Annotated in this window: 46 protein-coding genes; 24 read left to right on the top strand and 22 right to left on the bottom strand. The window is 68.5% G+C overall.

What is annotated here, in order from left to right; translation table 11 throughout:
- The 9 genes from JX613_RS16540 to JX613_RS16500 all read right to left on the bottom strand — a co-directional run.
- On the bottom strand, positions 1 to 417 hold a 417-nt coding region (locus tag JX613_RS16540), incomplete at its 3' end, for a hypothetical protein (RefSeq protein WP_207102570.1).
- Positions 418 to 774: 357 nt separating this feature from the next.
- Positions 775 to 1,650 carry an NAD(P)H-hydrate dehydratase gene (locus JX613_RS16535; RefSeq protein ID WP_207102569.1) on the bottom strand — a complete coding sequence of 292 codons (876 nt, stop codon included), beginning with the start codon at positions 1,648 to 1,650 and terminating at the stop codon, positions 775 to 777.
- On the bottom strand, positions 1,647 to 2,411 hold the full coding sequence (locus JX613_RS16530; RefSeq protein WP_207102568.1) for a histidine phosphatase family protein: 765 nt from the start codon (positions 2,409 to 2,411) through the stop codon (positions 1,647 to 1,649). The genes JX613_RS16535 and JX613_RS16530 overlap by 4 nt, the downstream gene beginning before the upstream one ends.
- A gap of 138 nt (positions 2,412 to 2,549) precedes the next feature.
- A complete protein-coding gene (locus tag JX613_RS16525) occupies positions 2,550 to 3,719 on the bottom strand; it encodes an iron-containing alcohol dehydrogenase (RefSeq protein WP_207102567.1) in 1,170 nt (389 codons plus the stop codon).
- A 1-nt stretch (position 3,720) separates the two neighbouring features.
- Complete coding sequence (locus JX613_RS16520) at positions 3,721 to 5,103, bottom strand: aldehyde dehydrogenase family protein (RefSeq protein ID WP_207102566.1); 1,383 nt, start codon at positions 5,101 to 5,103, stop codon at positions 3,721 to 3,723.
- Between the two features lie 11 nt (positions 5,104 to 5,114).
- Positions 5,115 to 6,476: a glutamine synthetase family protein gene (locus JX613_RS16515; RefSeq protein ID WP_207102565.1), complete on the bottom strand. Its 1,362-nt coding sequence runs from the start codon at positions 6,474 to 6,476 to the stop codon at positions 5,115 to 5,117.
- Positions 6,477 to 6,532: 56 nt separating this feature from the next.
- Complete coding sequence (locus JX613_RS16510) at positions 6,533 to 7,573, bottom strand: TRAP transporter substrate-binding protein (RefSeq protein ID WP_207102564.1); 1,041 nt, start codon at positions 7,571 to 7,573, stop codon at positions 6,533 to 6,535.
- 48 nt (positions 7,574 to 7,621) lie between these two features.
- Positions 7,622 to 8,950, bottom strand: coding sequence for a TRAP transporter large permease (locus JX613_RS16505; protein WP_207102563.1), 1,329 nt, complete (start codon positions 8,948 to 8,950; stop codon positions 7,622 to 7,624).
- Positions 8,950 to 9,471: a TRAP transporter small permease subunit gene (locus JX613_RS16500; RefSeq protein ID WP_207102562.1), complete on the bottom strand. Its 522-nt coding sequence runs from the start codon at positions 9,469 to 9,471 to the stop codon at positions 8,950 to 8,952. The genes JX613_RS16505 and JX613_RS16500 overlap by 1 nt, the downstream gene beginning before the upstream one ends.
- Positions 9,472 to 9,645: 174 nt before the next feature.
- Between JX613_RS16500 and JX613_RS16495 the strand changes: the two genes are divergently transcribed.
- Both JX613_RS16495 and JX613_RS16490 read left to right on the top strand, forming a co-directional pair.
- Positions 9,646 to 10,500, top strand: coding sequence for a MurR/RpiR family transcriptional regulator (locus JX613_RS16495; protein WP_336512321.1), 855 nt, complete (start codon positions 9,646 to 9,648; stop codon positions 10,498 to 10,500).
- Positions 10,501 to 11,508: 1,008 nt separating this feature from the next.
- Positions 11,509 to 12,402 carry a recombinase family protein gene (locus JX613_RS16490; protein WP_207102561.1) on the top strand — a complete coding sequence of 298 codons (894 nt, stop codon included), beginning with the start codon at positions 11,509 to 11,511 and terminating at the stop codon, positions 12,400 to 12,402.
- Between the two features lie 11 nt (positions 12,403 to 12,413).
- On the opposite strand, the gene JX613_RS16485 is transcribed toward JX613_RS16490, so the two are convergent.
- Entirely contained in the window at positions 12,414 to 13,517 is a 1,104-nt protein-coding gene (locus JX613_RS16485) for a ParB/RepB/Spo0J family partition protein (protein WP_207102560.1), read from the bottom strand.
- The gene (locus JX613_RS16480) at positions 13,514 to 14,818 is read right to left on the bottom strand and encodes an AAA family ATPase (protein WP_207102573.1); all 1,305 of its coding nucleotides are present in this window, start codon (positions 14,816 to 14,818) and stop codon (positions 13,514 to 13,516) included. The genes JX613_RS16485 and JX613_RS16480 overlap by 4 nt, the downstream gene beginning before the upstream one ends.
- Before the next feature lie 438 nt (positions 14,819 to 15,256).
- Here JX613_RS16480 and JX613_RS16475 point away from each other — a divergent pair, with 438 nt between their 5' ends.
- From JX613_RS16475 to JX613_RS16450, 6 genes are all read left to right on the top strand, one after another.
- Positions 15,257 to 15,940: a hypothetical protein gene (locus tag JX613_RS16475; protein ID WP_207102559.1), complete on the top strand. Its 684-nt coding sequence runs from the start codon at positions 15,257 to 15,259 to the stop codon at positions 15,938 to 15,940.
- 87 nt (positions 15,941 to 16,027) lie between these two features.
- Positions 16,028 to 16,342 (top strand): hypothetical protein, encoded by a 315-nt coding sequence (locus JX613_RS16470; RefSeq protein WP_207102558.1) that lies wholly within the window; start codon positions 16,028 to 16,030, stop codon positions 16,340 to 16,342.
- A gap of 170 nt (positions 16,343 to 16,512) precedes the next feature.
- A complete protein-coding gene (locus tag JX613_RS16465) occupies positions 16,513 to 16,827 on the top strand; it encodes an H-NS histone family protein (protein ID WP_207102557.1) in 315 nt (104 codons plus the stop codon).
- Positions 16,828 to 17,028: 201 nt separating this feature from the next.
- A complete protein-coding gene (locus JX613_RS16460) occupies positions 17,029 to 18,018 on the top strand; it encodes an ABC transporter substrate-binding protein (RefSeq protein WP_207102556.1) in 990 nt (329 codons plus the stop codon).
- Complete coding sequence (locus tag JX613_RS16455) at positions 18,011 to 18,784, top strand: ABC transporter permease (protein WP_336512320.1); 774 nt, start codon at positions 18,011 to 18,013, stop codon at positions 18,782 to 18,784. Before JX613_RS16460 ends, JX613_RS16455 begins: the two co-directional genes overlap by 8 nt.
- Positions 18,774 to 19,364 carry an ABC transporter ATP-binding protein gene (locus tag JX613_RS16450; RefSeq protein ID WP_207102555.1) on the top strand — a complete coding sequence of 197 codons (591 nt, stop codon included), beginning with the start codon at positions 18,774 to 18,776 and terminating at the stop codon, positions 19,362 to 19,364. The genes JX613_RS16455 and JX613_RS16450 overlap by 11 nt, the downstream gene beginning before the upstream one ends.
- Here the strand turns inward: JX613_RS16450 and JX613_RS16445 are convergent.
- The 6 genes from JX613_RS16445 to JX613_RS16420 form a co-directional block, all read right to left on the bottom strand.
- The gene (locus JX613_RS16445) at positions 19,361 to 20,359 is read right to left on the bottom strand and encodes a branched-chain amino acid ABC transporter permease (protein ID WP_207102554.1); all 999 of its coding nucleotides are present in this window, start codon (positions 20,357 to 20,359) and stop codon (positions 19,361 to 19,363) included. The two genes, JX613_RS16450 and JX613_RS16445, sit on opposite strands and share 4 nt — an antisense overlap.
- Position 20,360: 1 nt before the next feature.
- Positions 20,361 to 21,248: a branched-chain amino acid ABC transporter permease gene (locus tag JX613_RS16440; protein ID WP_207102553.1), complete on the bottom strand. Its 888-nt coding sequence runs from the start codon at positions 21,246 to 21,248 to the stop codon at positions 20,361 to 20,363.
- A gap of 2 nt (positions 21,249 to 21,250) precedes the next feature.
- Complete coding sequence (locus JX613_RS16435; protein WP_207102552.1) at positions 21,251 to 21,955, bottom strand: ABC transporter ATP-binding protein; 705 nt, start codon at positions 21,953 to 21,955, stop codon at positions 21,251 to 21,253.
- Entirely contained in the window at positions 21,952 to 22,731 is a 780-nt protein-coding gene (locus tag JX613_RS16430; protein WP_207102551.1) for an ABC transporter ATP-binding protein, read from the bottom strand. Before JX613_RS16430 ends, JX613_RS16435 begins: the two co-directional genes overlap by 4 nt.
- A 9-nt stretch (positions 22,732 to 22,740) precedes the next feature.
- On the bottom strand, positions 22,741 to 23,943 hold the full coding sequence (locus JX613_RS16425) for an ABC transporter substrate-binding protein (protein ID WP_207102550.1): 1,203 nt from the start codon (positions 23,941 to 23,943) through the stop codon (positions 22,741 to 22,743).
- Positions 23,944 to 24,088: 145 nt separating this feature from the next.
- Positions 24,089 to 24,661 carry a cupin domain-containing protein gene (locus JX613_RS16420; RefSeq protein WP_207102549.1) on the bottom strand — a complete coding sequence of 191 codons (573 nt, stop codon included), beginning with the start codon at positions 24,659 to 24,661 and terminating at the stop codon, positions 24,089 to 24,091.
- 167 nt (positions 24,662 to 24,828) lie between these two features.
- On the opposite strand from JX613_RS16420, the gene tpa reads away from it, so the two are divergent.
- From tpa to JX613_RS16355, 13 genes are all read left to right on the top strand, one after another.
- Positions 24,829 to 26,208: a hypotaurine--pyruvate aminotransferase Tpa gene (tpa, locus tag JX613_RS16415; protein WP_207102548.1), complete on the top strand. Its 1,380-nt coding sequence runs from the start codon at positions 24,829 to 24,831 to the stop codon at positions 26,206 to 26,208.
- A 237-nt stretch (positions 26,209 to 26,445) separates the two neighbouring features.
- The gene (locus tag JX613_RS16410) at positions 26,446 to 26,874 is read left to right on the top strand and encodes a PPC domain-containing DNA-binding protein (protein WP_207102547.1); all 429 of its coding nucleotides are present in this window, start codon (positions 26,446 to 26,448) and stop codon (positions 26,872 to 26,874) included.
- A gap of 16 nt (positions 26,875 to 26,890) precedes the next feature.
- Positions 26,891 to 27,472 (top strand): ECF transporter S component, encoded by a 582-nt coding sequence (locus JX613_RS16405; RefSeq protein ID WP_207102546.1) that lies wholly within the window; start codon positions 26,891 to 26,893, stop codon positions 27,470 to 27,472.
- Between the two features lie 4 nt (positions 27,473 to 27,476).
- A complete protein-coding gene (locus JX613_RS16400) occupies positions 27,477 to 28,220 on the top strand; it encodes an energy-coupling factor transporter transmembrane component T family protein (protein ID WP_207102545.1) in 744 nt (247 codons plus the stop codon).
- Entirely contained in the window at positions 28,217 to 28,945 is a 729-nt protein-coding gene (locus tag JX613_RS16395) for an ATP-binding cassette domain-containing protein (protein WP_207102544.1), read from the top strand. Before JX613_RS16400 ends, JX613_RS16395 begins: the two co-directional genes overlap by 4 nt.
- A complete protein-coding gene (locus tag JX613_RS16390) occupies positions 28,942 to 29,574 on the top strand; it encodes an ATP-binding cassette domain-containing protein (RefSeq protein ID WP_207102543.1) in 633 nt (210 codons plus the stop codon). Before JX613_RS16395 ends, JX613_RS16390 begins: the two co-directional genes overlap by 4 nt.
- A gap of 25 nt (positions 29,575 to 29,599) precedes the next feature.
- The gene (locus tag JX613_RS16385; protein ID WP_207102542.1) at positions 29,600 to 30,805 is read left to right on the top strand and encodes a LysR family transcriptional regulator; all 1,206 of its coding nucleotides are present in this window, start codon (positions 29,600 to 29,602) and stop codon (positions 30,803 to 30,805) included.
- Positions 30,806 to 30,891: 86 nt separating this feature from the next.
- Positions 30,892 to 31,626 (top strand): PIG-L deacetylase family protein, encoded by a 735-nt coding sequence (locus tag JX613_RS16380; protein WP_207102541.1) that lies wholly within the window; start codon positions 30,892 to 30,894, stop codon positions 31,624 to 31,626.
- Positions 31,626 to 32,579: a VOC family protein gene (locus JX613_RS16375; RefSeq protein ID WP_207102540.1), complete on the top strand. Its 954-nt coding sequence runs from the start codon at positions 31,626 to 31,628 to the stop codon at positions 32,577 to 32,579. The genes JX613_RS16380 and JX613_RS16375 overlap by 1 nt, the downstream gene beginning before the upstream one ends.
- A gap of 4 nt (positions 32,580 to 32,583) precedes the next feature.
- Positions 32,584 to 33,255 carry a 4-carboxy-4-hydroxy-2-oxoadipate aldolase/oxaloacetate decarboxylase gene (locus JX613_RS16370; RefSeq protein ID WP_207102539.1) on the top strand — a complete coding sequence of 224 codons (672 nt, stop codon included), beginning with the start codon at positions 32,584 to 32,586 and terminating at the stop codon, positions 33,253 to 33,255.
- Positions 33,248 to 34,927 carry a tannase/feruloyl esterase family alpha/beta hydrolase gene (locus tag JX613_RS16365; RefSeq protein ID WP_207102538.1) on the top strand — a complete coding sequence of 560 codons (1,680 nt, stop codon included), beginning with the start codon at positions 33,248 to 33,250 and terminating at the stop codon, positions 34,925 to 34,927. The genes JX613_RS16370 and JX613_RS16365 overlap by 8 nt, the downstream gene beginning before the upstream one ends.
- Before the next feature lie 3 nt (positions 34,928 to 34,930).
- Positions 34,931 to 35,980, top strand: coding sequence for a 4-oxalomesaconate tautomerase (locus JX613_RS16360; protein WP_207102537.1), 1,050 nt, complete (start codon positions 34,931 to 34,933; stop codon positions 35,978 to 35,980).
- Between the two features lie 183 nt (positions 35,981 to 36,163).
- Positions 36,164 to 37,507, top strand: a complete 1,344-nt coding sequence (locus JX613_RS16355; RefSeq protein WP_207102536.1) for an MFS transporter — start codon at positions 36,164 to 36,166, stop codon at positions 37,505 to 37,507.
- 454 nt (positions 37,508 to 37,961) lie between these two features.
- On the opposite strand, the gene JX613_RS16350 is transcribed toward JX613_RS16355, so the two are convergent.
- Together JX613_RS16350 and JX613_RS16345 are read right to left on the bottom strand one after the other, a co-directional pair.
- Positions 37,962 to 38,123 (bottom strand): hypothetical protein, encoded by a 162-nt coding sequence (locus tag JX613_RS16350; RefSeq protein ID WP_207102535.1) that lies wholly within the window; start codon positions 38,121 to 38,123, stop codon positions 37,962 to 37,964.
- 129 nt (positions 38,124 to 38,252) lie between these two features.
- Entirely contained in the window at positions 38,253 to 38,411 is a 159-nt protein-coding gene (locus JX613_RS16345) for a hypothetical protein (protein WP_207102534.1), read from the bottom strand.
- Between the two features lie 223 nt (positions 38,412 to 38,634).
- Here JX613_RS16345 and JX613_RS16340 point away from each other — a divergent pair, with 223 nt between their 5' ends.
- The 3 genes from JX613_RS16340 to JX613_RS16330 all read left to right on the top strand — a co-directional run bounded on the left by JX613_RS16340 (position 38,635) and on the right by JX613_RS16330 (position 42,467).
- Entirely contained in the window at positions 38,635 to 39,720 is a 1,086-nt protein-coding gene (locus JX613_RS16340; RefSeq protein WP_207102533.1) for an ABC transporter ATP-binding protein, read from the top strand.
- A 64-nt stretch (positions 39,721 to 39,784) separates the two neighbouring features.
- Positions 39,785 to 40,789 (top strand): Fe(3+) ABC transporter substrate-binding protein, encoded by a 1,005-nt coding sequence (locus JX613_RS16335; protein ID WP_207102532.1) that lies wholly within the window; start codon positions 39,785 to 39,787, stop codon positions 40,787 to 40,789.
- A gap of 28 nt (positions 40,790 to 40,817) precedes the next feature.
- Positions 40,818 to 42,467, top strand: coding sequence for an ABC transporter permease (locus JX613_RS16330; RefSeq protein ID WP_207102531.1), 1,650 nt, complete (start codon positions 40,818 to 40,820; stop codon positions 42,465 to 42,467).
- 10 nt (positions 42,468 to 42,477) lie between these two features.
- Here JX613_RS16330 and JX613_RS16325 read toward each other — a convergent pair whose 3' ends face one another.
- The 3 genes from JX613_RS16325 to pelF all read right to left on the bottom strand — a co-directional run.
- A complete protein-coding gene (locus JX613_RS16325; protein ID WP_207102530.1) occupies positions 42,478 to 43,305 on the bottom strand; it encodes a helix-turn-helix transcriptional regulator in 828 nt (275 codons plus the stop codon).
- Positions 43,306 to 43,595: 290 nt separating this feature from the next.
- Positions 43,596 to 45,020 carry an exopolysaccharide Pel transporter PelG gene (pelG, locus tag JX613_RS16320; protein ID WP_207102529.1) on the bottom strand — a complete coding sequence of 475 codons (1,425 nt, stop codon included), beginning with the start codon at positions 45,018 to 45,020 and terminating at the stop codon, positions 43,596 to 43,598.
- Positions 45,020 to 46,615, bottom strand: a 1,596-nt coding sequence (gene pelF, locus JX613_RS16315) for a GT4 family glycosyltransferase PelF (RefSeq protein WP_336512319.1), incomplete at its 5' end; no start/stop codon positions are given. The genes pelF and pelG, both read right to left, overlap by 1 nt.

Here is a 46,615-nt window from a genome sequence, read left to right as displayed (position 1 = left end):
GCCCCCGGCGGCGGCCAGCGTCGGCGCCAGCATCGCGCCGGCCAGCCCGAAGGCCCCTGCCAGCACCACGGGCGCCCCTGCCAGCAACCCTTGCCCGGGCCCCCCGCCGTCCAGCGCCAGGAACCCCAGGGCCAGCATGGCCGTGCCAATGCCCGTCAGCAGCAGCGCGGGCAGCGCCAGCCCGGGCCGCGCCAGGGGCCGCGCGCACAAGACCGGCGTGAACTGGATCAGCGCGCCCAGCATCATCTGGCACAGCCAGCCGAGCGCAAAGAGATGCACGGCCGCCAGCCCCGCCCCGCCCGACCAATCGCCCGGCCCCCCCGCCCCGGCCACCGCCGCGCCAAGCGAGACAACCAGAAACGCCAGGGCCGAGGCGAACCACGCCAGCGTCCAACGGGAAAGCTGTTTGCCGATCATGCGAAAGGGCCCCGGATTGCAGAGCGCCAGCATCGCCCGGACGCAGGGGCCCGTCTTTGCGGGCGAGCAAACAAGCGGTCAACTTGCCCGGCAACCAGAGGCGTGCTTGACGACGGGCGTTCAGGCCCCATCCGGGTCAGAGGCCTTGTTTCCGGGATCGGTGCCGGATCGCTTCCTGCCCCCGTCTCCTTGCGCAACAGGAATTCGCTGCGCATTGCTTTGCAGGCCGCCGGTGCATCCCGGTGCCGCCCTTGAACCCGCCCGACAGGTCCAGCCGGTGCCTGCGGCTTTCGGCGCAGCCCATGGGGCCGTCGCATGGCACGCCCGGCCGGTTCCGCGTCACCGGCGCCCCGGTGATCAGAACCCGCGCATCAGGCTTGGCGTCTCGGCGGGAAGCTGGCGCGCCAGGAAACCCATCGGCCCGTGACGTTCGGACAATCTGCGGCCTGCCTCGCCGTGCAGCCAGACGCCCCAGCAGGCGGCTTCCCAGGGGCCAAGACCCCGCGCGCTCAGCCCCGCGATGATCCCGGTCAGCACATCCCCCGAACCGCCGGTGGCAAGCCCCGCGCCGCCGCCGCCGTAAAGCGCGATGTCGCCCTGCGGGTTCGCCAGCATGGTCGTCGGCCCCTTCAAAAGCACCACCGCGCCCAGATCCCCGGCCAGCCGCACCAGCATCCTTTCACGGTCCTTCGTCACCGCGTCCCGGTCTTGCCCGGTCAGCGCCGCCATCTCTCCGGCATGGGGGGTCAGGATCAGGCGGCCCGCCATGCGGCGCAGCAGGGCCATCCGGTCATGGCCGGCGGCCACGGCGGCCGCGTCAAGGATCACGCTGCACGCGTCCGTGCGCGGCAGGACCGCATCAAGGATCCGTCCCGCCGCATCGGCGGACCCCATCGCCGGGCCGATCGCCAGGCAGTCGCAACTCTCCAGCAGGGGTTCCACAGGGCCGGTGCCCGCGATATCGCCGGCCTTGTCCGTGGGCAGGGCGAAGATCCCCGCCTCGGGCAGCAGCACGCCCAGGGGGATCGCCAGCATGTCCGGCACGGCCAGCTGCACCTTGCCCGCGCCGGACTGGAACGCCGCCTCGGTGGTCAGGCGCACCCCGCCCGGCACCCGTGCCGAGCCGCCGATCAGCAGCACCCGGCCGCGTTCGTTCTTGTCGACATCATCATGAACCGGCAGCGGATGGGCCCGCAGCCATGCGGCGTCCAGCGGGGTGGGCGCGCCGCTCATCCCCTGCTTCCCGCGATGGCGTCGGGGTTCGAGGTGACGGGCGTCTGGTCGGCCACCATTGGCGCGATGGTGTTGTAGCGGATCAGCTTCATCTCTCCGTCGCCTTCCCCGGTTTCGGCAAAGCGGTATTCCGTGATCGAACAGTTGGCCACGTCCCCTTCCGCGTCGATGGCCAGGATCTCCTCCTCGGTCAGCCCCTCGATGATGTAGCGCAGGCACAGCACCACGACCTGATGGGCCACGATCATCACCCGGCAGCCGCCATGGTGCAGCCCCACGGTGTCAAGCAGAGAGCGCAGGCGGAAGATCACGTCGCACCAGCTTTCGCCGCCGGGTGGGCGGTGGTAGAACTTGCCCAGCAGCAGGCGCAGCTCGGCCTGCTGCGGTTCCTCGGTGCGCACGCCCATGGTCGTCAGCCCGTCGAGGATGCCGAACTCCTTTTCGCGCAGGCGCTCGTCCAGGCGCAGGGGTAGGCTGGCCCGGCAACCGCCCGCGTCGCGAAAGATCTCGGCTGTCTGCCGCGCGCGCAGGTAAGGCGAACACATCAGGACATTGGGCCGCGCGCCTTCCTCGCCTTCCGCGAACCATCGCCCCAGGGCGCGCGACTGGTCGCGCCCCAGATCCGAAAGCGGGATGTCCACGTCGCGGGCGCTCAGGTCGATGCGGCGCTGTCCCGCCTCGTGCGCCTTGTCGCGGGCCACATTGCCCGCGCTTTGCCCGTGGCGCACCAGCCACAGCCGTTCCGGCCATCTTGGCGTCATGGTCATGCCTGCCCCCGCATGGTGTCGGGGGCCAACGAGCGAAGGCGGGCAACGGTTCAGTCGCCCGACCGCAAATCATCCCCGGGATCCGTTCCGCGCCGAAGGCCTTGCGGATCGGCTGCGCGCCGGTGAAGCCCTTCAACCGTCCCCCATGGCCGCCTGGAACAACGCCCGGGTGTTCCCGGCGGTCATCGCGACCGGATTGCCGCCGCAGGACGGGTCTTCCAGGGCCATCGCGGTCAGTTCGTCCAGGCGGTCCGCCTGGACCCCCATCGCGGCAAGCCCCTTGGGGATCCCCAGGTCCGAACACAGCGCCACGACCCGGGCCCGAAAGCCGTCAAAGCCGCCGGGGATGCCCAGATAGGCGGCGGCGGCTTTGATCCGGTCCTCGATGGCGGGGCGGTTGAACTCCAGGACGGCGGGCATCACGACGGCATTGGTGGTGCCGTGATGGGTGCCGTAAACGGCGCCGACCGGGTGGGACAGCGAATGGATCGCGCCCAGGCCTTTCTGGAAGGCCACCGCGCCCATCAACGCCGCGCTCATCATGTGGGCGCGGGCCATCAGGTTGCCGGGGTCGCGATAGACCACCGGCAGGTTCTCGAAGACCAGCCGCATCCCTTCCAGCGCGATCCCCTGGCTCATCGGGTGATAGTGCGGCGAGGAATAGGCCTCCAGGCAATGCGCCAGGGCATCCATGCCGGTGCCCGCGGTGATGGGGGCGGGCATCCCGACGGTCAGTTCGGGGTCGCAGATCGTGACCGTGGGCATCAGGCGGGGGTGGAAGATGATCTTCTTGCGATGGGTTTCGGAATTGGTCAGCACGCCCGCGCGCCCGACCTCGCTGCCCGTCCCGGCGGTGGTCGGCACGGCGACGATGGGGGCGATGGCAGCCGCGTCGGCGCGGGTGAACCAGTCGTCCACGTCCTCCAGATCCCAGACAGACAGGCCGGGGCGCTGCGCGGCCATCAGCGCGATCATCTTGCCCAGATCCAGCGCCGATCCGCCACCGAAGCAGATCACCCCGTCATGCCCGCCCGCCTGATAGGCGGCAATGCCCGCCTGCATGTTGGCCTCGGTCGGGTTGGGGTCCACGTCGGAAAAGACCGCCCGCCCAAGCCCCGCGCGGTCCAGAACGTCAAGGGCCGTGGCGGTGATGGGCAGGGCAGCCAGCGCGCGGTCGGTGACCAGCAGCGGGCGGGACAGGCCCGCGGCGCGGGCGTGGTCGGCCAGTTCCGAAATCCGGCCCGCGCCGAACTTGATGGCGGTCGGATAGGACCAGTTGCGGTTGGGAACATCTTGGGTCATGTCACGCCCTTTTCAGGTGATAGGATTTCGGGCGGGTCACGGACAGATAACCCAGCCAGGACAGGCTGCCGCCGCGCCCGGTGTCCTTGCAGCCCGACCAGCAGAGCGCCGGGTCCAGATAATCGGCGCGGTTCATGAAGACGGTGCCGGTCTGGATCCGCGCGCCGATGCGGGCCGCCGCATCGGCGTCGCACGTCCAGATGCTGGCTGTCAGGCCGTAAGGGCTGTCGTTCATCAGGCGCACCGCCTCATCGTCGTCCGGCACGCGCATGATGCCCACGACCGGGCCGAAGCTTTCCTCGACCATGACGCGCATGGAATGATCCACGTCCACCAGCACCTGCGGGGCCAGATAGGCGCCGCCGTCGTCCTGCGGGAAAAGGCCTGGGTCGATCAGCGCGCGGGCGCCCTGCCCCACGGCCTCGGCCACCTGGTCGCGGACAGTCCGGGCGAAGCGGACATGGGCCATGGGGCCAAGCGTGGTGGCCGGGTCCAGCGGATCGCCCAGTCTCAGCGCGTTCACCCAGGCCACGGCCTTTTCCACGAAGGCGTCATAGAGGCTGTCATGGACATAGATCCGTTCGATCCCGCAGCAGCACTGGCCGGAATTGAACATCGCCCCGTCCATCAGGCCTTCCACCGCCGCGTCCAGGTCGGCATCGGCGCGGACATAGCCCGGATCCTTGCCGCCCAGTTCCAGCCCCAGGGCCACGAAGGTGCCCGCCGCCGCCCGTTCGATGGCACGCCCCCCCGCGACCGATCCGGTGAAGTTCACGAAATCGAAGGCCCGCGCCGCGATCAGGCCTTCGGTGGCCGCGTGATCCAGCACGATGTTCTGGAACACGTCCTGCGGCACGCCGCCTTCGTGGAAGGCCTGGGCCAGCCGTTCGCCCGCCAGCAGGGTCTGGCTTGCGTGCTTCAGCACCACGGCATTGCCCGCGATCAGGGCGGGAACAACCGTGTTGATCGCCGTCAGAAAGGGATAGTTCCAGGGCGCGATCACGAAAACCACGCCCACGGGTTCGCGCGCCAGGACACGGCGGAAGCTGGCGCTGTCCTCGATGACCTTCGGGGCCAGCGTTTCGGCGGCAATGTCCGCCATGTAGTCGGTGCGGGCGTTGACGCCGCCCATCTCTCCCGCGCCGAAGCGGATGGGGCGGCCCATCTGCCGGGCCAGTTCCGTGGCGATGTCGTCCTTCATCGCGGTCAGCGCGGCGACGCCCGCCTTGACCCGGGCGATGCGGTCCTCCAGCGGGCGGGCGGCCCAGTCCGCCTGTGCCGCACGCGCGCGGGCGGCGACGGCCCGGGCGGCGTCAGGGTCCAGCGGCGTGCGCCGGACCAGCACCGATCCGTCGATGGGGGAAATCAGGTCTATGTCTTTCATGGTCGGTCCTGTCAGGCGCGTTCCAGCAATCGGCGCAGGTCGTGGTCGGTGACGATGCGGTCGGTCTCGGCGATCTCCCATTCGGCGGCGTGGTGGTAATGGTCAACCACCTCGTCGCCAAAGGCGCGGCGGTAAAGGTCCGAGGTTTTCAGCCGTTCGGCGGCCTCTCGCAGGGTCCGGGGCACTTCGGGAACGCCTTCGGCCCGGTACATGTCGCCCTGCATCGGCGGTTCCAGCTCCAGCTTGCGCTCGATCCCGTCAAGGCCGGCGGCCAGCAGCGCGGCGCAGGCCAGATAGGGGTTGGCGTCGGCCCCGGGGATGCGGCATTCGACGCGCACGGCCCCCGTCCCCTCGCCGCAGACGCGGAAACCGGCGGTGCGGTTGTCGCAGGACCAGACGGCCTTGGTGGGCGCGAACAGCCCCGTGCAGAACCGCTTGTAGCTGTTCACATAGGGCGCAAGGAAGACCATCATCTGGTCGGCCCCCGCCAGTTGCCCCGCCAGGAAATGCTTCATCACGGCCGACATGCCGTGGCCGTCGTCCGGGTCGTGGAAGGCGGGCTTGCCGCCCTGGAACAGCGACTGGTGGACATGGGCGGCCGATCCCGCCTTGGCGGTGTCGTATTTCGCCATGAAGGTCACGGACTTGCCGCGCGACCAGGCGATTTCCTTGACGCCCTGCTTGATGATCGTGTGGTTGTCCGCCGCGTCCAGCGCGTCGGAATAGCGGTGGTTCACCTCGACCTGGCCCGCATCGGCCTCGCCCTTGGTGCTTTCGATGGGGATGCCCGCGCCATACAGGTGGTTGCGGACGGCGCGCATCACGTCTTCCTCGCGCGTGGTCTGGAGGATGTGGTAATCCTCGTTATAGCCCGAGGACGGCACCAGCCCGGTGATGCCGCCGCGCAGGCTGTCATAGCTGTTGTCGAACAGGTAGAATTCCAGCTCCGTCGCCATCATCGCGTCGAAGCCCATGTCGCGCGCGCGGGCGACCTGGCGCTTCAGGATCGCGCGGGGCGAGACCGCGATTTCCTGGTGCGTGTGGTGGTCCAGCAGGTCGCAGATCACCATGGCGGTGCCCGGCAGCCAGGGCAGGCGGCGCAGCGTGGTCAGATCCGGGCGCATGACGTAATCGCCATAGCCCTGTTCCCATCCCGCGCTGCGATAGCCCGGCACGGTGTTCATCTCCATGTCCAGGGCCAGCAGATAGTTGCAGCAATGGGTTTCCCTGTGGCCGCCGTCCAGGAAGAAGCCGGCGTGGAAACGCTTGCCCATCAGGCGGCCCTGCATGTCGGGAAAGACCACCAGCACGGTGTCGATGTCGCCCCCGTCAAAGGCCGTTTTCAGGCTGTCGAGTGTCAGGTTTGCAGGCATGATCGTCCAATCCCAGGGATCACGCCGCCGGGCATCGGCACCCGGCGGCAGCGGCGTCAGCTATAGCGATAAGGGCGGCCCGCCTTGGCCATCACGTCGTTGTATTTCTTGAAAATCTCGACCACCTTGGCCTTGACCTTGGATTCGGCGGCGATCTCGTCCCAGAAGGCGCGGGCCTTTTCCTCGACCGTGGCCCATTCAGCGTCCGGGATCGAGGTCAGTTGCAGCTTGGGACCGTTCACGCGCAGATCGGCCTCGCCGCCCCAATACCACCACTGGCGATAGTAATGGGACTGCTCGAAGCAGACCTCCATCAGCATCTTCAGCTTGTCGGGCACCTCGGCCCAGCGGTCGGCATTGGCGAAGAAATGCCCGATCCACGCGCCCGAGATGTTGTTCGTCAGGAAGTATTTCGTCACGTCCGCCCAGCCGACGGTGTAATCCTCGGTGATGCCCGACCAGGCGATGCCGTCCAGTTCGCCCGTCTGCAGGGCCACCTGGATATCCTCCCACGGCAATTGCATGGGCACGACGCCGAATTGCGACAGGAAGCGGCCCGCGGTCGGGAAGGTAAAGACCCGCTTGCCTTCCAGGTCGGCGAGGCTGTTGATCGGTTCCTTGGTGGCGAAATGGCAGGGATCCCACGCCCCGGCCGAGATGTGCCTGACGCCCACCGCCGCGTATTCCTGTTCCCAGATTTCCTTCAGGCCGTACTGGTTGAACAGCACCGGCACATCCAGGCTGTAGCGGCTGGCAAAGGGGAAATAGCCGCCGAAGACCGTCACCTCGGTCGGCGACTGCATCGAATCGTCGTCGGATTGCACCGCGTCGATGGTGCCGTTCTGCATGGCGCGGAACAGTTCCGACGTGGGGACAAGCTGGTCGGCGTAATACAGTTCGATCTGCATCTGGCCTTCGGCGATGGCGTTGAAGCGGTCGATGGCGGGCTTGACCACATGCTCGCCCAAGGCGGCGCCGGCATAGGTCTGCATCCGCCAGCGGATCGGCGCGCCCTGGGCATGGACGGCGGGCGCGGCCAGGGTGGCGGCCCCTGCGGCCAGGGGGGCGGTCATCAGGAACTTGCGTCTTGTCGTCATCCGAACCTCCGATGTGTTGGGGAAAGGGGCGGTTCACCGCCCTGTTGTTTATTGTCCGTAAACCTGCCCCGGCAGCCACAGCGCGATCTGCGGAAAGGCCATGATGATCGCCAGCGTCAGGATCATGATGCCGACGATCGGCACGATGGATCGGTAGATGTCGCCCAGGCTGACATGATCCGGGGCAAGCGCCCGCATCAGGAACAGGTTATAGCCGAAGGGCGGCGTGATATAGGCGATCTGGCAGGTGATCGTGTACAGCACGCCATACCAGATCAGGTCGAATTCCAGCGCGCGGACCAGCGGGATGTAAAGCGGCGCGACGATCACCAGCATGGCCGTGTCGTCCAGGAACATCCCCAGGATCAGGAAGGACACCTGCATCAGGATGATGATCTGCCACCGCGTCAGGCCCAGGTCGTCCAGAAAGAAGGACTCGATCGCGCGCACCGCGCCAAGGCCGTCGAAGACCGCGCCAAAGGCCAGCGCCGCCAGCAGGATCCACATGAACATGCAGGTCACGTTCAGCGTCCCGCGCAGGCAGGTTTCCCAGATGGCCCGCGTCCAGCGGCCCTTGAACACCGCCACCAGCGAGGCGATGACCGCCCCGATGACGGACGATTCGACCAGGCTCACATGGCCCGTGACGAAAGGCCCCATCATCGCGCCGAAGATGACCAGCGGGGTGATGCCCGCGCGCAGCAGGCGCAGCCTTTCGCCCCAGGTGATGCCCGCCCGTTCCCCGGCCGAAAGGCGCGGCGCAAGGCGCGGGTTCAGCCCGCAGCGGATCAGGACATAGACGATGAACAGCCCCGCCATCAGCAGGCCCGGAAAGACGCCCGCCAGCCACAGATGCCCGACCGGCTGGCGCGCGATCATTGCGTAAAGCACCAGCACGATGGACGGCGGCACCAGGATCCCCAGGGACGATCCCCCCTGGATGATGCCCGTGACCATCACCTTGTCGTAACCGCGCCGCAGCATTTCCGGCAGGGCGATGGTGGCGCCGATGGCAAGGCCCGCGACCGACAGCCCGTTCATCGCCGACACCAGCACCATCAGCAGGATGGTTCCCACCGCCAGGCCCCCCGGCACCGGGCTGAACCAGACATGGAACATCCGGTAAAGGTCGTCGGCCATGCGGGTTTCCGACATGACATAGCCCATCCAGACGAACATCGGCAGGGTCAGCATCGGAAACCAGTTCATCAGCTTGATGGCGCTGGTGAAGGCCAGGTCGTATCCGCCCCGGTCCCCCCACAGCGCGATCGCCGCGATCACGGCGACAAAGCCGATGCCCGCAAAGACCCTCTGGCCCGTGATCAAAAGGGCCAGCATGCCCAGGAACATCGAAATGGCGATCATCTCATGGGACATCAAAGCCGCCCTTCGGGGATGGGGGTGCCGCGCAGGGTCGCGATGTCGCGGATCAGGAAGGCCACCGATTGCAGCAGCATCAGGAAGGTGCCCGCGCAGATCACGATCTTGACCGGCGCCATGTAGGGCCGCCAGACGGTGCGCGACCGCTCGCCGATCTCAAGGGCATAGATCGTGCTTTCGATCCCGCCCCACAGGATCGTGCCCAGAAAGACGATCAGGGCCAGGACCGTCACGCAGTCCACGGCGGCGCGCCTGCGGGCGGACCAGCGGGAATACAGCAGGTCCATCCGCACATGGGCGCCCCCCATCAGCGAATAGGCGCCCCCCAGCACGACATAGGCTATCATGGTGAACTGCGCCATTTCCTGGGTCCACAAGGCGGGCCGGAAGAAGGCCTTGGCGATGACCGACCAGGCCAGCACCCCCGCCAGCACGAACAGCAGATACAGCGCCATGCGCCCGACCCGGCGGTTGACCGCCTCGACCAGGCGCACGAAGCCAAGGGCCAGGGCCGGCATCAGCGGCCCCCTTGCGGCAACAGGACATCGGGCGCGGAAACGCGCGGAAATGGCGGCAAGGCCACGATTCTTCTCCCTGTTTTTGGACCAGCGTCCTCTTGGATCTTGCGTTCTGTCAAGAATTTTTCATTTCATTCGTTTCTGACAGGATCGTTCCAGAACCCGGAGGGCGTCGTGACCATCGAACAGCGGATGCGCGCCAGCCTTCCGTCGCTGACCCGGGCGGAACGGCAGGCGGCGACGCATATCCTGTCGCATTTCCCGATGTCGGCCCTGGGCTCGATCACCATGCTGGCCAGCGCGGCCGAGGTTTCGGCGCCGACCGTCGTCCGGCTGGTGCAGAAGCTGGGCTTCAAGGGCTATGCCGACTATCAGGCCGCGCTCCGGGCCGAGGTGGGGCGCCTGCTGGCCGCGCCTTCCGCTCTGCCCGGACAGGCGCCGCGCCTCCATCCCATGCAGGCCTTCGCGGCGCAGGCGATCGCCAACATCCAGATGACGCTGGACCAGATCGCGGCCCCCGAATTCGACGCGGCCGCCGCCCTTCTGGCCGACCCGGGCCGCCACGTGGCCATCATGGGGGGGCGGCTGACCCATGCCCATGCGGGCTACATGGCGACGCTGCTGCGCGTGATCCGGCCGGGGGTCACCTGTGTCTCGGACCACCCGACCGGCTGGCAGCAGGCGCTTCTGGACCTGCGGACGGGGGATGTCGTGGTGATCTTCGACATCCGCCGATACGAGGCCAACGCCATCCACATGGCCGAACTGGCGGCGCGGCAGGGCGCAAGGATCGTGCTGGTCACCGACCACGGGCTGTCCCCCGCCGCGGGATATGCGCACCACATCCTGCCCTGCCGCATCACCATGCCGGCGGCCTGGGATTCGACGGTGACGATCCTCATGCTGGTCGAGGCGCTGCTGGGCCGCGTCCAGGGCCATTGCGCCGATCAGGTCCAGGACCGCCTGAACCGGCTGGAGGATGTCTTCGCCAAGACCCGCATCTTCCGGACCCCCACGCCCGAGCGGTAGGGCATGGCCGCCGTTCCCGGGGGGTTCCCCCTGCCCCGCCCGGCCCGGCGGCCCTGCGCGCCATGACGCCGATGAACAACCGCCAGCCGCAACGCGACGCCACGCAGGCCCGGGCAGCGCGTGCAGGACAGGACGGCGGCCCTGCCGCAACCCTTTCGCGCCAGGCGCCTTGTGGGGCATGACAGGCACCGTCCTTTGTTGTCACGGGCTTTCCCACGCGGTCTTGCGGTTCCCGCTCGTCTTCGCGTCATGAAGGTTACGATGGGCCGGAAACCCTTCGTCGCGCCATCCGCCTGATCTGCCCCTTTGGCGATGACGCTGGCGGCTTCTTGAAACAGCCTGGGCGCGCTGGCCCCAGAGGCGACCTTGGGTGCCGAAAGAGTTTCCCGCGTCTGAAGCCGCGTCCCGTCAGATTGGCCGTAAAGACCTCGGCGGGGGTTCGGAAACCGAGGCACATGGCAGGGTGTGGCGTTCAGGCCGGGAAGATGCAAGCCGCATGGGCAATCTGTCATGGCCACCGGTGCATCTCTCTGCCGAACCTCGTAGCCAGGCGTATCGCCTTGACCGAGTTCGCCCGGACGTCCGCCCGCTTTCGTCCCCTCCCATGACCAAGGCGGATTTCCGAGCATCTTGGCCACGACAAGTCGGCTGTCTCTCGCTCCTCTCTGACTCCGTCGGCGGGTAGCCTGACTCCAGATCAACTCTCTTGTGATAAGGATTAACTAGCGATTTTTCCTTACGACCGCTAATAATAAGATTATTGCGGTTTACCTGACAAAGCTGAATTTCTGTGCTGCTCGACGCCAACAGCGCCTTGCGCGAAGCGAGCAGCACGTTGAAAGATCCTGAGGGGGCACCTGCAGACAGTAGAAAGCGCCAGCAAACATTGTGTGTTTGGCATAGCCCTCCTAATAATTTACCCCATCTCAGACCTTCTCAAACGGCCGTTTCCTTGCGCGATACAAATGTGTATAAACCCCCATCCGCCCCCCTCCTGGAGCCCTCCTCATGCCGCTCATTCGCTATGCCCGCGTCTCGACCCTCGAACAGACCCTTGATCCGCAGCTGGCCGAGCTGCGTCAGGCGGGCTGCGCCCTGATCCACGAGGAGCACGCCTCGGGCGCCGACCGCACCCGCCCGGCGCTTGCGCGGCTTCTGGCCACCATCCGGCCCGGCGACACGCTGGTGGTGGTGCGGCTCGACCGGCTGGCGCGCTCGCTTTCGCATCTCTTGCAGGTGATCGAGACGCTGGAGGCGCGCGGCGCGCATTTCCGCTCGCTGGGCGATCCCATCGACACGGCCACGCCGCAGGGCCGCTTCTCGCTGCAGGTGATGGGGGCCGTGGCGGAGCTGGAACGCGCGCTGATCCGCGAGCGGACCAAGGCGGGCCTGCGCTCGGCCCGCGCCCAGGGGCGGGTGGGCGGCAATCCGGCGCTGCGGGCGGGCGACCGCGAGGCGATCCGCAAGCTGCGCCTGGCGCGCGACGAGGGCTATTTCCGCAAGCTCGAGGCTGGAGCCGAGGGCTGGCTGCCCGTGGTGCGCCGCCACCGCCCGGCGATGGCCTGGGACGACCTGGCGCGCCTTGTCAGCGCCCGGACGGGCCAGCCCTGGTCGGTGGAGCGGCTGAAGCGCGCCGCGCGGCGCTATGTGCGCGACGGGCTCTTGCCCGAGACCGTGCTGGAGCGCGCGCCGCGGCGCGAGGCGGGCGAGCGGCTGCTGGCGATCGTGGCGGGGATGCGGCACGCCGATCCCGACCTGACGCTGGCGGGCATCGCCACGCGGCTGGAGCAGATGCGCGAGCGCACGCCGCGCGGCAATGGCAAGTGGTTCCCCTCGACCGTGCGGCTGCTGCTGCAACGGGCCGAGAAAAGGGGCATGATCGGCGGGGCGGGAGGGGCGTAGGGCCCCTGCCTTCAGCCGATCTGGTCCAGAAGCGCCGCGACCGCCGCTTCCAGCTTGCGTCGGTCCACGGTAGTGAAGTCGCGCGGCAGGCGGATCTCCAGCCGGCCGTTGGCAGCGGTGCATTTGGCGTTCCCTTGGGGGCGCGGGATCTGGAAGGTGGTCTTGGCGCGGCCCTCGGGCAGGGCGGGGCGCGGGGGCCTGGCCTCGGCCGGGCTGTCCTCGGGGGTGTCCGCCCCCTGCCCCGCGAAGCGGCGCAGCACGTCCAGCTCGTCCTTGATCGAGCGGGTGTCCCAATCCTTGAACTCGGCGGCGATGGCGGCGGCCAGGCCCGGCATCTCGGCCAGGCGCTGCGACAAGGACAGGCCCAGGGCGCGGGGGATTTCCTGGGGATAAAGCAGCACCTCGCCCAGGGCCTGGACCAAGGGGATGAAGTTGCGGATGTAGCTGCGCTTCTGGTATCCGGCGGACTTGAACAGGACCGCCACCGCGCGGTCGGGATCGTGCTCGGCGGTCTGCGGGTCCATCGCGTAATGCAGGGCCAGCTGCGCCATCTCGGCAAACGAGATGTCCTTGCGCACCATGTTCTCATCGACCATGCGGCGATAAAGCTGTTCCAGCGCGTCGCCCCGCGCGGCGATGCCCGCCGGGATGCGGCCCCAGGCCTCTGCGTCGCCGGTGTCCTCCAGCAGCTTGCGGAAGGCGCAAAGGCGGCGCCAGCCCTGGATCAGCTCGTACCGGCCGTCCCTGCCCGGCTCGACCCGGATCGGGTTCGACAAGCCGATGTCGCGGATCGACTGCACTAGCTCGGCAAGCTCGAAATCCGCCGCCGGGGCGCGGTCGCGGATCAGCTTGTGGGTGTCGATGGCGTCCAGCGGGATCAGGTCGACGATCAGGCCCGCGCGCTTCAGCCGCACATGTTCCTGCGCCAGGGCATCGTTTTCGGCCCGGATGCTGGCTTCCAGCAGGGCGCGGTCGCGGGTGGATTCGGCGGTTTCCGCAATCGCGGTCGCCATGGGCCCACGGCGCTGCGGGGTGTCCCCCGCCTTCCCCGCGGGGAAGACCTCGGCTTCATCCGAGGGAACCTCGATCTCGAACATGCGGCGCTTGCGGGTCATGCATTGTCCTCCAGCTTGTCCCAGGCAGCCAGCACATGGGATCGGAATTCCTCGTAAGCCTGATCAAAGGTCGCGCGCGCGCGCCGCCAGGTGCCGCGCGTCATCTCACGATAGTCGATTTCATAAACGGAACTGAGAAAGCGCCCCGACTGTTCGACGGCGCGGGTCAGTTCGATGGGATGCCGGGCCATGCGGTCGCCGAAGACCTGGCGGAAGGCGCCCAGCATGGCCTGGTGCAATTCGTTGGCGGGTTCGAACCGCGTCATCAGGAAGCGGATATCCGCAAAGGCCTTGGGCAGGGCGATCTTCCCTGTGGGGAAGTTTTCGAAACCATGGGACAGATCCTCCAGCGCCTCGGCCAACTGGCCGATGAAGCTGGTGGTCGAGTCGTATTCCCAATAGCCAGGGCCCGATGGGATATAGAGCATGTCGGCCGCGAAGACCGCGTTCATGGATTGATAGCCGATGGCGGGCGGGCAGTCGAACAGGATCAGGTCGTAAGCATCGTCCGGCAGGCTGTCCAGGAATCGGGACACGGCGCCGAAGAAGGTCCATTCGGGATTCAGGTGCCGGTACTGGGCGCTTGCGAATTCCACAAAGGCCGCGTTGGCGCAACTGGGCACGATGTCGATGGTGGGCCAGGCGGTCGGCTTGATGAAGTCGGCGGGACGCAGCGAGCCGAGGCCCATGTCGCGGATCGAGGCAGGCAGCTTGCGCCGGGGCAGGGCGGTGCCGCTTTCGGCGCCTTCGGCGGCGGCGTTCATGCGGTCGGTTTCACGCTCCAGGTCGCGGGCCATGATGCCCCAGACGGTGTGATCCTCGCCCACGTCGTTCAGGCCCATCGAATGGGACAGCGTGGCCTGAGGGTCGAAATCGACCACCAGCACCCGGTATCCGTCAAGGGCTGCGGCATGGGCGAAATGCAGGGCCACCGTGGACTTGCCCGCGCCGCCCTTGAAGTTGGCGATGGCTGCGCGGAAGGCGCGGCGGTTCGCCGGGCGCGGCGGCATCAGGGATTTCTTGCTGACGCGGATGCGGCGGCGCAGTTCATTGATCTCGTCCAAGGAAAACCACCGCTGGCGACCGTCCTCCTCAACTTCCCCGCCGGGAAGGTTCGGGTCGGCGGCCAGCTTGCCCCGGAAGGTTGACTGGTTCATGCGGAAGATCAGCTCGGCCACCTCCCAGCTTGAGAATCGGCGCAGGGTCTTTTCGTTGTCCGGGCTGAAAGTCTGGCGGCGGATCCATCCCTGCATCTTCAGGGACTGGGCCTGCAGGCGGGAAAGGTCTTGGTGCGTGTACATCATGGGCCTGTCGCAAAGGACGCTGATCGTCGTCTGCTCCGCTTTTACGCTGGATTTGCGTTCTTGGCAAAAGGCAAGTTCACTGAAGGCGCAGTCTAGCACAAGCGCAGCAGCCGTTGCGCGAATCGGTCATTCAGCGCGCGCGGGGCGTTGCGGCACGGGACACAATAATTGGGGGACAGCCGGCAGGCTGCCTCGAGGGATTGGGGGACATCAGCGTCCAAATGGGGGACACGCTGTATGTCCCCCTATACCAATGATACCGATTTCTTTCCTGCATCAAGCGGGCGGCAGATGCGCAACGGGCCGAATCTCTTGACAGAATCGAAAGGCTGGACGCAAATGAGGGGGCGATGACGAAAAGCGTTTGAAGCGGCCTTTGGAAACAGGAAGGGCGTCACCGCAGGGGCAGTTCGAACACAAGGCGGGACAAGGGCGATGCAGCGGATCCGTGCCGTCGGCCGAGAGGCGGCGGCAAAGAAATACGACATCCTGTCGGCCATGATGGCCCACGCCCTGGCCGGCGATCCGGCCGACCAGCGGCTGGTGCTGCGTCTGATGGCGCTGATCACCACGCGCTACAACTGGCAGGCGGACGAGCTGGTGGTGGGCCAGCGCGAGATCGCCCGGCTGTGGTGCGTGGACGAACGCACCGTCAAGCGCGACATGGCACGGCTGCGGGCGCTTGGCTGGATCACCGTCAAGCGGCAGGGGGCGCGGGGCCGGGTGTCGATCCTGGGGCTGGATCTGGACCGCATCCTGCTGGACAGCCGCCCCGCCTGGCCGAATATCGGGCCCGACTATGTGGCCCGCATGGGGGGCGAGGGTGACGCGCCCGCCCCCGACCGCACCGTGGTCCCCTTCCGCCGCCCCGAGGTCGCGGCGGCCGAGGGCCTGTGGGGCGCGGCCCGCGCGCATCTGGCGGCCGAGGACCGGGCGCTGTTCGACGCCTGGTTCGCGGGCCTTGTGGATGGCGGAGTCGAGGGAGGCTGCCTGCTGCTGGTCGCCCCCAGCCGGTTCCACGCCGCCTATCTGCGCACCCATCTGCTGGAGCGGCTGCGCACCGCCGTCCGCCGCGCGGGCGGCACGGGGGTGCGGGTCGAGGCGGGGCAGGGCGGCTGAGGCGGCGCTGACCTGTCTTGACATGCATCAAGGCTGCGCGGACGGTTGCGGTCCTATCCTTGGCGCTTCAGCAGCAGGATCATGGACATGAAAAACCACAAGACCGCAGGGCCGGACAGGCCCGCTTTGCCGGATGTCCCGGGGATGGCCGACAGCCTGCCCGAGGCGCTGTTGTGGCCCTTGCGGATGCAGGAGGTTCTGTGGCGCGAAACGCTGCTGGGCCTGGCGCGGATGGCCGAGCTGCGCGCGGAATGCCTGCGCAACCTGGCCCATGTCCACCTGCCGACCGAGGCCGCCGCCGTCCAGAGCGACTATGCCCGCAAGCTGCTGGACGCGGCGCAGCAGGACGGCGCCCGCCTTGCCAGGGCGCTGAAGGACGCCGCCCCCCGGACCCGCGCCTGAAGCGCGGCGGCGTCCAGGAACAGCGGGCATCGTTTCCCCTTTGCACGATACTGCATTATCCGCCCGCTTTCCGGGGCCTTTCTGCATGGCCGATTGGCGGCGCTATTTGAAAGCCTTTCCAAAGGGCGGTCCCTGGATTATCGGTGGCGAAAATCATCAGGGGGACTGCCATGGACATCAATTACAATGAACTGACGCTGGACCAGTTGAAAGAGATCAACCGGAAATCGGCGGCGGCCATTGCGGATTACGAAAGCCGCCAAAAGAAACAGGCGATCCAGAAGGCGACCGAGATTGCCCGGGCCGCAGGCTTTTCCTCGCTGGAGGAGATGATCGCCGCGCAGCCCGGCAAACGCAGCCCCGGCGAGGCCCGGTACCGCCATCCCGAAAACCCCGCCATGACCTGGACCGGCCGGGGCCGCAAGCCGGGCTGGATCGTCGAGGCCCTGGCGGCCGGAAAGTCGCTGGACGATTTCGCGATCTGAACCGGCGAGCCCTTGCAAAAGCGGCGCGGCGGTTTGATCGCCGGGAATTGCGCCGTCTTTCGCGGCATAGCGAAAGGACGACGGGCGGTTTTTTGAAAGAGGCCCGAAAGAAAACCCGAATGGCGCTGCGACTTCTGGGCGATTGTGGACGGCCCCGGGCCGTGCCACGCTGCCCGCGCGATGAAACCAGGGGGAAAAACCATGCGCGTGACGTGGCGGGGCCGGATCGCATCGCTGGCCGTGGGGCTTCTGGCGCTGGCCGGGTCCGGCGCGGCACAGGCACCGGCGGACCTGCCCCCGATCACCATCGGCGTTCTTGAAAACGGCACGGTGACCTGGGAGCTGCAGACCATCCGCGACCGGGGCCTTGACCGCCGGAACGGGTTTGAACTGCGCACCCTGGCGCTGGCAGGCAATCCCGCCACGCAGGTCGCCATGCAGGGCGGGCAGGTCGATGCGATCGTCTCGGACTGGATCTGGGTGGCGGTGCAGCGGGCGGGGGGCGCGCCCTTCACATTCTGGCCCTATTCGACCGCCGTGGGCGGGCTGGTGGTGCCGCAGGGCAGCCCCGCCCGGACGCTGGCCGACCTGGAAGGCCGGCGCATCGGCATCGCGGGCGGGCCCCTGGACAAGAGCTGGCTGATCCTGCGCGCCTGGCACCGCAAGGAAACCGGCCACGACCTGGCCGAGGTGACCGAGCAGGTCTTCGGCGCGCCCCCGATGATCCAGCACGCCACCGAGACGGGCGAGGTCGATGGCGCGATCACCTTCTGGCATTTCATGGCGGTGATGGAGGCGGGCGGGATGCGCCGGATCGTCAGCGTGGCAGAGGCAGCCCAGGGCTTGGGGCTGGATCCCGACACGCCCCTGCTGGGCTATGTCCTGCGCGACGGCTGGATCGCGGACAATCCGGCGCTGGCGCGCGGGCTGGCGCGCGCCTCGCGCCAGGCCAAGGAACTGCTGGCCACCGACGACGACGCCTGGCAGGATCTGCGGCCCCTGATGAACGCCGCCTCGGATGCCGAATTCGCCGCCCTGCGCGACGGCTGGCGGGCGGGGATCCCGCCGGAAGGCCCGGTCGATGCCGCTGACGCGCAGGCGCTGTTTTCCGTGCTGGCCGACCTGGGCGGCGCCGACCTGACCGGCGGGCTGACCGCCTTGCCGGAGGGGCTGTTCTGGCAAGGTGAATAGGACGGTCCCCCCGCGCCCCGGGCTGGTGCCGGGCCTGTCGTCGGTCCTGCTGCTGCTGGCGCTGTGGTGGGCGGCGGCGGCCTGGGCGGGCGATGCGCGCACCATGCCCTCGCCCCTGGCGGTCGCGGGGCGGATCGGGGCGCTGGCGGCGTCGGGGGAATTGTGGCTGCACGCGGGGGCGACGCTGCTGCGGGTGGCGGCCAGCTTTGCCATCGCCATGACGGCGGGGGTGGCGCTTGGGCTGTGGATGGGGCGGTCGCGGACGGCGGACCACTGGCTGAACCCCCTGTTGGTGATCGCGCTGAACATCCCGGCGCTGGTGGTGATCGTGCTGGCCTATGTCTGGATCGGCCTGAACGAGGTCGCGGCGGTAACCGCCGTGGCGCTGAACAAGATCCCCCTGACCACCGTCATGCTGCGCGAAGGCAGCCGCGCGCTGCGCCCGGATCTGGACGACATGGCGCGGGCCTTTCGCATGGGGCCCTGGGCGCGGCTGCGCCATGTGGTGCTGCCCCAGCTTGCCCCCCATGTCGCGGCGGCGGCGCGGGCGGGGATCTCGCTTATCTGGAAGATCGTGCTGGTGGTGGAATTCCTGGGCCGCTCGAACGGGGTGGGGTTCAAGATCCACCTCTTGTTTTCCAGCTTCGACGTGGCGGGGGTGCTGGCCTGGGCGCTGGCCTTTGTCGCGGTGATGCTGGGGATCGACCTTCTTGTCCTGCGCCCGTGGGAGGGGCGGGCGAACCGCTGGCGCCGCGATGAGGCTTGAGCTGGCGGGAAAATCCTTTGCCGGACGCCCGGTCCTGGGCGCGCTGGACCTGTCGGTCGAACGCGGGCGGCGGGTGGCGATCCTGGGGCCCTCGGGGATCGGCAAATCGACGCTTCTGCGCATCCTGGCGGGGCTGGACCGCGATTTCCAGGGGCGGCTGGACCGGCGGGAACGGCTGGCGATGGTCTTTCAGGAACCCACCCTGCTGCCCTGGCGGCGGGCGGCGGCCAACATCACCCTGCCCACGGGCTGCCCGGAGGCCGCCGCCCGCGCCCTGCTGGCCGAAGTCGGGCTGGCCGGGCACGAGGACAAGTTTCCCCGCCAGCTGTCCCTGGGCCAGCAGCGCCGCCTGTCGCTGGCCCGCGCCTTTGCCGCCGAACCCGACATCCTGCTGATGGACGAGCCCTTCGCCAGCCTCGACCCCGACACGGCGGGCCGGATGATGGACCTGACCGCGCGGCTTCTGGACCGCAGCGGCGCGGGGCTGGTCCTGGTCACGCATGACGCGGCCGAGGCCGCGCGCCTGGACGCCGCCCCCTTGCGGCTGGCGGGCCATCCGGCGCGGCTGGCGGGGGCCTAGCTTTCCGCGCGGAAGCCCAGCTTGCGGCCCAGCCTGCTGGCGAAGAATTCCCCCACCAGCCCGCGCCGGAAGACCAGCACGCAGACCATGAACACGACGCCCGTGATGATCGTCACCGGAAAGTCCGAGGTGGCGAGGTAGTTCTGCAACGTCACCACCAGCCCCGCGCCCACGACCGGCCCCGCCAGCGTGCCGATGCCGCCCAGAAGGGTCATCAGGATCACCTCTCCCGACATCTGCCAGGACACGTCGGTCAGGGTGGCGAACTGGAAGATCAGCGCCTTGACGCCGCCCGCCAGCCCCGCCAGGGCGGCGGACATTACGAAGGCCCCCAGCTTGTAGCGGCTGACCGAATAGCCCAGCGAAATGGCGCGCTGTTCGTTTTCGCGGATCGACTTCAGGATCATCCCGAAGGGCGAATTGACGAAGCGCCAGATCACCAGCAGGCCCAGGACAAAGACCGCCAGCACAAAGTAATACATGGTCATGGTGTCGGACAGGTCGAGGATCCCGAACAGGCGGCCGCGCGGGACGGACTGGATGCCGTCCTCGCCATGGGTGAAGCCCGCCTGCAGGCAAAAGAAGAAGAACATCTGCGACAAGGCCAGCGTGATCATGGCGAAATAGATGCCCTGGCGGCGGATGGCGATGGCGCCCATCACCAGGCCCAGGGCCGCCGCGCCAAGAACGCCCAGGGCGATCCCGGCCTCGGGCGGCCAGCCCCAGACCTTGACGGCATGGGCGGTGAAATAGGCCGCGCCCCCGAAGAAGGTGGCATGGCCGAAGGACAGCAGGCCCGTATAGCCCAGCAGCAGGTTGAAGGCCGCCGCGAACAGCCCGAAGGCCAGAAGCTTCATCAGGAAGATCGGATACAGGAACTGCGGCGCCAGCAGCAGCGCGGCCCCGATCACCGCCAGCAGCGCAAGCTGGATGGCCCCGGCCCTGGGGTGGATGGCGACATGATCGGTGGGGATGGGTTCGGCTTTGCCGGCCATGTCAGGCATCCTTTCCGAAAAGGCCCGCGGGCCGCAGGATCAAGACGATCGCCATGATGACGAAGATCACGATGTTGGACGCCTCGGGGTAGAAGACCTTGGTCAGCCCCTCGACCACGCCCAGCAGATAGCCGGTGACGATGGCCCCCAGGATCGACCCCATGCCGCCGACCACCACCACGGCAAAGACGATGATGATCAGGTTCGACCCCATCAGCGGGCTGACCTGATAGACGGGCGCGGCCAGCACCCCCGCAAAGGCCGCAAGCCCCGCGCCAAGCGCATAGGTCAGCGTCAAGAGCAAGGGCACGTTCACGCCGAAGCTTTGCACCAGCACCGGGTTTTCCGTCGCCGCGCGCAGGTATGCGCCAAGCTTCGTCTTCTCGATCAGGAACCAGACGCCCAGGCAGACGACCAGGGAGGCGACCACCACCCAACCGCGATAGACGGGCAGGAACATGAAGCCCAGGTTCACCGCCCCGGTCAGCGCGCCGGGCGCGGCATAGGGCATCCCCGATGCGCCGTAGAAATACCGGAACGTCCCCTCGATCGCCAGCGCCAGGCCGAAGGTGAACAAAAGCCCGTAAAGGGGGTCCAGCTTGTAGAGGCGCGACAGCATGGTCCGTTCGATGACCGCGCCGAACAGGCCCACGATCAGCGGGGCCAGGACCAGCGCCAGCCAATAGTTCACGCCGCCTACCGTCAGCAGCAGCAGCGCGGTGAAGGCGCCCAGCATGTATTGCGCGCCATGGGCGAAGTTGATCACCCGCAAGAGGCCGAAGATCACCGCAAGGCCAAGCGACAGCAGCGCATAGAAGCTGCCGTTGATCAGCCCGACCAGAAGCTGGCCCATCAGCGCCTGGACGGGGATGCCGAAGATCATGGTCATGGTTACACCCCCAGTTCCCGATGCAGCAGGTCCATCCGGTTCGGCAGATCGGAAACCGGGAATTCGGCGGTCATGGTGCCATGGTCCATCAGATAGAAGCGGTTGGCGACGGTGGCGGCGAAGCGGAAGTTCTGTTCCACCAGCACCACGGTCATGCCGCGTTGTTTCAACTGCCGCAGCACGTCGCCGATGGCGTTGATGATGACGGGGGCCAGCCCCTCGGTCGGTTCGTCCAGCAACAGGCAGCGCGCCCCGGTGCGCAGGATGCGCGCCATGGCCAGCATCTGCTGTTCGCCCCCCGACAGCTTCGTGCCGGGGCTGTTCCGGCGTTCCAGCAGGTTCGGGAACAGGGCATAGATCTCGGCCACCGACATGCCGCCGTCGGCGACCTTCGGCGGCAGCATCAGGTTCTCCTCGACCGAGAGGGTGGCGAAGATGCCGCGTTCCTCGGGGACGAAACCAAGGCCCGCGCGGGCGGTCTTGTGCAGGGGGACGTTCATCATGTCCTGGCCCGCGAAACTGATGCGGCCCGTGCGCTTGCGCAAAATGCCCATGATCGCGCGCAGGGTGGTGGTCTTGCCCATGCCGTTGCGGCCCAGGATGCAGATCATCTCGCCTTCGTTGACGTGCAGGTCCACGCCGTGCAGCACATGGCTTTCGCCGTACCAGGCCTGAAGCCCGGCGGTTTCCAGAAGCGGGGCCGTCATCCTTCGGTTCCCATATAGGCGGTGCGCACGCGGGGATCGGCGGACACGGTGGCGTAATCCCCGGTCGCAATGATCTCTCCGCGTTGCAGCACGGTGACGTGGTGGCAGATGTCGGCGACCACGTTCAGGTTATGCTCGACCATCAGCACGGCGCGGGTTTGCGCCACGTCGCGGATGATCTCGGCCACTATGCGCACGTCCTCCTGCCCCATGCCGGCCATGGGTTCGTCCAGCAGCAGCACCTGGGGGTCGAGCGCAAGCGTCGTCGCGATCTCCAGCACGCGCTTGCGGCCATAGGACAGGTCGGCGGCGCGGTGGTCGCGGTATGGCGTCAGGCCCAGGTGGTCGATCAACTGGTCGGCGCGCCCGTTCAGCCGGTCCAGCGCGGACAAGGGCTTCCAGAACTGCACGGCCAGTCCCGCCGGGCGTTGCAACGCGACCTTGACGTTCTCGCGCACGGTCAGGTGCGGGAAGACGGCGGAAATCTGGAAGGACCGCACCAGCCCCATGCGCGCGACCTTGTCGGGCCGTTCCCGGGTGATGTCCTGGCCCCGCAGCGTGATGGTGCCGCGCGTGGGTTGCAGGAACTTGGTCAGCAGGTTGAAGACCGTGGTCTTGCCCGCGCCGTTGGGGCCGATCAGCGCGTGGATGCGGGCGTGTTCCACGTCCAGATCCACATCGTTGACGGCGGTGAAGCCCGCGAAATCCTTGCCAAGGCCGCGGGCGGACAGGACCACCCGCGGCTCGGTTTGCGTCAGGACTGGCGCAACGGTCATGGGCGCGCCTTACTGCGTGACCAGCGGGCAGCCGCTTTCCGCCGGGTCCAGGAAGGCCTGGTCGCCCGGGATGGTCGCCAGGACGTTGTAGTAATCCCAGTCCTCGGTGATGTCGGCGGGCTTCTTCACCTCCATCAGATAGACATCCTTGATCAGGCGGCCGTTGGGACCGACCTTGCCACCTTCGGCGAAGACATCGTTCACCGGCAGTTCATGCAGCTTGGCGGCGACGGCCTCGGTTTCGTCGGTGCCTGCGGCCTCGATGGCCTTCAGGTAGGACATCACCGTCGAATAGGTGCCCGCGTGGATCATGTTGGGCATCGACCCGGTGCGTTCCATGAAGCGGCGGCCGAATTCCTCGGACTCGGGCGTGCGCTTCCAGTAGAAGCTTTCGGTCAGGTTCAGGCCCTGCGCGGCCTCGGCCCCCAAGCCATGCACGTCGGCCAGCGTGAACAGCAGCGCCGCCAGCTTCTGCCCGCCCTGGGTGATGCCGAATTCGGCGGCCTGCTTGATGGCGTTCTGCGTGTCCGCGCCCGCATTGGCCAGCCCGATGACCTTCGCCCCCGAGGCCTGCGCCTGCAACAGGAAGGACGAGAAGTCGGTCGAGGCCAGCGGGTGGCGCACCGATCCCACGACCGAGCCGCCCTTTTCCTTGACGAAGGCGCTGGTCTGTTCCTCCAGCGAATAGCCGAAGGCATAGTCGGCGGTCAGGAAGAACCAGCTGTCGCCGCCTTCCTGCACCAGCGCGCCGCCGGTGCCCACGGCCAGCGCGTGCGTGTCATAGGCCCAGTGAAAGCCGTAAGGGGAACATTGCGCGCCGGTCAGTTCGGTCGTCGCGGCCCCCGTGGTCATGGTGACCTTCTTCTTCTCGCGCGACAGCGCCTGCACGGCCAGCGCCACGGACGACGTGGTCAGCTCCATGATGCTGTCCACCTGTTCGGTGTCATACCATTGCCGGGCGATGTTGGACGCGATGTCGGCCTTGTTCTGGTGGTCGGCGGTCACGACCTCGATGGGGGCGTCCAGAACCTTGCCGCCGAAATCCTCGACCGCCATCAGGGCCGCTTCATAGGAATTCTTGCCGCCGAAATCGGAATACACGCCCGACTGGTCGTTCAGGATGCCGATCTTGACCACGCCGTCCGAAACCTCGGCCATGGCGGGCATCGCGAAAAGGCCGGCCGTTGTGGCCGCGAGTAGCATTTTGTCCATTTTTCCTCCCGGGTCATCATTCTTGCCGGCGTCCCCTTGGCCCTCCGCCGGTCCCTGCACGATGCAAGGGTTCCGGCCGTCAAACAAGCCTTTAAAAAGTAACGTCATGTCACGGCTTGCGGAAAACCGGATGCCCCCGCCCACGCTAGAAGCTGGGGGGCGTGCAGGCGCTGACGACCTCGCAGACGGCGGTTCCGGTGTTGCGGAAGCGGTGGGGCAGGGTGCTGCTGAAATAATAGCCGTCGCCCGCGTTCAGCACATGGACCTCGTCGCCGATCGTCACCTCCAGCGTGCCGCGGATGACGATGCCGCATTCCTCGCCCGCGTGGGACAGGACATGGCGGCCGGAACTGGTGGCGGGCTCGTAGAATTCGTGCAGCATCTGGATGTTGCGCCCGGGACGGCCTGCGGCCAGCAGAAGATAGCGGATGCCCGGCGCGCCGATGTTCACGTGTTCGCCCCGGCGGAACACCCGGTCCTGGTCCAGGGGCAGCTCGAAGCTGAAGAAGGTCGCCAGGTCCATCGGCACCCCGTCCAGGATCCGCTTGAGGACCGAGACCGAGGGTTTCAGCGACAGCGACTCGATCTGGGAAATGGTGCCGCTGCCGACGCCTGCGCGCCGCGCCAGTTCGCGCTGCGACAGCCCCTTGGCGCGGCGCACCACGCGCAGGCGCATCGCCACCAGCCGGTCCTCGGAGTCGTCCTGCGGCTTGCCCATCGCTCACCTGCTTCCTATCCGAAGCGGAGTGTGCCCGAGCGCCGTGAAATCAACAACCTGCTTCGTGCAGGAAATCACCGTTGATCGGAGGGCGCTTCCCCGCGACAATCGGGCGTATCGCTGCCCGTCCCGACGCGGCGGGCCCCAGCCTGCAGGAGCCCCTTTCCATGTCCCTCGACCTTCCCCCGAACGACCTGTCGCATGTGGTTTCCGCCGACCGGGCGCATGTGTGGCACCACCTGAGCCAGCACAAGCCCTATGAAACGGTGGACCCGCGCGTCTTCGTGGAAGGCAAGGGGATGCGGCTGTGGGACGTGACCGGGCGCGAATACCTGGACGCGGTGTCGGGCGGCGTGTGGACGGTCAACGTGGGCTATGGCCGGACCAGCATCGCCGATGCGGTGCGCGACCAGCTGGTCAAGCTGAACTACTATGCGGGGGCTGCGGGCAACGTCCCGGCGGCGCTGTTCGCGGAACGGCTGATCCAGAAGATGCCGGGGATGAGCCGGGTTTATTACTCGAACTCGGGGTCCGAGGCCAACGAGAAGGCCTACAAGATGGTCCGCCAGATCGCCCACAGGCAGCATGGCGGGAAGAAGTGGAAGATCCTCTACCGCGACCGCGATTACCACGGCACCACCATCGGCACGCTGGCGACCAGCGGGCAGGACCAGCGGGCGGCGCAATACGGACCCTACCCCGACGGCTTCGTGCGCGTGCCCCATTGCCTGGAATACCGCAAGCAGTGGGACGTGGCGAACTATGGCGAGCGCGCGGCGGACGCCATCGAGGAGGCGATCCTGCGCGAAGGCCCCGACACCGTGGGCGCCATCGTGCTGGAGCCGATCACGGCGGGCGGCGGCGTGATCGTGCCGCCCGAGGGATACTGGCCGCGCGTGCAGGAGATCTGCCGCAAATACGGCGTGCTGCTGCATATCGACGAGGTGGTCTGCGGGCTTGGCCGCACCGGCACCTGGTTCGGATACCAGCATTACGGGGTCCAGCCCGACATCGTGACCATGGCCAAGGGCGTGGCCTCGGGCTATGCGGCGATTTCCTGCACGGTGACGACCGAGGCGGTGTTCGAGCAGTTCAAGGACGACGCCAGCGATCCCCTGGGCTATTTCCGCGACATCTCGACCTTTGGCGGCTGCACGGCGGGGCCGGTGGCGGCGCTGGAAAACATGCGCATCATCGAGGACGAGGGCCTCTTGGAGAACACGGTGGCCATGGGCGCGCGGCTGATGGGAAACCTGCGGGTGTTGCAAGAGCGTCACGCGGTGATCGGCGAGGTGCGGGGCAAGGGCCTGTTCTGCGGGGCCGAGCTGGTGGCGGACCGGCAGACCCGCGAGCCGCTGGACGAACGCCGCGTGCAGGCCGTGGTGGCCGAGTGCCTGGCCCAGGGCGTGATCATCGGCGCCACCAACCGATCCCTGCCGGGGCTGAACAACACGCTGTGCCTCTCGCCCGCGCTGATCGCCACGGAAGCCGACATCGACCGCATCACCGAGGTGATCGACGGGGCGCTGGCGAAGGTCATGGGGTGAGGCGCGGTCAGGCTGGGGGCTTCGCGCCCCCAGACCCCCGCGGGATATTTGGGTGAAGAAGAAGTCCCGGGGGGAAGGGGCCTGCGCCCATGTCGAGGGCGGCAGGATCGGCGGGGCCGGGCGCTTCTTGTCGGGGATGATTGACTTGCCCTGGGGGGATCGGCCAGAAGGTTCCTTGCCGGGACCATGGGTGCACCCCATCCCCATCTCACCCCGTTCGACCGGAGAATGGCACCCATGTTTCCATCCGCCGACCCCACATCCCCGGGCCGCTTTGTCGCCGTCCGACTGGAACCCGGCGCCGACCTGATCGCGGGCCTGCGCGCCGTCCAGCGCCGGACCGGGGCGGCGGCGATGGCGGTCGTCACCTGCGTGGGCAGCCTGACCTCGGTCCTGATCCGCCACGCCGACAAGCCCGAAGGCACCCGCTATGCCGGCCATTTCGAGATCACCACGCTGGCCGGAACCATCGACCCCGGGGGCGAGCATCTGCACCTGACCATCGCGGATGGCGAGGGGCGGGCCTTCGGGGGCCATCTGCTGCCGGGATCATCGGTCTATACCACGGCCGAGATCGTTCTTCTTCTGCTGGACCGCCTGTCCTTTGCCCGAGAGCCCTGCGCGCTTTCAGGCTATGACGAGCTGGTCGTCCGTCCTGTCGCGTAACCAAGGATCGTGTCCCATGTCCCCTTCCGTCCTGTCCAGCCGCGCGCTGGTTCTTTGCGCCATCGGCATCGCGCTCAACATGGCGCTTGGCCAGGCGGTGTCCTTTCTGAACCTGCCGATCTTCCTGGATTCCCTGGGCACCGTGGTCGCCGCGGTCCTGTGCGGGCCGGTGATCGGCGGGCTGACCGGGCTGCTGACGAACCTGATCTGGGGGCTGATCCAGGGGCCGACGGCGGCCTTTTTCGCGCCGGTCGCGCTGGTGGTCGGGGTCGCCGCCGGGCTGCTGGCGCGCGCGGGGATGTTCCGCAGCTGGTGGCGGGCCGCGGTGGCGGGCGTCGTCATCGCCGTCGCGCTGTCGGTCGTGGCGGTGCCGATCCGCATCTTCCTGTTCGGCGGCGTCACCGGCAGCGGCGCGGATTTCGCGGTGGCCTATCTGCTGAAGGTGGGCGAAAGCCTGTTCGGCTCGGTCCTGGTGACGGTGATCGGCAGCAACATCATCGACAAGGTGGCGACGGCGGTGCTGGCCTGGGCCATCCTGCGGGGCCTGCCCGCGCGCAGCCTGTCAGACTGGCCCTATCTGGGCCATTCGCGCGCCTGACCCGATGGGCCCGGACGCGGCGCGCCGCAGCTTTCACTGCGCCAGCCCCCTGACGAAGCTTGCGCTGGTGCTGGCGGTGGCGGCCATGCTGCCGCTGTGGCCCGCGCCGGTTTTGCTGGCGGGGCTGGCCGCCGCCCTGGCCGGGGGGTTCCTGCTGGGGATCGGGCGCATCCTGCTGGCCCGCGTCGGGGCGCTGATGGTGCCCACGGGGATCGCGCTGGCAATCGTCCAGGGGATGCTGGTTCCGCGCGGCGCGCCCGCGCGGCTTGGCGCGCTGGCCTATTACCCCGAGGGGATGGCCCATGCCGCCCTGGTCTTCCTGCGCCTTTCGCTGATCCTGGCCGCCGGGCTGGTCTTCGTGATGACCACCCGCCCGGGCGATCTGGCCCGCGCGCTGGACGCGGCGGGGCTGCCGCCGACCGTGTCCTATCTTCTGACCGCCCCCCTTTCCATGATCGAGGCGATTGCCGAGGAAATCCGCCAGGTCCGCGACAGCCTGCACCTGCGCGGCCTGCGGGGCCGGGGGATCCGGGGGCGGCTGCGGCATCTGGGGGCGATGACCACGCCCCTGGTGCGCAACCTGATCACCGACGCGCCCATGCGGGCGGAACTGCTGGACATGCGCGGCTTCCGCGCCTTGCCCCGCCGCAGCCTGCTGGACCCGCCGGTGGAAAGCCGGGCCGAGGTCCGGCTGCGGCGCGGGCTGGTGGGGCTGGCGCTGGTGCAGTTCGGGATGCTGCTGCTGTGATCTTCGCCTTCCGCGACCTTGCCTTCGCCTGGCCGGGGGGCCCGGAGGTCTTCACGGGCGTCGACCTGACCCTGGGGCCGGGCGACCGGCTGGCGATCCTGGGCGGCAACGGCTCGGGCAAGACGACGCTGGGCCGCTGCCTGGGCGGCAGGCTGGAGGGGCGGGGAACCGTCACCTGCGACGGCCGCGACTGGCGCACGCTCGGCCGCGCCGAACGGGTGGCGGCCGTTCAATGCGTCGCGCAGCGCCCGCATCTGCAACTCAGCGGGCGCGCCTTCACCGTGCGCGAGGAGATCGCCTTCGGCCCGGAAAACCTGGGCCTGCCCCCCGCCGCCATCGCCGACCGCGTGGACGAGGCGATGGCGCTGCTGGATCTGGCCGCCCTGGCCCACCGCGATTGCCGCAGGCTTTCGGGGGGCGAGACGCAGCGCGTGGTCCTGGCCGGGGCGCTGGCGATGCGCCCGGGGCTGCTGATCCTGGACGAGCCGATGACCGACCTGGACGCGGAAACGCGCGACAGGCTGGCGGGCCATCTGGGCGCGCTGTCGGCGCGGATGGCGGTGGTCGTGCTGGATATCGGCTGTTTCGACTGGATGGCGGGCCTGATCGGCCGCTTCCGCATCCTGGACGCGGGCAGCCTGGGCGCGCCCCTGACCGGGGAAGAATTGCGGACCGCCCCCCTGCCGCCCGCGATCCTGCTGCCCGATGCGGGGCCCGCGCCGTGATCCGGGTCGAGGATCTGCATTTCGCCTGGCCCGACGGCCGCCGCATCTTCGCGGGGCTGGACGGGGCCTTTCCCGGGGCCAGCGTCACCGCGATCGTGGGGCCGAACGGGTCGGGAAAGACCACGCTTCTGCGCCTGATCGCCGGGCTGGAAACCCCGCAGCGCGGCAGGATCGTGATCGCCGGGCAGGGGTGGATCGGCGCGGTCATGCAAAGCGCGGACCGCCATGTCCTGTGCAGCACGGTCGAGGACGAGGTGGCGGTGACGCCCCGGATGCTGGGCCTGCCCGATCCGCGCGCGGTCGCCCGGCAGGCGCTGGCGCAACTGGGGCTAGGGGCGCTTGCCGCGCGGCATCCGCTGGACCTGGACGCGGGGGCGCGGCGCCTGGTCGGCCTTGCCTCGGCCATCGCGCATCGCCCGCCGGTCCTGCTGCTGGACGAGGTGCAGCGCGGGCTTGACCGCCTTTACCGGGCGCGCCTTCAGGCGGCCATCGGGGCCGAGGCGGCGCGCGGCGCGGCGGTGCTTCTGGTCAGCCACGATGCCGATTTCATCCGCCGGACCGCCGGGCGCGTGATCGACCTGGCCGCCCAAGGGGGAACGCCGCTTGCCCGCGCGCCGGGGCGGCCGTAACCTGCGCGCCAGCAGGGAAGGGCCGATGACCGCCAGTATCCGCCATCTGAGGATGTTCCTGGCCCTTGGGCGCAGCCATTCGGTGACGCAGGCGGCGGCGGACAGCCATGTCTCTCAGCCCGCCGTCACGCAGGCCATGGCCAAGCTGGCGCGCGACAGCGGCCATGCGCTGTTCCGGCGCAGCCCCCAGGGCCTGTTTTTGACCGAGGCGGGCGAGATGCTGCACCGGCGCGCCGCCCGCGCGCTGCGGATGCTGGACGGGGCCATGGCCGACATGGACCGCGCGGTGCGCGTCCAGGCCACCTGGCCGCAGCTGGCGGCCCTGATCGCCGTGACCGAGACCGGGAACTTCACCCTGGCCGCGCATCGCCTGGGGCTGGCGCAGCCCACCGTCCACCGCTCGACCACGATGCTGGAACAGGCGGCGGGCACGGACTTCTTCCAGCGCACGGCCCATGGCCTGATCTCGACCCGGGCGGCGCTGCACCTGGCGCAGGCCGCGCGGCTGGCGATGGCGGAACTGGACCAGGCCGAGGCCGACCTGGCCACCCTGGGCGGGCGCGAGGTCGGGCGCATCGTGATCGGCGCGCTGCCCTTGTCGCGGTCGGGCTGGCTGCCCCGCGCGATCCTGGCGTTCCGGCGCGCGCGCCCCGGCTTTCCCTTCCAGGTCATCGAAGGGCGCTATGACGAATTGCTGGGCGGCCTGCGCCGGGGCGAGATCGACATGATGCTGGGCGCCCTGCGCCTGCCAAGCCCCATCCAGGACATCGCCCAGGAACGCCTGTTCGACGACGAGGTGGTGGTGGTGGCCCGCCGCGATCACCCCCTGGCCCGGGGGGCCGGGCTGGATATCCGGGCGCTCGCCTCTTGCCCCTGGGTGATGCCGCGCCGGTCGACGCCCCTGCGCGCCATCCTTGAGGCGGCCTTCGCCGGTCATCCGCCCGCCGATGTGATCGAGACATCCTCGGTCATCACCCTGCGCGAGATCCTGCGCCAAGGCGATCACCTGGGCGGCCTGTCCCGGATGCAGGCCGAGATCGAGGCCGACGCCTTGGCGATCCTGCCCCTGCGCCTGCCCCATGCCATGCGGCCCATCGGCATCACCACCCGCGCCGGGTGGGAGCCGACGCGGGCGCAAAGCGCCTTTCTTGACCTGCTGCGCGACACGGCGGCCCGGCTGGTCCAGGCGGGCCTGCACCCGCCCGAAGGGGCCAAGACCGCGCCGTCATAGCATAAACTTATGCCTTCCGGCACGCTTCGGATTTGCCGGTCCCGCCCCTGTCGGCCAAATTCCCGCCAACGTTTCAGGAGGGGACCATGTCCGACGCCAAGACCGCCCTTGTCATTTCGGCCCATGCCGCCGACTTCGTGTGGCGCTGCGGGGGCGCCATCGCGCTGCACGCCCGGATGGGTTACGAGGTGACCGTCGTCTGCCTGTCCTTCGGCGAGCGGGGCGAAAGCGCCAGGCTGTGGAAGGAACCCGGCATGACGCTGGAGCGGGTGAAATCCGCCCGCCGCAAGGAGTCGGAAAAGGCCGCCGCCGCGCTTGGTGTCCATGACCTGATCGAGTTCGACCTGGGCGACTATCCCCTGCACCTGACGCCCGACGACAAGTTCCGGCTGGTGGACGTGATCCGCAAGGTCCAGCCCGCCTTCATGCTGAGCCACAGCCAGTATGATCCCTACAACACCGACCACATGTATGCGACGCAAGTGGCGCTGGAGGCCCGGATGATCGCCCAGGCCTGGGGCCACAACCCGGGCGAAAAGGTGCTGGGCGCGCCGCAGTTGTATCTCTTCGAGCCGCACCAGACCGAGCAGATGGGCTGGAAGCCCGACACCTTCCTGGACATCACCCCCGTCTGGGACCGCAAGCGCGCCGCCATCGAGTGCATGGCAGGCCAGGAACACCTGTGGGAGTATTACACCCGCGTGGCCGAGAACCGCGCCAACCACTTCATGCGCAATTCGGGCGGGCAGTCCGGCGGGCGCAAGGCGACATATGCGGAAGGCTTCCAGTCGGTTTTCCCGCGCACGGTGGATGAACTCTGATGGAACACTGCTTCGACATCGCCCATCTCGCCCATGTCGAGATGCTGACCGACCGCTTCGAGGAAAGCCTGGACTTCTTCACCCGCATCTATGGGCTGACGCTGTCGGAACAGGACGAGAACAGCGCCTATCTGCGGGCGTGGGACGATTATGAACATGCGTCCCTGAAGCTGACGCGGGCGGACCGGACGGGCGTGGGCCATATCGCCTATCGCGCCGCCTCGCCCGAGGCGCTGGAGCGGCGGGTCGCGGCCATCGAGGCCTCGGGCTACAACGTTCACGGCTGGATCGAGGGCGACCAGAGCCACGGCCGCGCCTTCCGCTTCGAGGATCCCTTCGGCCATGTCTTCGAGATCTATTACGACACCGTCTGGTACCAGCCCCGGCAGGATGCCGAACGCGCGGCCCTGAAGAACACCGCCAGCGCCTTCACCGGCGCAGCACCACGCAGGCTGGACCACCTGAACCTGCTGTCCAGCGACGTGACCGAGTTCCGCCGCTTCATGGAAACCTGCCTGGGCAGCCGGGTCACGGAATACATCCAGCTGGACAACGGGCGCATCGGCGGCTGCTGGTTCACGGTCAACAACAAGACCTACGACCTCGCCTGCACCGAGGAGCATGGCGGAGGCCAGGGGCGCCTGCACCACGTCACCTACGCCACCGACCAGCGCGAGGACATCCTGCGCGCCGCCGACATCTTTTTGCAGAACGGTGTCCATATCGAGACGGGGCCGCACAAGCACGCCATCCAGGGGACGTTCTTCCTCTATGTCTGGGAACCGGCGGGCAACCGGGTGGAACTGGCCAATTCCGGCGCGCGCCTGATCCTGGCCCCCGACTGGCAGCCCGTCGTCTGGACCGAGGCGGATCGCAAGAAGGGCCAGGCCTGGGGCCTGAAGACCATCGAGACCTTCCACACCCACGGCACTCCGCCGGTGAAGAAAGGCTGACACCATGGCGACAGTCGTCCAGACCATCCAGCGCGCCAGCGCCACCACCATCGCGGGCCTGGCCGAGGCAGGCGTTGCCACCGTCCACGAGGCGCAGGGCCGCATCGGCTGCCTGGCCAGTTCCATGCGCCCGATCTACCCCGGCGCCCGCATCGCGGGATCGGCGGTCACCATCAGCGCGCCTCCGGGCGACAACTGGATGGTCCATGTCGCCATCGAGCAGTTGCGGGAGGGCGACATCCTGGTGCTGGCGCCGACCTCGCCTTGCGACAACGGCTATTTCGGCGACCTGCTGGCGACCTCGGCCATGGCGCGGGGCTGCCGGGGGCTGGTGATCGACGCGGGCGTGCGCGACATCCGCGACCTGACCCAGATGGGCTTTCCCGTCTGGTCGCGCGCCATCAGTGCCCAAGGCACGGTCAAGGAAACGCTGGGGTCCGTCAACGTGCCGGTCGTCTGCGCGGGCCAGCTGGTCGAGGCGGGCGACGTGATCGTGGCCGACGACGACGGCGTCTGCGTGGTGCGCCGCGCGGATGCCGACACGGTGCTGGCCGCGGCCCGCAAGCGCATGGAGGCCGAGGAAGCCAAGCGCCAGCGCCTGGCTGCGGGGGAACTGGGCCTCGACATCTACGACATGCGCGGGCGGCTGGAGGAAAAGGGGCTGCGCTATGTCTAGGGTCCTGGCGCTTGCCGCGCTGATCCTGGGCCTGCCCCTGGCAGCAAGCGCCGCCCCCGCCGGCCTGGCCCCGGTCGCCCCGGTCATGGCCTGCGCGGACCTGGCCCGGATCGACCTGACCGTCCTTGGCGGCGAGGGCAGCACCGTCACCGAAGCCACCCAGACCACCAGCGACGGCATCCCCGTCTGTTCCGTCACCGGCAGGCTTGCGCCGCAGGTGACCTTCCAGGTGCTGCTGCCGCTGGAGACCTGGACGCAGCGTTACCTCCAGGTCGGCTGCGGCGGGCTGTGCGGGCGGATCACGCTGCAATCGGGTGCGTCAAGCGGCTGCACGGTGCTGAACGACGGCGGCTTCGTCATGGCCGCCACCGACATGGGTCACACCGGTCAAGGGGGCGAATGGGGGCTGGACGACGGGCAGCGCCGCGACTTCGCCTGGCGCGCCCAGCACATCACTGCCCTGGCCGCCAAGGCGCTGATCCGCGCCTTCTACGGCCAGGATACGCGATACAGCTATTTCAACGGCTGCTCGGACGGCGGGCGCGAGGCGATCATGGAGGCGATGCGCTTTCCCGACGACTTCGACGGCATCGTTGCGGGCGCGCCCGCCATGCTGTTCCAGGTCCAGAACACCCTGCATCACGGCTGGCTGGCGCGCGCGAACACCGGCGCGGACGGCAAGCCGATCCTGCTGTCGGACAAGCTGCCCCTGCTGCACCGCGCCGTGATCGCTGCCTGCGACGGCACGGACGGGGCCCGGGACGGGCTGATCAGCCAGCCCGCCGCCTGCGCCTTCGACCCCGCGACCCTGGTCTGCAAGGAGGGGCAGGCCGGCGACTGCCTGACCGCGCCCGAGGCCGCCGTCGCCGCCAAGGTCTATGACGGCCCGCGCGACACGGCCACCGGCGCGCCGCTGACGCCCGGCCAGCAACTGCCGGGGTCCGAGCTGAACTGGCAGGGCGTCCTGGTGCCCGACAGTCCCGACCGGCAGCCCTTCAGCGCGATGATCGCGGATCCGGTGCTGCGCTATCTGGCCTTTGATCCCGCCCGGCCCGACATGACCCTGGACGATCTGGCGTTCACCACGGCCACGCTGGACGACCTGCGCGCGCGCCATGCGCTGTTCGACGCGACCAGCCCGGATCTCTCGGCCTTCCAGGCCTCGGGCGGCAAGCTGATCCTGTGGCATGGCCTGGCCGACCCGCATATCGCCCCCGCCAACACCCTGGCCCTGCACAAGGGGATGCTGGGCACCATGGGCGCCGATACCGTCGCGGGGTTCGAGCGCCTGTATCTGCTGCCCGGCGTCGGCCATTGCGGCGGCGGGCAGGGGCCGTCCAACCTGGACCTGCTGACGCCGATGATGGCCTGGGTCGAAGGCGGCACGGCGCCTGACGCCATCCTGACCGCCAGCACCGCCGAAACCTCCAGCTTCGGCCAGCCGGACGGCGGTGAAGCGCGCGCCGCCATGCCGCCCATGACGGATCTGGGCGTCGCGCCCCTGCCCCCCATGACGCGCCCGGTCTGGCCCTGGCCCGCCACCGCCGCGCTGGAGCCCGGCGCCGACCCGACCCGCGCCGAAAGCTGGACCCGCGGCCCGGACGCGGCCATCGTCGCCACCCGCGACTGGCCCGGCGCCGACCTGTTCACGCCCTTTACCCCCGTGGAGTAAGCCATGACCGACGGCATTCCCTGCCTGTGGATGCGGGGCGGCACCTCGAAGGGGGCCTATCTGCTGGCCCGCGACCTGCCCGCCGACCCCCGCGCGCGAGACGCCCTGCTGCTGCGGATCATGGGCAGCCCCGATCCGCGCCAGATCGACGGCATCGGCGGGGGGGATCCGCTGACCTCGAAGGTGGCGGTGCTGTCGCCCTCCTCTCGCGCGGACGCGGATGTGGACTACCTGTTCCTGCAGGTCTTCGTAGACCAGGCGCTGGTGTCGGACGCGCAGGGCTGCGGCAACATCCTGGCGGGCGTCGGCCCCGCCGCCATCGAGCGCGGCCTGGTCGCGGCGCGGGACCATGAGACCCCCGTGCGCATCCACATGCTGAACACGGGCGAGGTCGCGCTGGCCCGCGTCCGGACGCCGGGCGGGCGCGTGACCTATGCGGGCGAGGCGCGCATCGACGGGGTGCCGGGGACGGCCGCGCCCGTGCCGCTGATGTTCCAGGACATCGCGGGATCCATGTGCGGGGCGCTGCTGCCCACCGGGCGGGCGGTGGACGTGATCGAGGGCGTGGCCTGCACGCTGATCGACAACGGGATGCCCTGCGTGATCCTGCGGGCCAGCGACTTTGGCCTGACCGGCCAGGAAAGCCGCGACGCCCTGGACGCAGATGCCGCCCTGAAGGCCCGCATCGAGGCAATCCGCCTGAAGGCAGGCCCGCTGATGAAGCTGGGCGACGTGGCGCAGAAATCCGTGCCCAAGATGACGCTGGTCTCGGCCCCCACGGCAGGGGGAACCATCGCCACCCGCAGCTTCATCCCGCATCGCTGCCATGCGTCCATCGGCGTCTTTGCCGCCGTCAGCGTCGCCACCGCCTGCACCCTGCCCGGCAGCCCGGCGGCGGATCTGGCGCACCTGCCCACCAACAACCGCTTCCTCATCGAACACCCGACCGGCGCCGCCGAAGTGCTGGTCGACCAGGACGCCCAAGGCACCGTCACCGGCGCAGGCACCCTGCGCACCGCCCGCAAGATCATGGACGGATGGGTCTTCCCATGAGAGTTGCGCGACCCGTGCCATAGCCAAAACTTATGGACATGGCCCGGTTTCGCAATAGGCCCTGACGCGCCGGTCCGGCATGGTCGGTCAGGCAAAACCCCGCCTCGGGGAGAGAGGCGGGAGGTCACACACCAGGGTGGATCGTTCCGGGCCGGAGGGTCGTGCCCGCAAGAGGAGGACTTCATGCAGACTTCTGACACCCTTGAGATACAGTCGTTCATCGACACGCGGCCCATGTCGTCGCGGCAATGGATGCTGACGGCGCTGTGCTTTGCCATCGTCTTCTGCGACGGCATGGACGTGGCGGTCATGGGCTTCCTGGCCCCCGCCATCATCGAGCAATGGGACATCTCGCGCGCGGGCTTCGGCCTTGTGATGGCGGCGGCGCCCATCGGGCTGGCGCTTGGGGCGATCTTCGCGGGCTCGTCCTCGGATTACCTGGGGCGGCGCAAGGTGCTGCTGGCCTCGGTCTTTGCTTTTGGCGTGATGACCTGGCTGACGGCGCTGGCCCGCACGCCCACGGACATGGCGCTGCTGCGCTTTGCGACCGGGCTTGGCCTGGGGGCGGCGATGCCCAACACCACGACGCTGTTGTCGGAATACGTCCCGCAGCGGTCGCGGTCCTTCATCCTGGCCGCGATGTTCACGGGCTTCAACCTCGGGTCCGCCATCATCGGCTTCATCGCGGCCTTCATGCTGCCCCGCTGGGGCTGGCAGTCGGTGCTGCATTTCGGCGCGGCGATCCCGCTGGCGCTGTGGCTGGTGATGCTGTTCGCGCTGCCGGAATCGGCGCGCTTCATGGTGGTGCGCGGGCGGCCGATGCCCGCCGTGGGCCGGGTCCTGGGCCGCGTCATCGGCGCGGATCTGGGGGGCGTATCGCGCTTTGCCCTAGCCGAGGAGAAACTGGCCGCCAGGCAGCCGGTGGCGGCGCTGTTCACCAGGCCCTTCGCGCTGCGGACCTTTGCGCTGTGGGTCTGCTATTTCATGGGGCTTCTGGTCATCTATCTGACGACAAGCTGGCTGCCCACGATGATCCGCGACGCGGGCCTGCCGGTGGACCGCGCGGCCAATGTCACGGCGATGTTCCAGCTGGGCGGCACGGCGGGCGCGATCCTGGTGGGGCTGGCCATGGACCGGTTCGGCGCCACCCGGTCCATCGCGCTGGCCTATCTGCTGGGCGGCGGCGCGCTGATCCTGCTGGGCATGGGCGGGTTGCAGACGGCGCTGCTGGCGCTGACGGTGGGCCTTGTCGGCTTCTGCATGAGCGGCGGGCAGACCGGGCTCAATGCCTATGCGCCGACCTGCTATCCCACCGCAATGCGGGCCACGGGGGTCAGCTGGATGCTGGGGGTGGGCCGCCTGGGCTCGATCCTCGGATCCTCGATCGGCGGGGTGCTGCTGGGCTTTGGCTGGGATTTCACCACCATCTTCTGCGTACTGGCGGTGCCTGCCGCGCTGGCGGCGGCGGCGATCACGGTGTCGGGGATCGGCCGGGGGGCGGGGCAGCGGGCGGTCGCCTCGGCCTGACGCATGGCCGGGCCGGGGGCGCGATGCGGCGCCCCCGGCCCGGGTCTTTGCGGCGGTTCCTTCGCCCCGGTTACAGGATGAGGTCGCTGGCCGTCAGGGTGCTTCTCGGCCAGGCCGCCGATCCACAGGTCCACATCTTCCAGCCCGCCCAGCTTGCCGCCCGCATAGGCCCCCGTCGCATTGAGGAAGTCTTTCCGGTCGGTATAGGTCACGCCCCGGATGGTGACGCCGTCGCTGTCATCGCCATCGCCGAAGACCAGGTTCATGGCCGCGTCGCGGCCCCGCGCGATGTTGATCGCCGCCAGGTCCAGCGGGATGCCGACCAGCGGGTTGCGCAAGGTATGGGTGACGAATTCGTCGATCTCGTTTCCGATCTGCGCGGTCATGTCGCGCACGATGGCCCCGGTCGCGGCATCGGCCAGGCCGGCGTGGATGGCGGCCAGCTGCGCTTGGGTTAGGGGCGGCCCGCGTGCATCAGCGCGGCATAAACCGCCGCCGGATCGCCCAGCGTCTGGTCCACGATCAGGTCCGAGATGATGCGCGGATCGGCATCCACCACGCCCTCGGTCCTGGGCGCGCCGTAGTTGTTGTTGTTGCCGGGCAGATAGCCCTCCATGGGCATTTCGTCATGGGCCTCGTTGCGCCAGATCGGCTGGGTGACGCGGATGAAGGGCTGGTCGGCCGGACCCCATTCCTCGCGCCCCTTGGTCAGGTTGTTGCAGCTGCCATCGACCGTGCGCAGGCCCTAGGGCACCAGCGGGTTGCTGATGGCCAGCGTGCCGCCGGTCGCAACCACGTTGCCCTGGGCGTTCACGCGGATTTCATCCAGCGGCGTGCCAGCGGCATGGGCCTCGGCGATCTTGATCTGCTTCAGGATGAAATCGAGATCGTGCTTGATGAGCAATTGCCGCCGAAAGGATAATCCCAAGCGGTTTTGTGCCATCGGATCACGTCAAACCACGATTGTTTCATTGCAAATTCCCGGCAGACCCGGGCGGGATAAAACCGCAAGGACGCGGCACAACCCTCGGCAGGTTTCCTTGCACGCCCGGGCTGGAGAACGCCCCCCGGATCGCATAAGCACCGAAGGGCGGGCCCGCTCGTGGCCGCGAACGGAAAGGCTGTGCATGGAACCGGCATCCTCGCTGGAGCTTGAAGCCCTGTCGCGCCATTTCGATGGCAGGGCGGTGCTGTCGGACATCTCGCTGGCGATCCCGGCGGGGCGGATCACCTGCCTGCTGGGGCAATCGGGCTGCGGCAAATCGACCCTGCTGCGGATCATCGCCGGCGTGGACCGCCCCGATCCCGGCGCCCGCATCCGCGTGAACGGGGCCGAAATCGTCGGCCCCCGCCGCTTCGTGGAACCCGAGGACCGCCGGATCGGCTTCATGTTCCAGGACTATGCCCTGTTCCCGCACCTGTCGGTCGCGGACAACCTGGCCTTCGGGTTGCGCGCCCTGCCCGGGCCCGCCCGCCGCGCGCGCGTGGCGCAGGTGGCCCAACGCATCGGCATCGCGCATCTGCTGGACCGTTACCCCCATTCCCTGTCGGGCGGCGAACAGCAGCGCGTGGCGCTGGCTCGGGCGCTGGCCCCCGAACCCGCGATCCTGCTGATGGACGAGCCGTTTTCCAACCTGGACCAGGGCCTGCGCGAAAAGGTGCGGCGCGAAACGGTGGACACCCTGCGCCGGACCGGCACCACCGCGATCATCGTCACCCACGACCCGCAAGAGGCGCTGTCGGTGGGCGACCTGATCGTGCTGATGCGCGCGGGCCGGATCGAGCAGGTGGGCACCCCCTTCGAGATCTATGACCGCCCCCGGTCCCCCTATGCGGCCGAGTTCATGGGCCCCTGCAACCGCCTGACCGGCATCTGGTCGGGGGGCCGGATCGAAACGCCCATCGGCACCTTCCCGGCCCCCCTGGATCTGCCCGACGGCGCGCTGGCCCTGGCCTGCATCCGCCCGCAGGCCCTGTCCATCGGGCCCGACGGGCAGGGCATTTCGGCCCGCGTGGTGGCCAAGACCTTTACCGGCGAAAGCGAACAGATCGACATCATGGTCCATCCGCTGGCGCAGACCCTGCGGATGCATTCGCATTTCCGCATCCCCATGGCGGTCGGCGAAAAGGTCAGCCTGCAACTGAACGGCGCGCAGATCCACGTCTTTCCCGACGACGGGCGGGACGCCGCCGCCGTCCAGCCGGATAGCTGAGAAAAACACTAGACTAACCGTCGCCCCCTGGCCTATGTCTTTGCCGGCAACCTTGGGGGACATCATGAAACTTGCATCCGTCATTGTCCTGGCCAGCCTGGCCGCAGGCGCGGCCGAGGCCCAGGAACTGAACCTTTACACCTCGCGAGAGCCGGGCCTGGTCGAGCCGCTGCTGGCGGCCTTCACCGACTCCACCGGCATCAAGGTCAACACGGTCTTTCTCAAGGACGGGCTGGCCGAACGGGTCGCGTCCGAGGGCGAAAGCTCGCCCGCCGACCTGCTGATGGCGGTGGATGCGGGCAACCTGGCCGACCTGGTGGACAAGGGCCTGACGCAGCCGGTCGAATCCGAGGTGCTGGCAGCGGCGGTGCCGGAAAACCTGCGCGATCCCGGCAACCAGTGGTTCGCCCTGTCGATGCGCGCCCGCGTGGTCTATGCGGCCAGCGACCTGGACCTGGACGCCATCACCTACGAGGATCTGGCCAATCCCGAATGGAAGGGCCGCATCTGCATCCGGTCCGGCCAGCACCCCTACAACACCGCGCTGTTTTCCGCCTTCATGGCCCATCACGACGCGGCGGCGACGGAAGAATGGCTGACGGGCCTCAAGACCAACCTGGCGCGGCAGGCGGGCGGCGGCGACCGCGACGGGGCCAAGGACATTCTTGGCGGCATCTGCGACATCGCCATCGCCAACAGCTATTACGTGGGCCTGATGCGGTCGGGCAAGGGGGGCGAGGACCAGAAGGCCTGGGGCGAGGCGATCAAGGTGATCCTGCCCACCTTCGAGAACGGCGGCACCCACGTCAACATCAGCGGCGCGGCGGTGGCGAAACACGCGCCCAACCGCGACCAGGCGGTGCAGTTGCTGGAATTCCTGGTCTCCGACGAGGCGCAGAAAATCTATGCCGAGGCGAATTACGAATACCCCGTCAAGGCGGGCGCGGCCATCGACCCGATCATCGCCTCGTTCGGCGACCTCAAGGTCGATCCGCTGCCGCTGACCGACATCGTGAAGAACCGCCAGCAGGCCAGCGAACTGGTCGATCGCGTTGGCTTTGACAACTGACGGGGCCGGGCCCCGCCGCCGTTCCGTTTTGCCGACACTTCCGGCCCTCCGCCTGCGCGGGGGGTCTTGGGTTGCGGCCAGCCTGGTGATCGCGGGGCTGGTCCTGGTGCCGGTGCTGGCGCTTGGCTGGCAGGCGGCGCAGGGATCGGACGGGCTGTGGTCGCATCTGGCGCGCCATGTCCTGCCCCATGCGCTGGCGCAGACGGCGCTGCTGATGGCGGGGGTGGGCGTGCTGACGGCGGGGATCGGCACGGGCGTCGCCTGGCTGGTGACGGCTTACGATTTCCCGGGGCGGCGGATGCTGGAATGGGCGCTGCTGCTGCCGCTGGCGGTGCCCACCTATATCGTCGCCTATGCCTATCTGGACATGCTGCATCCGCTGGGGCCGTTCCAGTCGGCGATCCGCGCCGTGCTGGGTTACGACAGCCCGCGCGATTTCCGCCTGCCCGACATCCGGTCCATGACCGGGGCGATCCTGCTTCTGGGCCTGGTGCTTTACCCCTATGTCTATCTGCCGGTCAGGGCGATGTTCCTGACGCAGGCCGCGAATTTGGTCGAGGTCGCCCATACCCTCGGCACCACGCGCCGCCAGATCTTCCACCGCGTCGCCCTGCCGCTGGCGCGCCCCGCCATCGCCGTGGGGGTCAGCCTGGCGCTGATGGAAACGCTGAACGACATCGGCGCGTCCGAGTTCCTGGGCGTGCGGTCGCTGACGATTTCCGTCTATACGACCTGGGTCACGCGGTCGGATCTGGCGGGGGCGTCGCAGATCGCGCTGGCGATGCTGGTGCTGGTGGTCGCGCTGATCTCGATCGAGCGATGGGCGCGGCGCAAGCAACGCTATTCCGTCAGCGCGCAACGCGCCCGCCCCATGGCCCGCCAGCCGCTGGCCGGGCCCGCCCGCTGGGGGGCGCTGTGCCTCTGCCTGCTGCCCGTGGTGCTGGGCTTCGTCCTGCCCGCCGCCTATCTGGCCGTCGAGGCGTGGGAGCGGTTCCGGTTCGCGGGCTTGTCACCCCGCCTTTGGGCCGAGGCGCAGAACACCTTTGTCCTGTCGGCCCTGGCCACCGCTGCCGTGCTGGCCTGCGGGCTGGTCGTGGCGCTGGCCGCGCGGCTTTTCCCGCAGCGCGGCATGGGGGCGATCCACCGCGTCGCGTCCCTGGGCTATGCCATGCCGGGGACGATCCTGGCGCTTGGCATCCTGATCGCCGCCGGCGGCCTGGACCGCTGGATCGGGCGCACCGCCAGGGCGGCCTTCGACATCGACCCCGGCCTGGTGCTGATCGGGTCGGGGCTGGCCCTGGGCTATGCCTATCTGGCGCGGTTCCTGGCGATTTCCATCGGCGGGGTCGAGGCGGGGCTGACCCGCATCCCGCGCAGCTATGACCAGGCGGCGCGCACGCTGGGCCATGGCATCGGCAGCACGCTGCGCCATGTCCACCTGCCGCTGTCGCGCGCGGCCCTGGCGGCAGGGGGGCTGCTGGTCTTCGTCGATTGCATGAAGGAACTGTCCGCGACCCTGCTGCTGCGCCCCCTCAATTTCGAGACGCTGGCGACCCATCTTTACGGCGAGGCCGCCCGCGGCACCTATGAGGAAGCGGCCATCGCCGCCCTGGCCATCGTCGCGGTGGGCATCCTGCCCGTGATCCTGCTGGCCCGCGTGGGCCGCGCCCCCGCCTGAGGCCCCCCGATCACCGGGCGCCCGCCCCCGAGAAGACCCCGGCCATGGGCGGCGGGGGCAGATCCCTGAGGGTGGCGGGGGCCGCCTCGGCCTCGTAGGCGGCGGATGCCTTCAGCGCGACCTGCATCCGGTTCTTGGCCCCGAAATGGCGCATCAGCTCGCGGACATAGACCTTGATGGTGGCCTCGGTCAGGTTCAGGTGGCGGGCGATTTCCTTGTTGGTTTCGCCTTGGGCCAGGAACTCCAGAACCTCGATATGGCGCCGTTTGGTCAGCGGATCCAGGGCCGGGTCGCCGCCCGGGCGCTGGATGGGCGACGGGCGCGACGATGCCGCCGGGGCCGCGCCGGACGCCGTGGCCCGGGGGGTGCGGTGGTCGTCGATATGCCGGATCATCGCCGAGGCCGGTTGCGCCGCCGGCCGGGCGGCCGCCGCCGAATGGGGATGATACGTCCCGCCATTCAGGATGAACTGGATCGCGGCCAGCGCCACATGGGACGGCATGGTGGTCGGGATGAAGCCGCGCAGCCCCAGATACACCGCCATGGCGATTTCCTGGCTGTCGGGAACGTCCGAAAAGACCACCAGCGGGCTGTCCGGGAACAGGGCGTGCAGCCGCTCGATGGTCTGGCCGACCTCCTCGTCGTGAAGCGACAGGCCGCCGATGGAATAAAGACAGGCCGCCGGCGCGCCCTGGCCCGGCAACGAGGCCAGGCCTTCAAGGGCATGGACGACATGAAGGCCGGTTCCGGCTTGCCGCGCCCAGGGTTCCAGAAAGGCCGCGAAGGCCGCCGTCCGCAACTCGTTGGGGTCGAGCAGGATCAGGGCAGAGGAGTCCATGGTTTATAGTGTCCCCCGGTCAAGCGTGAAACGCGAAATCGTAAAACAAGGGGTTTGGTTGAAATCCAATCCCTTGGGAACAAAGGTTAACGCCGCAGAATAGCCCTGTCATCGATTTTATATTGATTATGACAGGGTATTAATATCACTGGCGGAACAGGGAATTATCGGCAAACGGTTTTCAAGGGCCCTTGAATTAACCGGCGCGCGTGTCAATCATGAAGATATTAATTCGGCAATCACACAACTTGAGGATTATGGGATCGGCGCATCGCCGAATCGCGCCCGAATCACCCGCGATAAAGGGAATCGTTTTCCCCCAGGAAAAAGTCATAGTCATAGGCGTTCAGCGCCTTGTAGGACGCATAGAACGCGCCCGCCGCTGCCAGCAGCGAACTTGCCAGGAAGGCATAGGCCGACATGCCGATCACCGCGTGCAGCACCAGGCTGATGCAAAGATTCAGCAGCAGGAACGCCGCCTGCATGATGGCGAAATGGCGCGCGCGGTTGGCGACCAGCAGCAGCGCGCAGCACAGGAACATCACCGAATGGAAGAACACCCCGATCAGCCCGACGCGCAGCATAAGGAACTGGTCGAAGCTGAAATCCAGCGATTTCGCCAGCAGCGGCGACATCAGCACCAGGCCCACCGTCACCGCCGCCTGGACCGAGACGATGGTGCCCACCCCGTTCCAGGCCACCCATTCCAGATCCTCGCGCCGGGCGCGGATCAGGCCATAGGTGGACCGGGCCTCGATGGCGGCCTTGAACCGCTCGATCACGGCGACAAGGTCGCCATGGTGAAAGACCAAAAGCGCCGCATAGGTGGGGATGACCGACAGATGCGCCAGGAACATGACGCTGTCATAAGGGCTGGAATGCAGGAAGCCCGCCGCCGACCGGACGCCCTGGGGCCCGAACCAGAAGACCCACTTGTCCATCCAGACCCCGCAGATGGCGAACAAGACGCCCGCGCACAGGACCGCGCCGGCGCGAAGCTGGGCCAGCAGGTCCATGACCGTTTGCGCGAAAGCCCCGTAATCCGACGGGAAGCGCCGCTGGATGAAGCGGATCGACAGGGCCACGCAGAAGGACAGGCCCACGGCGAAGGACCAGATCAGGATCTCGGTCGTGGGGGCGCGGACGGCGGCCAGAAGGGCGCAGGCCACCGACAGGACCATGCCGCCCGTGAAGGCCGCGATCAGGAAGCCATAGGACCGCACCGCCGCCAGCACGGCGAAGCTGGTCCACAGCAGCGCGGCGGTGGCCGTCAGGAAGACAAAGCCCGCCGCGACCCCCGCGGGCCCGATGCCCAGGATCAGGCAGACCGCCACCGCGACGGCCTGGGCGACCAGCCCCGACAGCGCCGCCGCCGCCAGGAACAGGTCCGGCACGCCCGCCGTGTCGCCCCCATCCACCGCCGCCGAGATGCGCCGCGCCGCCACCGCGCCCACCGGCCCCGCGACCAGGGGGGCGATGCAGAAGGCATAGACCACGGTCAGGCGCAGATCCTCGACCGCCGCGAACCCCATCACCGGCGTCATTGTGACCGAGATGATCGCCAGCGCCACCACCGACACCAGCCAGGGCCCGGCGGCCACGATGATCGCCGCCCCGAAGCGGCGGACCGAGGCCAGAAGCGGATCGGCCAGCAGCCATTCCGCGTCTTCGGCGGGGGCGCGCAGCCACTCGTGCAGGCGGCCGAGGCGGGCCATCAGGCGACAAGCTCCTCATACAGCGCCCCATAGCGCGCGGCCGAGATTTCCGAGGTGAAATAGGTCTCGACCCGGCGGCGCAGGATGTCGCCGCAGGCGGCGCGCAGGGCGGGGTCGGCCATCAGCTCGATGATGGCGCGGCCGATGGCGGGGCCGTCCATGGGCGGCGCGACGCGCCCGGCCAGCCCGAGGTTCGGGTGTTCGTCCGGCGCGCCCTCGATGATCTCGCGGCAGGAACCGACATCGGTCGCCACGCAGGGGATGCGCGCGGCCCCGGCCTCCAGCAGGACCAGGGGCTGCGCCTCGCTGATGGAGGTCAGCACCAGCACGTCGATCCGGGGCAGCCAGTCGATGATGTTGACCTTGCCGGTGAAAAGGACCGTCTCGGTCAGATCCAGTTCCGCCACGCGGCGCTTGCAGAGGGCGAAGTAATCCTCGTCCTCGTCGGTGGGGCCGATCACCAGCACCTGCACGTCGGGAATGGCGCGGCGGACGATGGCGGCGGCGGCGACATAGGCCTCGATGTCCTTGATGGGCACCACGCGGCCGATCAGGGCCACCGTGGGGCGGCGGTTCTTCTGCGGGCGGATGGCGTCGAATTTCTCCAGCGCGATGCCGTTGGGGATGACTTGCAGCTTGGATTCCGCCGCGCCCAGGGTCCGCTGGAAGGACTGGTTCGCGCCGTAAAGCGTGGTGATCCGCTGGCAGCCGTCATAGGCGATGCGGGCGAAGGATTCAAAGGTGTCGATCCAGAACCGCCGCACATCGGTGCGCCCGTCGTCGCCCGACAGCCCGCTGTCGATGGTGTCGGCGATCCAGTCGGCCATGACCAGGTCGATGCGGCGTTCGTTGGTATAGATGCCGTGTTCGGTGATCGCCGCCGTGCGCCCGGCGGCCCGCGCCGCGCGCACCGCGTAAAGGCCCGCATACCCGGTCGAGATCGCGTGATAGGTCCGCGCGGGCGGGACCGGCGCGGTGGCGATGGCCAGCAGGCTGCCCGCCAGGTTGCGCCAGGCCCAGAAGAAATCGCTGAAGGCGGCCTCGGGCGCGATGCGGCGATAGCATTCGGTGATCGCCTGCCAGGCCGCGGGCGAGGCGGTCAGGTCGCTGTAGTCCGGCGGGGCGGGGCTGTCCAGAAAGCCGAAGGGTTCGCGCCGCACGGGTTCCGACACAAAGCGCAAAAGGCCGTCAAAGGCGTCCAGGTCGCCTTCGCGCAGCACCTTGTGCATCAGGCCAGCCAGGCGGCCGCCGTCCAGCGCCGGGCGGCGCAGCCGGGGCTTGCGGGCCCAGGGCGCAAGCGGCAGCACCTGGAAGTGGCGCACGTTCGGCGGCAGGTCATAACGGATGTCGCGGGGGCGTTCGTCGGCCACGATGGCGACCACCCCGAATGTGGTGCCGGGCTGCGTGCGGATCAGCCAGTCCAGCCAGGACGACACGCCGCCCGCGATGAAGGGATAACAGCCCTCGACCACGATGCAGACATCTACGGGGGCGGCGGGGGCGGTGGCGGTCATGCCAGCCCCCCGCAGGAATACCGCTTGAGCCGGGGCGGCCGCGCCAGCGCGGGCCGCGCGGGGGCGGGGGCTGGCGCGGCG

Source organism: Paracoccus shandongensis, from assembly GCF_017315735.1.
Classification (GTDB): domain Bacteria; phylum Pseudomonadota; class Alphaproteobacteria; order Rhodobacterales; family Rhodobacteraceae; genus Paracoccus; species Paracoccus shandongensis.
The sequence above is the reverse complement of the archived record's forward strand: the minus strand, read 5'-3'. Positions and strand labels throughout refer to the sequence as shown.

Bases quoted from the DNA above. Each gene is read 5' to 3' on its own strand.
- JX613_RS16425 (WP_207102550.1), bottom strand. From the start codon at position 23,943: ATGGACAAAATGCTACTCGCGGCCACAACGGCCGGCCTTTTCGCGATG.
- pelG (WP_207102529.1), bottom strand. From the start codon at position 45,020: ATGGCCCGCCTCGGCCGCCTGCACGAGTGGCTGCGCGCCCCCGCCGAA.
- JX613_RS16335 (WP_207102532.1), top strand. From the start codon at position 39,785: ATGAAACTTGCATCCGTCATTGTCCTGGCCAGCCTGGCCGCAGGCGCG.
- JX613_RS16325 (WP_207102530.1), bottom strand. From the start codon at position 43,305: ATGGACTCCTCTGCCCTGATCCTGCTCGACCCCAACGAGTTGCGGACG.
- JX613_RS16520 (WP_207102566.1), bottom strand. From the start codon at position 5,103: ATGAAAGACATAGACCTGATTTCCCCCATCGACGGATCGGTGCTGGTC.
- JX613_RS16365 (WP_207102538.1), top strand. From the start codon at position 33,248: ATGTCTAGGGTCCTGGCGCTTGCCGCGCTGATCCTGGGCCTGCCCCTG.
- JX613_RS16525 (WP_207102567.1), bottom strand. From the start codon at position 3,719: ATGACCCAAGATGTTCCCAACCGCAACTGGTCCTATCCGACCGCCATC.
- JX613_RS16450 (WP_207102555.1), top strand. From the start codon at position 18,774: ATGAGGCTTGAGCTGGCGGGAAAATCCTTTGCCGGACGCCCGGTCCTG.
- JX613_RS16405 (WP_207102546.1), top strand. From the start codon at position 26,891: ATGTCCCCTTCCGTCCTGTCCAGCCGCGCGCTGGTTCTTTGCGCCATC.
- JX613_RS16370 (WP_207102539.1), top strand. From the start codon at position 32,584: ATGGCGACAGTCGTCCAGACCATCCAGCGCGCCAGCGCCACCACCATC.
- JX613_RS16430 (WP_207102551.1), bottom strand. From the start codon at position 22,731: ATGACCGTTGCGCCAGTCCTGACGCAAACCGAGCCGCGGGTGGTCCTG.
- JX613_RS16515 (WP_207102565.1), bottom strand. From the start codon at position 6,476: ATGCCTGCAAACCTGACACTCGACAGCCTGAAAACGGCCTTTGACGGG.
- JX613_RS16440 (WP_207102553.1), bottom strand. From the start codon at position 21,248: ATGACCATGATCTTCGGCATCCCCGTCCAGGCGCTGATGGGCCAGCTT.
- JX613_RS16420 (WP_207102549.1), bottom strand. From the start codon at position 24,661: ATGGGCAAGCCGCAGGACGACTCCGAGGACCGGCTGGTGGCGATGCGC.
- JX613_RS16510 (WP_207102564.1), bottom strand. From the start codon at position 7,573: ATGACGACAAGACGCAAGTTCCTGATGACCGCCCCCCTGGCCGCAGGG.
- JX613_RS16340 (WP_207102533.1), top strand. From the start codon at position 38,635: ATGGAACCGGCATCCTCGCTGGAGCTTGAAGCCCTGTCGCGCCATTTC.
- JX613_RS16480 (WP_207102573.1), bottom strand. From the start codon at position 14,818: ATGTACACGCACCAAGACCTTTCCCGCCTGCAGGCCCAGTCCCTGAAG.
- JX613_RS16500 (WP_207102562.1), bottom strand. From the start codon at position 9,471: ATGCCGGCCCTGGCCCTTGGCTTCGTGCGCCTGGTCGAGGCGGTCAAC.
- JX613_RS16380 (WP_207102541.1), top strand. From the start codon at position 30,892: ATGTCCGACGCCAAGACCGCCCTTGTCATTTCGGCCCATGCCGCCGAC.
- JX613_RS16410 (WP_207102547.1), top strand. From the start codon at position 26,446: ATGTTTCCATCCGCCGACCCCACATCCCCGGGCCGCTTTGTCGCCGTC.
- JX613_RS16435 (WP_207102552.1), bottom strand. From the start codon at position 21,955: ATGACGGCCCCGCTTCTGGAAACCGCCGGGCTTCAGGCCTGGTACGGC.
- JX613_RS16360 (WP_207102537.1), top strand. From the start codon at position 34,931: ATGACCGACGGCATTCCCTGCCTGTGGATGCGGGGCGGCACCTCGAAG.
- JX613_RS16485 (WP_207102560.1), bottom strand. From the start codon at position 13,517: ATGACCCGCAAGCGCCGCATGTTCGAGATCGAGGTTCCCTCGGATGAA.
- JX613_RS16385 (WP_207102542.1), top strand. From the start codon at position 29,600: ATGACCGCCAGTATCCGCCATCTGAGGATGTTCCTGGCCCTTGGGCGC.
- JX613_RS16460 (WP_207102556.1), top strand. From the start codon at position 17,029: ATGCGCGTGACGTGGCGGGGCCGGATCGCATCGCTGGCCGTGGGGCTT.
- JX613_RS16505 (WP_207102563.1), bottom strand. From the start codon at position 8,950: ATGTCCCATGAGATGATCGCCATTTCGATGTTCCTGGGCATGCTGGCC.
- JX613_RS16470 (WP_207102558.1), top strand. From the start codon at position 16,028: ATGAAAAACCACAAGACCGCAGGGCCGGACAGGCCCGCTTTGCCGGAT.
- JX613_RS16530 (WP_207102568.1), bottom strand. From the start codon at position 2,411: ATGACGCCAAGATGGCCGGAACGGCTGTGGCTGGTGCGCCACGGGCAA.
- JX613_RS16535 (WP_207102569.1), bottom strand. From the start codon at position 1,650: ATGAGCGGCGCGCCCACCCCGCTGGACGCCGCATGGCTGCGGGCCCAT.
- tpa (WP_207102548.1), top strand. From the start codon at position 24,829: ATGTCCCTCGACCTTCCCCCGAACGACCTGTCGCATGTGGTTTCCGCC.
- JX613_RS16465 (WP_207102557.1), top strand. From the start codon at position 16,513: ATGGACATCAATTACAATGAACTGACGCTGGACCAGTTGAAAGAGATC.
- JX613_RS16355 (WP_207102536.1), top strand. From the start codon at position 36,164: ATGCAGACTTCTGACACCCTTGAGATACAGTCGTTCATCGACACGCGG.
- JX613_RS16445 (WP_207102554.1), bottom strand. From the start codon at position 20,359: ATGGCCGGCAAAGCCGAACCCATCCCCACCGATCATGTCGCCATCCAC.
- JX613_RS16350 (WP_207102535.1), bottom strand. From the start codon at position 38,123: ATGGAGGGCTATCTGCCCGGCAACAACAACAACTACGGCGCGCCCAGG.
- JX613_RS16375 (WP_207102540.1), top strand. From the start codon at position 31,626: ATGGAACACTGCTTCGACATCGCCCATCTCGCCCATGTCGAGATGCTG.
- JX613_RS16475 (WP_207102559.1), top strand. From the start codon at position 15,257: ATGCAGCGGATCCGTGCCGTCGGCCGAGAGGCGGCGGCAAAGAAATAC.
- JX613_RS16400 (WP_207102545.1), top strand. From the start codon at position 27,477: ATGGGCCCGGACGCGGCGCGCCGCAGCTTTCACTGCGCCAGCCCCCTG.
- JX613_RS16490 (WP_207102561.1), top strand. From the start codon at position 11,509: ATGCCGCTCATTCGCTATGCCCGCGTCTCGACCCTCGAACAGACCCTT.